General features: G+C 56.7%; 68 protein-coding genes and 3 tRNA genes (1 of these 71 cut by a window edge). 44 read left to right on the top strand and 27 right to left on the bottom strand.

Features of this window, described 5'->3' with window-relative positions; all coding sequences use genetic code 11:
• From PM04_RS09825 to PM04_RS09810, 4 genes are all read right to left on the bottom strand, one after another.
• Positions 1-1,858, bottom strand: the 5' portion of a protein-coding gene (locus PM04_RS09825; RefSeq protein ID WP_038006234.1) for a TRAP transporter fused permease subunit. Its footprint begins 605 nt before the window's first position; 1,858 of the gene's 2,463 nt are visible here — the first part of the coding sequence; its start codon is at positions 1,856-1,858; its stop codon lies off the left edge, out of view.
• A gap of 106 nt (positions 1,859-1,964) precedes the next feature.
• Positions 1,965-2,951 carry a TAXI family TRAP transporter solute-binding subunit gene (locus PM04_RS09820; RefSeq protein ID WP_038006231.1) on the bottom strand — a complete coding sequence of 329 codons (987 nt, stop codon included), beginning with the start codon at positions 2,949-2,951 and terminating at the stop codon, positions 1,965-1,967.
• A 249-nt stretch (positions 2,952-3,200) separates the two neighbouring features.
• Complete coding sequence (locus tag PM04_RS09815) at positions 3,201-4,532, bottom strand: sigma-54 dependent transcriptional regulator (RefSeq protein WP_038006228.1); 1,332 nt, start codon at positions 4,530-4,532, stop codon at positions 3,201-3,203.
• On the bottom strand, positions 4,529-6,331 hold the full coding sequence (locus tag PM04_RS09810; RefSeq protein ID WP_052068300.1) for an ATP-binding protein: 1,803 nt from the start codon (positions 6,329-6,331) through the stop codon (positions 4,529-4,531). The genes PM04_RS09815 and PM04_RS09810 overlap by 4 nt, the downstream gene beginning before the upstream one ends.
• A 160-nt stretch (positions 6,332-6,491) precedes the next feature.
• Between PM04_RS09810 and PM04_RS09805 the strand changes: the two genes are divergently transcribed.
• The 11 genes from PM04_RS09805 (at position 6,492) to PM04_RS09755 (ending at position 15,202) form a co-directional block, all read left to right on the top strand.
• Positions 6,492-7,325: an urease accessory protein UreD gene (locus tag PM04_RS09805; protein WP_234702837.1), complete on the top strand. Its 834-nt coding sequence runs from the start codon at positions 6,492-6,494 to the stop codon at positions 7,323-7,325.
• A gap of 1 nt (position 7,326) precedes the next feature.
• On the top strand, positions 7,327-7,629 hold the full coding sequence (locus PM04_RS09800; protein WP_038006226.1) for an urease subunit gamma: 303 nt from the start codon (positions 7,327-7,329) through the stop codon (positions 7,627-7,629).
• Between the two features lie 12 nt (positions 7,630-7,641).
• Positions 7,642-7,947 carry an urease subunit beta gene (locus tag PM04_RS09795; protein ID WP_038006225.1) on the top strand — a complete coding sequence of 102 codons (306 nt, stop codon included), beginning with the start codon at positions 7,642-7,644 and terminating at the stop codon, positions 7,945-7,947.
• Positions 7,947-8,141, top strand: a complete 195-nt coding sequence (locus PM04_RS09790) for a hypothetical protein (protein ID WP_038006223.1) — start codon at positions 7,947-7,949, stop codon at positions 8,139-8,141. Before PM04_RS09795 ends, PM04_RS09790 begins: the two co-directional genes overlap by 1 nt.
• Before the next feature lie 48 nt (positions 8,142-8,189).
• Positions 8,190-9,950 (top strand): urease subunit alpha, encoded by a 1,761-nt coding sequence (gene ureC, locus PM04_RS09785; protein WP_038006221.1) that lies wholly within the window; start codon positions 8,190-8,192, stop codon positions 9,948-9,950.
• Between the two features lie 122 nt (positions 9,951-10,072).
• Complete coding sequence (locus PM04_RS09780) at positions 10,073-10,561, top strand: hypothetical protein (protein ID WP_152593995.1); 489 nt, start codon at positions 10,073-10,075, stop codon at positions 10,559-10,561.
• Positions 10,562-10,782: 221 nt separating this feature from the next.
• Positions 10,783-11,253: an urease accessory protein UreE gene (locus tag PM04_RS09775; protein WP_038006216.1), complete on the top strand. Its 471-nt coding sequence runs from the start codon at positions 10,783-10,785 to the stop codon at positions 11,251-11,253.
• Entirely contained in the window at positions 11,243-11,875 is a 633-nt protein-coding gene (locus PM04_RS09770; RefSeq protein WP_038006213.1) for an urease accessory protein UreF, read from the top strand. The genes PM04_RS09775 and PM04_RS09770 overlap by 11 nt, the downstream gene beginning before the upstream one ends.
• Positions 11,872-12,495 (top strand): urease accessory protein UreG, encoded by a 624-nt coding sequence (gene ureG / locus PM04_RS09765; RefSeq protein ID WP_038006210.1) that lies wholly within the window; start codon positions 11,872-11,874, stop codon positions 12,493-12,495. The genes PM04_RS09770 and ureG overlap by 4 nt, the downstream gene beginning before the upstream one ends.
• 108 nt (positions 12,496-12,603) lie before the next feature.
• Positions 12,604-14,316: an AMP-binding protein gene (locus tag PM04_RS09760; protein WP_038006208.1), complete on the top strand. Its 1,713-nt coding sequence runs from the start codon at positions 12,604-12,606 to the stop codon at positions 14,314-14,316.
• 4 nt (positions 14,317-14,320) lie between these two features.
• Positions 14,321-15,202 (top strand): bile acid:sodium symporter family protein, encoded by an 882-nt coding sequence (locus PM04_RS09755; protein WP_038006205.1) that lies wholly within the window; start codon positions 14,321-14,323, stop codon positions 15,200-15,202.
• A gap of 53 nt (positions 15,203-15,255) precedes the next feature.
• Here PM04_RS09755 and ltnD read toward each other — a convergent pair whose 3' ends face one another.
• Entirely contained in the window at positions 15,256-16,146 is an 891-nt protein-coding gene (gene ltnD / locus PM04_RS09750) for an L-threonate dehydrogenase (RefSeq protein WP_038006202.1), read from the bottom strand.
• Positions 16,143-16,766, bottom strand: a complete 624-nt coding sequence (locus PM04_RS09745; protein WP_038006199.1) for a glutathione S-transferase family protein — start codon at positions 16,764-16,766, stop codon at positions 16,143-16,145. The genes ltnD and PM04_RS09745 overlap by 4 nt, the downstream gene beginning before the upstream one ends.
• Before the next feature lie 184 nt (positions 16,767-16,950).
• Here PM04_RS09745 and PM04_RS09740 point away from each other — a divergent pair, with 184 nt between their 5' ends.
• From PM04_RS09740 to PM04_RS09725, 4 genes are all read left to right on the top strand, one after another.
• The gene (locus PM04_RS09740; RefSeq protein ID WP_038006196.1) at positions 16,951-17,928 is read left to right on the top strand and encodes a tripartite tricarboxylate transporter substrate binding protein; all 978 of its coding nucleotides are present in this window, start codon (positions 16,951-16,953) and stop codon (positions 17,926-17,928) included.
• Positions 17,929-18,010: 82 nt separating this feature from the next.
• Complete coding sequence (locus tag PM04_RS09735; protein ID WP_038006194.1) at positions 18,011-18,502, top strand: tripartite tricarboxylate transporter TctB family protein; 492 nt, start codon at positions 18,011-18,013, stop codon at positions 18,500-18,502.
• Complete coding sequence (locus tag PM04_RS09730) at positions 18,499-19,983, top strand: tripartite tricarboxylate transporter permease (RefSeq protein ID WP_081945976.1); 1,485 nt, start codon at positions 18,499-18,501, stop codon at positions 19,981-19,983. The genes PM04_RS09735 and PM04_RS09730 overlap by 4 nt, the downstream gene beginning before the upstream one ends.
• 184 nt (positions 19,984-20,167) lie before the next feature.
• Positions 20,168-21,754, top strand: a complete 1,587-nt coding sequence (locus PM04_RS09725; RefSeq protein WP_038006191.1) for a hypothetical protein — start codon at positions 20,168-20,170, stop codon at positions 21,752-21,754.
• 53 nt (positions 21,755-21,807) lie between these two features.
• Here the strand turns inward: PM04_RS09725 and PM04_RS09720 are convergent.
• A tRNA-Thr gene (locus tag PM04_RS09720) sits at positions 21,808-21,882 on the bottom strand.
• A 93-nt stretch (positions 21,883-21,975) separates the two neighbouring features.
• On the opposite strand from PM04_RS09720, the gene PM04_RS09715 reads away from it, so the two are divergent.
• From PM04_RS09715 to PM04_RS09665, 11 genes are all read left to right on the top strand, one after another.
• Positions 21,976-22,179 (top strand): hypothetical protein, encoded by a 204-nt coding sequence (locus tag PM04_RS09715; RefSeq protein WP_038006188.1) that lies wholly within the window; start codon positions 21,976-21,978, stop codon positions 22,177-22,179.
• Positions 22,172-23,446, top strand: a complete 1,275-nt coding sequence (murA, locus tag PM04_RS09710; RefSeq protein WP_038006185.1) for a UDP-N-acetylglucosamine 1-carboxyvinyltransferase — start codon at positions 22,172-22,174, stop codon at positions 23,444-23,446. Before PM04_RS09715 ends, murA begins: the two co-directional genes overlap by 8 nt.
• Positions 23,439-23,897 (top strand): DUF2948 family protein, encoded by a 459-nt coding sequence (locus PM04_RS09705; protein ID WP_038006182.1) that lies wholly within the window; start codon positions 23,439-23,441, stop codon positions 23,895-23,897. The genes murA and PM04_RS09705 overlap by 8 nt, the downstream gene beginning before the upstream one ends.
• A 115-nt stretch (positions 23,898-24,012) precedes the next feature.
• On the top strand, positions 24,013-25,314 hold the full coding sequence (gene hisD, locus PM04_RS09700) for a histidinol dehydrogenase (RefSeq protein WP_038006179.1): 1,302 nt from the start codon (positions 24,013-24,015) through the stop codon (positions 25,312-25,314).
• Positions 25,315-25,401: 87 nt separating this feature from the next.
• Entirely contained in the window at positions 25,402-25,875 is a 474-nt protein-coding gene (locus tag PM04_RS09695; protein ID WP_038006176.1) for a UPF0262 family protein, read from the top strand.
• A 69-nt stretch (positions 25,876-25,944) separates the two neighbouring features.
• Positions 25,945-26,337, top strand: a complete 393-nt coding sequence (locus PM04_RS09690; protein ID WP_233486369.1) for a low molecular weight phosphatase family protein — start codon at positions 25,945-25,947, stop codon at positions 26,335-26,337.
• 203 nt (positions 26,338-26,540) lie between these two features.
• Entirely contained in the window at positions 26,541-26,759 is a 219-nt protein-coding gene (gene infA / locus PM04_RS09685) for a translation initiation factor IF-1 (RefSeq protein WP_011455993.1), read from the top strand.
• 10 nt (positions 26,760-26,769) lie between these two features.
• A complete protein-coding gene (locus tag PM04_RS09680; protein ID WP_152593996.1) occupies positions 26,770-27,357 on the top strand; it encodes a nucleoside triphosphate pyrophosphatase in 588 nt (195 codons plus the stop codon).
• Positions 27,354-28,397 carry a ribonuclease E/G gene (locus PM04_RS09675; RefSeq protein ID WP_038006169.1) on the top strand — a complete coding sequence of 348 codons (1,044 nt, stop codon included), beginning with the start codon at positions 27,354-27,356 and terminating at the stop codon, positions 28,395-28,397. The genes PM04_RS09680 and PM04_RS09675 overlap by 4 nt, the downstream gene beginning before the upstream one ends.
• Positions 28,397-28,579: a DNA gyrase inhibitor YacG gene (locus tag PM04_RS09670; RefSeq protein WP_038006166.1), complete on the top strand. Its 183-nt coding sequence runs from the start codon at positions 28,397-28,399 to the stop codon at positions 28,577-28,579. Before PM04_RS09675 ends, PM04_RS09670 begins: the two co-directional genes overlap by 1 nt.
• A gap of 93 nt (positions 28,580-28,672) precedes the next feature.
• Positions 28,673-28,747 (top strand) — tRNA-Phe (locus tag PM04_RS09665).
• A gap of 248 nt (positions 28,748-28,995) precedes the next feature.
• Here PM04_RS09665 and PM04_RS17875 read toward each other — a convergent pair.
• A complete protein-coding gene (locus PM04_RS17875) occupies positions 28,996-30,282 on the bottom strand; it encodes a serine hydrolase (RefSeq protein WP_161785917.1) in 1,287 nt (428 codons plus the stop codon).
• A 177-nt stretch (positions 30,283-30,459) separates the two neighbouring features.
• Here PM04_RS17875 and PM04_RS09655 point away from each other — a divergent pair, with 177 nt between their 5' ends.
• Positions 30,460-31,698, top strand: coding sequence for a tyrosine-type recombinase/integrase (locus tag PM04_RS09655; protein ID WP_038006160.1), 1,239 nt, complete (start codon positions 30,460-30,462; stop codon positions 31,696-31,698).
• Positions 31,699-31,738: 40 nt separating this feature from the next.
• Here PM04_RS09655 and PM04_RS09650 read toward each other — a convergent pair whose 3' ends face one another.
• The gene (locus PM04_RS09650) at positions 31,739-31,954 is read right to left on the bottom strand and encodes a TIGR03643 family protein (RefSeq protein ID WP_152600850.1); all 216 of its coding nucleotides are present in this window, start codon (positions 31,952-31,954) and stop codon (positions 31,739-31,741) included.
• Between the two features lie 163 nt (positions 31,955-32,117).
• On the opposite strand from PM04_RS09650, the gene rpsU reads away from it, so the two are divergent.
• The gene (gene rpsU, locus PM04_RS09645; protein WP_038006156.1) at positions 32,118-32,324 is read left to right on the top strand and encodes a 30S ribosomal protein S21; all 207 of its coding nucleotides are present in this window, start codon (positions 32,118-32,120) and stop codon (positions 32,322-32,324) included.
• A 1-nt stretch (position 32,325) separates the two neighbouring features.
• On the opposite strand, the gene PM04_RS09640 is transcribed toward rpsU, so the two are convergent.
• From PM04_RS09640 to PM04_RS09595, 10 genes are all read right to left on the bottom strand, one after another.
• Positions 32,326-32,892: a tyrosine-type recombinase/integrase gene (locus PM04_RS09640; RefSeq protein ID WP_038006155.1), complete on the bottom strand. Its 567-nt coding sequence runs from the start codon at positions 32,890-32,892 to the stop codon at positions 32,326-32,328.
• A gap of 195 nt (positions 32,893-33,087) precedes the next feature.
• Complete coding sequence (locus PM04_RS09635; protein WP_038006152.1) at positions 33,088-33,819, bottom strand: hypothetical protein; 732 nt, start codon at positions 33,817-33,819, stop codon at positions 33,088-33,090.
• Positions 33,816-34,457 carry an ATP-binding protein gene (locus PM04_RS09630; protein ID WP_038006150.1) on the bottom strand — a complete coding sequence of 214 codons (642 nt, stop codon included), beginning with the start codon at positions 34,455-34,457 and terminating at the stop codon, positions 33,816-33,818. Before PM04_RS09630 ends, PM04_RS09635 begins: the two co-directional genes overlap by 4 nt.
• 67 nt (positions 34,458-34,524) lie before the next feature.
• Positions 34,525-35,343 (bottom strand): hypothetical protein, encoded by an 819-nt coding sequence (locus PM04_RS09625; RefSeq protein ID WP_038006148.1) that lies wholly within the window; start codon positions 35,341-35,343, stop codon positions 34,525-34,527.
• Positions 35,344-36,334: 991 nt separating this feature from the next.
• Complete coding sequence (locus PM04_RS09620; protein WP_038006146.1) at positions 36,335-36,619, bottom strand: hypothetical protein; 285 nt, start codon at positions 36,617-36,619, stop codon at positions 36,335-36,337.
• A gap of 23 nt (positions 36,620-36,642) precedes the next feature.
• Entirely contained in the window at positions 36,643-37,011 is a 369-nt protein-coding gene (locus PM04_RS09615; protein WP_152600847.1) for a hypothetical protein, read from the bottom strand.
• Between the two features lie 64 nt (positions 37,012-37,075).
• A complete protein-coding gene (locus tag PM04_RS09610) occupies positions 37,076-37,330 on the bottom strand; it encodes a DUF3303 domain-containing protein (protein ID WP_038006139.1) in 255 nt (84 codons plus the stop codon).
• Between the two features lie 17 nt (positions 37,331-37,347).
• Entirely contained in the window at positions 37,348-37,671 is a 324-nt protein-coding gene (locus PM04_RS09605; RefSeq protein ID WP_152594060.1) for a hypothetical protein, read from the bottom strand.
• Between the two features lie 150 nt (positions 37,672-37,821).
• Positions 37,822-38,208, bottom strand: coding sequence for an MAPEG family protein (locus PM04_RS09600; RefSeq protein ID WP_052068543.1), 387 nt, complete (start codon positions 38,206-38,208; stop codon positions 37,822-37,824).
• A gap of 35 nt (positions 38,209-38,243) precedes the next feature.
• Positions 38,244-38,873, bottom strand: coding sequence for a hypothetical protein (locus PM04_RS09595; RefSeq protein WP_038006135.1), 630 nt, complete (start codon positions 38,871-38,873; stop codon positions 38,244-38,246).
• A gap of 104 nt (positions 38,874-38,977) precedes the next feature.
• Here PM04_RS09595 and PM04_RS17670 point away from each other — a divergent pair, with 104 nt between their 5' ends.
• On the top strand, positions 38,978-39,451 hold the full coding sequence (locus PM04_RS17670; protein ID WP_235281436.1) for a helix-turn-helix domain-containing protein: 474 nt from the start codon (positions 38,978-38,980) through the stop codon (positions 39,449-39,451).
• 155 nt (positions 39,452-39,606) lie between these two features.
• Positions 39,607-40,833 (top strand): tyrosine recombinase XerC, encoded by a 1,227-nt coding sequence (xerC, locus tag PM04_RS09585; RefSeq protein WP_038006133.1) that lies wholly within the window; start codon positions 39,607-39,609, stop codon positions 40,831-40,833.
• A 297-nt stretch (positions 40,834-41,130) separates the two neighbouring features.
• On the opposite strand, the gene PM04_RS09580 is transcribed toward xerC, so the two are convergent.
• Entirely contained in the window at positions 41,131-41,544 is a 414-nt protein-coding gene (locus tag PM04_RS09580; protein WP_038006131.1) for a helix-turn-helix domain-containing protein, read from the bottom strand.
• A gap of 293 nt (positions 41,545-41,837) precedes the next feature.
• On the opposite strand from PM04_RS09580, the gene merF reads away from it, so the two are divergent.
• Together merF and PM04_RS18190 are read left to right on the top strand one after the other, a co-directional pair.
• Positions 41,838-42,179: a mercury resistance system transport protein MerF gene (merF, locus tag PM04_RS18195; RefSeq protein WP_233486423.1), complete on the top strand. Its 342-nt coding sequence runs from the start codon at positions 41,838-41,840 to the stop codon at positions 42,177-42,179.
• Positions 42,155-42,382 (top strand): GDCCVxC domain-containing (seleno)protein, encoded by a 228-nt coding sequence (locus PM04_RS18190; protein WP_072936797.1) that lies wholly within the window; start codon positions 42,155-42,157, stop codon positions 42,380-42,382. Before merF ends, PM04_RS18190 begins: the two co-directional genes overlap by 25 nt.
• A gap of 12 nt (positions 42,383-42,394) precedes the next feature.
• Here the strand turns inward: PM04_RS18190 and PM04_RS09570 are convergent, their stop codons facing one another.
• A complete protein-coding gene (locus tag PM04_RS09570; protein WP_139278667.1) occupies positions 42,395-42,835 on the bottom strand; it encodes a VOC family protein in 441 nt (146 codons plus the stop codon).
• Entirely contained in the window at positions 42,786-43,202 is a 417-nt protein-coding gene (locus PM04_RS09565) for a helix-turn-helix domain-containing protein (protein ID WP_038006129.1), read from the bottom strand. The genes PM04_RS09570 and PM04_RS09565 overlap by 50 nt, the downstream gene beginning before the upstream one ends.
• Before the next feature lie 74 nt (positions 43,203-43,276).
• Here PM04_RS09565 and PM04_RS09560 point away from each other — a divergent pair, with 74 nt between their 5' ends.
• Both PM04_RS09560 and PM04_RS09555 read left to right on the top strand, forming a co-directional pair.
• On the top strand, positions 43,277-43,912 hold the full coding sequence (locus PM04_RS09560) for a cation transporter (RefSeq protein WP_038006127.1): 636 nt from the start codon (positions 43,277-43,279) through the stop codon (positions 43,910-43,912).
• An 8-nt stretch (positions 43,913-43,920) separates the two neighbouring features.
• The gene (locus PM04_RS09555; protein ID WP_158508579.1) at positions 43,921-44,460 is read left to right on the top strand and encodes an isoprenylcysteine carboxylmethyltransferase family protein; all 540 of its coding nucleotides are present in this window, start codon (positions 43,921-43,923) and stop codon (positions 44,458-44,460) included.
• A gap of 61 nt (positions 44,461-44,521) precedes the next feature.
• Here PM04_RS09555 and PM04_RS18410 read toward each other — a convergent pair whose 3' ends face one another.
• Entirely contained in the window at positions 44,522-44,863 is a 342-nt protein-coding gene (locus PM04_RS18410) for a GFA family protein (RefSeq protein ID WP_369793310.1), read from the bottom strand.
• Positions 44,864-45,064: 201 nt separating this feature from the next.
• Entirely contained in the window at positions 45,065-45,619 is a 555-nt protein-coding gene (locus tag PM04_RS09545) for a Crp/Fnr family transcriptional regulator (protein WP_038006121.1), read from the bottom strand.
• Between the two features lie 65 nt (positions 45,620-45,684).
• On the opposite strand from PM04_RS09545, the gene PM04_RS09540 reads away from it, so the two are divergent.
• The 6 genes from PM04_RS09540 (at position 45,685) to PM04_RS09515 (ending at position 48,903) form a co-directional block, all read left to right on the top strand.
• Positions 45,685-46,281 (top strand): hypothetical protein, encoded by a 597-nt coding sequence (locus tag PM04_RS09540; RefSeq protein ID WP_038006119.1) that lies wholly within the window; start codon positions 45,685-45,687, stop codon positions 46,279-46,281.
• Between the two features lie 64 nt (positions 46,282-46,345).
• The gene (locus tag PM04_RS09535; protein ID WP_038006117.1) at positions 46,346-46,681 is read left to right on the top strand and encodes a hypothetical protein; all 336 of its coding nucleotides are present in this window, start codon (positions 46,346-46,348) and stop codon (positions 46,679-46,681) included.
• A gap of 58 nt (positions 46,682-46,739) precedes the next feature.
• Positions 46,740-47,207 (top strand): DUF411 domain-containing protein, encoded by a 468-nt coding sequence (locus PM04_RS09530; RefSeq protein ID WP_038006115.1) that lies wholly within the window; start codon positions 46,740-46,742, stop codon positions 47,205-47,207.
• Positions 47,207-47,671, top strand: a complete 465-nt coding sequence (locus tag PM04_RS09525) for a cytochrome c (protein ID WP_084212701.1) — start codon at positions 47,207-47,209, stop codon at positions 47,669-47,671. Before PM04_RS09530 ends, PM04_RS09525 begins: the two co-directional genes overlap by 1 nt.
• Positions 47,672-47,683: 12 nt before the next feature.
• Entirely contained in the window at positions 47,684-48,028 is a 345-nt protein-coding gene (locus PM04_RS09520) for a copper resistance CopC family protein (protein WP_052077296.1), read from the top strand.
• Entirely contained in the window at positions 48,025-48,903 is an 879-nt protein-coding gene (locus PM04_RS09515) for a CopD family protein (RefSeq protein ID WP_038006108.1), read from the top strand. The genes PM04_RS09520 and PM04_RS09515 overlap by 4 nt, the downstream gene beginning before the upstream one ends.
• Positions 48,904-48,907: 4 nt before the next feature.
• Here PM04_RS09515 and PM04_RS09510 read toward each other — a convergent pair whose 3' ends face one another.
• On the bottom strand, positions 48,908-49,180 hold the full coding sequence (locus PM04_RS09510) for a metal-sensitive transcriptional regulator (RefSeq protein WP_025054237.1): 273 nt from the start codon (positions 49,178-49,180) through the stop codon (positions 48,908-48,910).
• A gap of 153 nt (positions 49,181-49,333) precedes the next feature.
• Between PM04_RS09510 and PM04_RS09505 the strand changes: the two genes are divergently transcribed.
• Positions 49,334-50,119 (top strand): MauE/DoxX family redox-associated membrane protein, encoded by a 786-nt coding sequence (locus PM04_RS09505; RefSeq protein WP_152600846.1) that lies wholly within the window; start codon positions 49,334-49,336, stop codon positions 50,117-50,119.
• 265 nt (positions 50,120-50,384) lie between these two features.
• Here PM04_RS09505 and PM04_RS09500 read toward each other — a convergent pair whose 3' ends face one another.
• Positions 50,385-50,951 carry a tyrosine-type recombinase/integrase gene (locus tag PM04_RS09500; protein ID WP_038006103.1) on the bottom strand — a complete coding sequence of 189 codons (567 nt, stop codon included), beginning with the start codon at positions 50,949-50,951 and terminating at the stop codon, positions 50,385-50,387.
• A gap of 439 nt (positions 50,952-51,390) precedes the next feature.
• On the opposite strand from PM04_RS09500, the gene PM04_RS09495 reads away from it, so the two are divergent.
• Positions 51,391-51,639, top strand: a complete 249-nt coding sequence (locus tag PM04_RS09495) for a hypothetical protein (RefSeq protein ID WP_038006101.1) — start codon at positions 51,391-51,393, stop codon at positions 51,637-51,639.
• 13 nt (positions 51,640-51,652) lie between these two features.
• Positions 51,653-51,729: transfer RNA gene (locus PM04_RS09490), tRNA-Ile, on the top strand.
• 62 nt (positions 51,730-51,791) lie between these two features.
• Here PM04_RS09490 and PM04_RS09485 read toward each other — a convergent pair.
• Complete coding sequence (locus PM04_RS09485; protein WP_038006098.1) at positions 51,792-52,319, bottom strand: peroxiredoxin; 528 nt, start codon at positions 52,317-52,319, stop codon at positions 51,792-51,794.
• A gap of 171 nt (positions 52,320-52,490) precedes the next feature.
• Between PM04_RS09485 and PM04_RS09480 the strand changes: the two genes are divergently transcribed.
• The gene (locus tag PM04_RS09480; RefSeq protein WP_038006096.1) at positions 52,491-52,913 is read left to right on the top strand and encodes a BLUF domain-containing protein; all 423 of its coding nucleotides are present in this window, start codon (positions 52,491-52,493) and stop codon (positions 52,911-52,913) included.
• The last annotated feature ends 533 nt before the right edge of the window (positions 52,914-53,446 follow it).

Below are 53,446 nucleotides of genomic sequence, written 5' to 3'. Positions count from 1 at the left end.
TCAACAGAACGCTTGAGAACCGCGCCCCCACACCCGTCAGGGAAATCACACCCACAATGATACCCGCACAGGCACACACCGCGATGATCTGGATCGACATGACACCCGCCAGCTCCAAACCCTTGAGCATCCCGCTCAGGCCCAGACCCTGTTGCTCCGATTTGCCGGCCATCTCGATGTAGGTGACATAGACAAACGTCACCGCCACTAGGGCCGAGATGATCAGCGACAGGTTCGTGATCAACGCAGGCGACGGCGCGCCGGGCTCTGCGGGTGTGATGGTGACATAGGCCACCGTCAGGACCACGGTCAGAACCGCAATTGCCAAGACCAACAGACGCTGCAACGTGAACCCCGCCTGCTTGAGCGAGAAATGCTCAGGCGTGGCCCAGCTGACGACAACAGCCGCCACCGTGGCCAAGGTCCCAGCCCGGATGACCGAATAGCCCATGAACAGCGCGACGATCAGAATGATGATCGGCAGGAACAGGAACACACGGCGCACCATGGCGCGGAACTTGGGCAGCTCATCTTCGCGCATCCCGCGCATGCCCAGTTTGGCGGCCTCAAAATCGACCATAAAGTAGATCGACGCGAAATAGAGGATCGCCGGGATGATCGCCGCAATGGCGATGTCGGTGTAGGGGATGCCCGTGATCTCGGCCATGATGAAGGCGCCTGCCCCCATGATAGGCGGCATGATTTGCCCCCCTGTTGAGGCCGCAGCCTCAACCGCGCCTGCAGTTTTCTTGTGGTAGCCAACCTTCTTCATCAACGGGATCGTTAGCGACCCTGTGGCCACCACGTTACCCGCAGATGTGCCGTTGATCATGCCCATCAGGCCAGAGGCGAAAATCGCCACCTTGGCTGGGCCACCCCGTGCGCGCCCTGCGGCGGCAAAGGCGAAGTTCACAAAGTAGTCCCCCACCTTGGACGCCTGTAGGAACGCCGCAAAGATGATGAACAGAATGATGTAGGTCGAGGACACAGCCGTGGTTGGCCCAAGGATCCCGGCGTCGGTATAGACTTGGCTAAAGAACCGGGTCCACGCGATGTCAGGCGCATTCAGGAACCCGGGCAGCATTTCGCCGGTGAACACATACACCAAGAACACGCCCGAAATGATGATCAGCGCAAGGCCCGCCACCCGGCGCGTCAGCTCCATAATCAGGGCCACCCCCGCAACAGCCGCCAGCGAAATACCGATGGGCGCAAAGGGCGTGCCCGTCGAGTTGCGCATCAACGTGCCATAGATCGTGATGAAATAGGTCGCCGCTGCGATCCCGCACAGGCCCAACAACAGGTCGGCGGGCACAATTTGGCCCCGCGCCCGTGTGCGGACCCAGCCGATCACGATGCCACCCGCAGTCGCAGCCAGCAAAGGCGCGCCAAAGTGCCAGATCTCACGGGACTTGATGCCCGGATCAATACCGTTCCAAGCGACACCACCCGCGATGTCCGAGGCAAAGCCCAGCGCCGTCCACAGCGCATAGAACGCTGGCAACATCAGGCCATAAGCCGCATAGTCCAGAACCGAATGACCCGACGCCTCTGCGTCATCATCCGGGAACGACCGGCCCGAAAAGAGGATAAAGCCAAGGATCAACGCGCCCGCAATGTGCACGATGCGGAAGTTCCAAGTCTCTAGGGGAAAGGATGGCAACAGCGGGATCGTGATCCCGGTCCATGCTGCGATCGACACGCCATTCAGCGCGGCCATGTGGAAGCCCGCATAAAACGCGGAAAGAGCCGCGACCAGAATATACGTGCGGCCCGTAAACAGGCGACGGTTGGATTCGACGGGTTCGTCGTCCACACCTTCGGCAATCACGGGGCTATCGGTGGTTTGATTGGTCATGGCGTCCCTCGCTCATATGTTGGACGCCCGAGGTCTGACGCGCGGGTCGCCCAAAAGCCCCCCGCCGCTTGACGCGGCGAGAGGTTATCATCGTAATCTCAGGCGATTAGCCGCCGTAGATCATGTCAGCGGCAATGGATGCCCCTGCGTTTTCGTTGAACCACTTGGCCGCACCGGGGTGCCACATCAGAACACCGTTTTTGTCCCAGTTGGCGGGCACTGTGGAACGGGCTGCTTTGTGGATGCCGAGCATACGCTCGTTGTCGGACATAACGACGTCAACAACGGCTTCTACGAAGCTCTCGGGCAGATCACAGTTGGCGATCGAGAAGTTCCACATCGACACGGAACGCGCATCGGCTTCCAGTGTGGTGTAGGTGCTTGCTGCGATGTCGAACTGCGAAACCGGGAAAGTTTCGAGGATCTTGGCTTGCTCAGCTTCGGTGAACTCGATGATGTTGACGTCCGTTTGGACCTCAAGCTGCGACACGGCGGGCACAGGCACACCAGCCGCAAACGCGATCACGTCCAGCAGACCATCCTGAAGCTGACCACCAAGGTCAGTCCAACCACCGTTGCGACGCTCAAAGTCGACGCCCAGTGTTTCCATCATGCGTGGGAAGTATGTGTCGGAAGTCGAACCAGCGGGACCGAAACCGATTTTCGCGCCAGCGGGGATGTCCGCAACCGATGTGATGCCCGACGATGTCAGCGCAGTCACCGAGAACGGTGTCTGGTACATTGGGAACATCGCGCAGGCTTTGTCCATTGCAAGGCCGGGTGCGATTGGGTTGGTGCCGTTCAGCGATTCCGCTGCTGGGCCCATTGTGGTCATGCCAAATGCGGCTTCACCTGTGTGCACCAGCGCCATGTTCTGCATGGGGCCACCAGTGACTTCGCCGCCGCCAGTCAGGCCCAGCTCTTCTGCCACGAGGTTCGCCCAGCCGGAGCCGTAGGCAAAGTAGGTGCCGCCCTGCGAAGCCGTACCAACGGTGAAGCTGGTGGGCCAGTCTGTGCGGTCCACGTGACCGTCGGCGAATGCTTGACCTGCGAACACAACAGTTGTCGCAGCCAGAAGTGTCGTGAGTTTCATATAACTCTCTCCCTTAAAGTTTTGTGGGGGCGTTTGGTCGCGTCCCACCTGTCTCCCGGCCCGGTGGTTTGGGCCAGCTCCCTGAGATCAGGATGCGCGCATGGAGGCGGGCAATGCCCCATCACGCAAGCGATGATTGCGCGGATTCGCATTTTGAGCATCAAGGCGCCCAGCCAATGGGTCACATTCGGAACATGGTGGCGCTAACGGTGGGTCGTTTGGGTGACACGCCTGCAGTTTGCGCGACGCTTAGGTATAACTTTCGCGATCCAACCCATGGCGCTGCATCTTCTCATACAGGGCTTTGCGGCTGATCCCGAGGCTCTCATATGTGGGCTTTAGGGCGCCGTTGTGTGCCGACAGGGCAGCCGCCACGAGCGCCCGTTCATGGGCTGCCATCTGCGTGGCCAAGGTCTCATCGCTGGCGGATGGGGCTGCGGCCTCGGCGGTTGGGCCAAAGCCCAGAACAAACCGATCCGCCGCATTTCGCAGCTCACGCACATTGCCCGGCCAGTCCTGCGTGGCGACCTGCGCCAGAACCGCGTCACGCACATCCGGCACGGGGCGTTTGTAACGGGTCGCGGCCTCGCCCACGAGGTGCATGAACAATTGCGGCACATCCTCGCGCCGCGCACTTAGGGGCGGCACATGCAGGGTCACAACGTTCAACCGGTAATACAGATCGGCCCGAAAACTGCCCGCCTCAACCGCTGCATCCAGCGGCGCCTTGGCCGCCGCAAGGAACCGCACGTCCAGATCCACGGGTTCATTGCTGCCCAACCGGGTAATCTGCCGGTTCTGGATCGCATGCAAAAACTTGGCCTGCACGTCCACGGGCAGGCTATCGATCTCATCCAAGAAAACGGTGCCGCCTCGGGCGAACTCCAACTTTCCAAAGCGGGGCTTCAGCGCGCCGGGAAACGCGCCCGCCTCATGGCCAAACAACTCGGATTCGACCAAATCCTTGGGCATGGCGGCGCAGTTGATATGCACAAACGGGCGGTCATGCCGGGGGCTGGCGCGGTGCAGGGCGCGGGCGACGATCTCTTTGCCCGTACCGGTGGCCCCCGTGATCAACGCGTCAGCCTCGGTCTCGGCCACGGCCCGCACCTGCGTGCGCAGCGCGACCATCGCAGCCGAACGCCCGATCAGCCGCGCCTCAACCACATCGCGCCCACCGACCTGATTGCGCAACGCGCGGTTTTCCAGCGTCAGGCGGCGTTTATCCAAAGCCCGGCGCACGGTGGCCACCAGATGCTTGGGGTCATAGGGTTTTTCGAGGAAATCATAGGCCCCGTCGCGCATCGCCTGCACCGCAAGCTCAACATCGCCATTGCCCGTCACGATGATCACCGGCAGGGCGGGGTCAATCTCAAGCGCCGCGCGCAGGAGGGCCATGCCGTCCATACCGGGCATCCGAATGTCCGTGACCAAAATCCCCGGAAAATCGCGCGCAACTCGGGACAGGGCCAAATCGGCCTCCGGCAGGGCCGTGACCGGCAGATCAGCCAATTCCAACGTTTGGCTGGCCGCGATGCGCAGGTCTTCTTCGTCATCGACAAACAGGATTGTCTCGCTCATTCCGCCGCCTCCTGCACGCCCTCAGCCGCGCGCAAATCCACGCCAAACACGGCGCCACCCTCCGGGTGATTACGGCCCCACAGGGTGCCGCCAAAATCACGTACAATATTAAATGAAATCGACAAGCCCAGCCCAAGGCCTTTGCCGGTTTCTTTGGTCGTAAAGAAAGGGTCGAACATCTGGCTCTGGGCATCTTGGGGGATGCCGGCCCCAAAATCGCGCACCGTCACCTGCCAGCCGCCCTCCAAGGGCGCTGCCCCCAACACGACGCGCCCACCGGGCCCCGAGGCATCCGCCGCATTCGTCAGGAGGTTCACAACCACCTGTTGCAACCGCACATGGCCACCGTTTACCACCGCCGCAGCCTCTGGCCCCGCGATATCCAACGTGATCGCATCACGCTTTAGGCGCGGCTCAACCACGGCCACGGCGTCCTCTATTATCTTGTCCAAGGCGACCGGGCCGCTGGCCTCATCGGGGCGACGAGCAAAGTTGCGCAAATGCTTTGAAATTCGCGCCATCCGGTCGGCCAACCCGCTAATGCGGGTGATATTCTCACGCGCCTGTTGGGTCTGGCCTCGGTCCAGAAAACTGCCCGCGTTCTCCGCGTAGCTTTTGACGGCGGCAAGCGGTTGGTTAAACTCATGGCTTAGCGCCGCGGACATCTGGCCCAGCGCGGACAACTTGCCCGCCTGCACAAGGCTCGCTTGGGTACGGCGCAACTCGGCCTCCGTGGCGCGCCGCTCCTCTACCTCAATGCGCAGGGCATCGGTCCGCTCGCGGACCCGGGCCTCCAGCTCGCGCTGAACGGCCGCCGCCTGCAACCCGCGCTGCCGCCACGCGGCCACCGCGAGGATTGCGAACAAACCCACCAGCGCGAACACCGCCAACACCCACATCGCCTGCGTCCGCGCCCCCGCCGTGGGCACCAATGACGTCACGGACCAGCCTGCCGTTTCGATCACCTCCGCCGAGGAGGCGACGTATTCCATGCCCCCCACCGTCGCGATATCCGCCGACCCACTCAGCGCGCGGCGCTGCATATCCAACGGCGTCAGCTGATCCAGCGGGTACTGCCGGTTCAGCGCGATGGCCTTTAGCTTTTCATCATCCAACCGCTGGGTCGTACGAAAATGCCAAGGCTGCTGCGATGACATCGCCACAACCCCGTTCACATCCGTCACGATCACCTCTGAGGCCGCACCCCGCCAGTTTTCCTCAAACGCATCCACGGTGAATTTCACGGCCACAACGCCGACAATCTCGGGCCCATCTCGCACCGGGGTCGCATAAAAATACCCCCGCTCACCCGAGGTGGTCCCTAGTGCAAAATACCGCCCCAAGCCCCCATCCAGAGCTTCCGTGAAATAGGGGCGGAAGCTGAAATTATTGCCAATGAAAGACCCCTCCCCCTTGTAGTAGTTGGAGGCCGCAAGCGCGGTGCCATCCACGCCCATGACGTAAACATCGGACGCCGAAACCGCGAGCGCGGTGTTCAATAGTTCAGTGTTGGCGGCAGCCACCGCGCCGGGGGCCCCGGGCGCGCGCAGCAACGCCCCAAGCGTCGGGGACTGCGCGATCAGATGCGGCAGCGGCGCATATCGGTCCAACGCCGCCCGCAACGAGTCGCTCGCCAGCCGCAGCGTGACCTCGTTTTGCTCGGCGGCTTGCAGCAGGAAATACCGCTCCAACCGGGGCCAAACCAGCACCCAAAGGGCCGTCAGCATCGCCACCAACACCACCGCAACTTGCAGGTTCAACGCAGCCCGGAGGCGCGGTTTTTTCGACGCAAATACCATGGCGCAAAGCTACGCCAAGTTCACCGCCCACGCCAGCGCTTGCGCGCATGCCTATTTTTTCACCAAACACGTCAAAACGCAGGCAGATGAGCGAAAAGTAGGCAGCGGATAGCAGCCCGCCCGTCGCACTTTGGCGCAGTCCTGAGATAGTTAACCCTCATTGGGGGACGAACCGATCACCGAACTGCACACCATAACAGCGCCCAGCCAACCCCGCGCCCGCGGCGAGGCTCAGGTCACGGCCAAGGCCCGCGATGGGGCTAGCGTCATCGCAAGCCTGCGGCAGGCGGGCTCGTCCAAGCTGGTGTTTCCGCGCGGCGGTGCCGGATTGCAGGCTGTTTTGGTCAACACCGCAGGCGGCATCACCGGCGGCGATCGGTTTGCCCTTTCGGCGACGGCGGGGCCGGGCACGCAGCTGACCCTCACCACCCAAGCCGCCGAACGCGCCTATGGCGCACAGCCCGGTGAAACGGGCCGCGTGATCAATAGGCTCAGCGTGTCTGAGGACGCGCAGCTCAATTGGCTCCCTCAAGAAACAATCTTGTTTGAAAACAGCTGCGTGCGCCGTGACATGAAAGTCGATTTGCACGAAACGGCGCGGTTTATGTTTGTCGAATCCCTCGTGCTGGGCCGGGTCGCGATGGGCGAGACGTTGCACAACGCCGCCTTCCACGACCGGGTAGAAATCCGCCGCGCAGGCGCGCTTATTTTTGCGGACGCCATGGCACTGAGCGGAGATGTCAGTGCCCACATGGCGCAAGCCGCGGGCGGCGCTGGCGCTCTGGCCAGTGTGATCCTCGCAGTTCCAAACGCTGAGGCGCTGCTGACACCCGTGCGCGCCGTCCTTGACCCCACATCCGGCGCCTCGCTTCTGGCGCCGGACCTGCTTCACCTGCGCCTCTTGGCGCCCGACGGATTTGGCCTGCGCCAAACGCTCCTTCCGGCCCTGCGGCTCCTTAGCCACGGCCCCCTGCCCCGCACTTGGATGATCTGACATGCAACTCACCCCCCGCGAAAAAGACAAACTGCTGGTCGCAATGGCCGCCGAGGTCGCCCGCAAACGGCTCGCCCGTGGCGTCAAACTGAACCACCCCGAGGCCATCGCCCTCATCACCGAGGCCGTGGTCGAGGGCGCGCGCGACGGTCGCACCGTCGCGGATATGATGGAGGCCGGGGCCCAAGTCCTGACCCGCGATCACGTGATGGACGGCATCGCCGAGATGATCCACGAAATTCAGGTCGAAGCGACCTTTCCCGACGGCACCAAACTGGTCACCGTCCACAACCCCATCCGCTAGGAGGCCGCCGCGATGATCCCCGGAGAACTCTTGCCCGCTGAGGGCGATCTGACGCTCAACCCCGGCACCCAGGCCGTCACCCTGATGGTCGCCAACACCGGCGACCGCCCCGTGCAGGTCGGCAGCCACTACCATTTCGCAGAGGCCAACTTCGCGCTGGAGTTCGACCGCGCGGCAGCACATGGCCTGCGGCTCGACATCGCGGCCGGCACTGCCATTCGTTTTGAACCCGGCCAACGCCGGGAGGTGCCGCTCATCCCCATCGGGGGCGCGCGCCGTGTTTTTGGTTTCAATCAACAGGTCATGGGAGACCTCTAATGCGTACCGAGTTAAGCCCTTTTACCCCCCATTATGCCGTCACATGGCCGCTCGATTTCTGGGCGCCCTCACTGCAAGCCGCCCGCGTTTTGGCACAAGCCAACTTCGAGATGACCTTGCGCTTTATGAACACGGCCTCCGCGCTGAACCCCTACCTCCGACCGTTGCAACGCACCGCACCCCGGCACGCTTAACGCCGCCGCTCCTGCCTGCCCACGCACTGCCCCAAAGGACACGACCCCATGGCCACCACGATTTCCCGCGCTGATTACGCTGCCATGTTTGGCCCCACAGTAGGCGACCGGCTGCGGCTGGCAGACACCGACCTGATCATTGAGGTTGAGCGGGACCTCATCGCCGAACGCGCCGGTGCGGCGTCAACTGGGGGCACAGGTGCCAACGCGCTGCACTACGGCGAAGAGGTCAAGTTTGGCGGCGGCAAGGTCATTCGTGACGGCATGGGCCAGTCACAAGCCACCCGTGCCCAAGGCGCAGTGGACACTGTTATCACCAATGCCCTGATCGTCGATCACACCGGGATCTATAAGGCCGACGTGGGCCTCAAGGACGGGCGCATCCACAAGATCGGCAAGGCCGGCAACCCCGACACGCAACCCGGCGTCGACATCGTCGTCGGCCCCGGAACCGAGGCCATCGCCGGTGAGGGCCGTATCCTGACGGCCGGCGGGTTCGACAGCCACATCCACTTTATCTGCCCCCAGCAAATGGACGACGCCCTGCATTCGGGCGTCACAACCTGCTTTGGCGGCGGCACCGGGCCTGCGCACGGCACGCTGGCCACAACCTGCACCCCCGGCCCATGGCATCTGGGCCGGATGTTCCAAGCCTTTGACGCGATCCCGATGAACATCGGCCTTGCGGGCAAAGGCAACGCGTCACAGCCCGACGCCTTGCGCGAAATGGTCGAGGGCGGGGCGTCTTGCCTCAAGCTGCACGAGGATTGGGGCACCACCCCTGGCGCCATCGACTGCTGCCTGTCAGTGGCCGATGACATGGACGTGCAGGTCATGATCCACACCGACACCCTCAACGAAAGCGGCTTTGTCGAAAACACGATGAAGGCCATCGGCGGGCGCACCATCCATGCCTTTCACACCGAAGGCGCGGGCGGCGGTCACGCCCCCGACATCATCAAAATATGTGGCGCGGACAATGTGTTGCCCTCCTCCACCAACCCCACGCGCCCCTTCACCGTGAACACGCTGGAGGAACACCTCGACATGCTCATGGTGTGCCACCACCTCGACAAATCCATCCCCGAGGACGTGGCCTTTGCCGAAAGCCGCATACGCCGCGAAACCATCGCCGCCGAGGATATCCTGCACGACATGGGCGCGTTCAGCATCATCGCATCAGACAGTCAGGCCATGGGCCGCGTCGGTGAGGTGATCATCCGCACATGGCAAACCGCCGACAAAATGCGCAAACAGCGCGGGCGGCTCAGCGAGGAAACCGGCGACAACGACAACTTCCGCGTCCGCCGCTACATCGCGAAATATACGATCAACCCGGCCCTCGCCCACGGGGTCAGCCAACACGTCGGCTCGATTGAGGAAGGCAAACGCGCCGATCTGGTCCTCTGGAGCCCTGCGTTCTTTGGCGTAAAGCCTGAGATGGTCTTGATGGGCGGCACGATTGTTGTGGCGCAAATGGGGGATCCGAACGCCTCGATCCCGACGCCGCAGCCCGTTTATTCACGCGCGATGTTCGGCAGCTTTGGCCGCTCGGTTGAGCAGTCTTCGGTGTGTTTCGTCTCCGAGGCCGCGATGGCCGCCGACCTGCGCGGCACACTGGGCACGGCCAAGGGCATGGAGGCCGTACAAAACACGCGCAATATCTCCAAGGCGGACCTGATCCTCAACTCCGCCACCCCCGAAGTCGAGGTGAACCCCGAAACCTACGAGGTCCGCGCCAACGGCGAACTCCTGACTTGCGAACCCGCAAGCGAGTTGCCCATGGCCCAGCGGTATTTTCTGTTTTGAGGGCAAACAAGGAAGCGAAAGAAGACGCTATAGGATACGTAGGCCTCGCGCTCGAGTACTTTGACGCCGTCGATGCCATGAACGTTGGTGAGCGTTTCACTGGGCCAAGACACTTGCGCCCAATGCTGCAGCTTCTGGGCATTGGCTTAGAACTGAGCCTAAAGGCCGACCTTCGAGCACAAGGCGTATCGGAAAAAGACTTAAAGGATCTGGGGCACTCCATCACCAAAGCTTATGGTCGTGTGGCACAAAACATGAAGAAAAGTGCAGAAACGAAGGCCAAATGCGATTTCATTCATAAAGTGCGCGGCTTCAGGGACGCGTATGTGAAAAACATCGGTCCAGATGCTGCCGGTGCTTCTAGAATTCCGACCAATGAAGAAATCGGCGGATCCGTTCCTAGAAGCCAAGATATGATTGATCGATTTGGTAAAATTTTCGCATCAGATCGAGGACTGAGATACCCCGATACCGGATGGGATCATTCAGCGAGGCTTTCGGTCCCGCCCTACGCAGACATTCCAGCCTTCTATTTGAGTATCTGGGGGTCAGCATTTGCAGCGACTGTTGATCAGGATGTTCGCCAATGGATGCAGTCTGGGAAAGAGTAATTGATGAAAGACAAAACGCTGTTTCCCCGGGTGCCCTGCCGAAGGCAGTGCTTACCCCTCCCCGCGGGAGGGCGCTTCGCACCCATCGAGGGTCAAGCGCTCCCCTCGCAAAGCTACGGCACCAATGGTGCAAAATATCGACTGCCCCGACCCAGCCCCACGGTCGAGAGCCTCCTACTCAAACCGCGGCCGGGGACCGCACCTCGCGCGTCAGATCAACGATGAAAACAGCACAAACCACCCACCCTCATCCCCACGGCGCGCCCAGCGACGCGCTGACGCTCAGCTATGACGCCCGCTTTCTGCGCCGCAAGGTGCTGACCACGGACCAAGGCAACCAAGTGCTGGTGGACTTCGCCCAAGCCACATCGCTGCCGCCCGGTGGCGTGCTGGTCTGCACGGACGGCACGCATATTGCGGTGCTCGCGGCGGATGAGCCGTGCCTGCGCATCACCGGCAACTTGCCCCGGCTGGCGTGGCACATCGGCAACCGCCACACGCCCTGCCAGATCGAAGCCGACCACCTGATCATCCGCGCGGACCCGATCATGGCCGATATGCTCCGCGGCCTCGGGGCACAGATTACCGAAATCACCGCCCCCTTCACCCCCGAGGGCGGCGCCTATGGCCATGGCCGCACCCACGGCCACGACCATTCCCACCAGCACGGGCCGGTTCCCCATGACCACTGACGCGACCCTCACCCTGGCGCAGTGGTTTTCACCCGCCTACCCCGTCGGGGCCTTTGCCTATTCCCATGGGCTCGAAACCGCGATTGAGGGCGGCTTGGTCCACGATGCCGAAAGCCTGCGCGCATGGATCACGCCGGTGCTGACCCACGGCTCGGGCCGCAATGACGCGCTATTTCTAGCGGCGGCCTTTCACGGCGACCCTGCGCAGGCCGATGATCTCTGCCGCGCCTTTGCCTCCTCAGCGGAGCGGGTGATGGAGACGACGCAACAAGGGGCCGCCTTTGCCGCGACCACCCGCGCGATCTGGCCGATCGACCTGCCCGATTATGCCTACCCGGTGGCTGTGGGCCGGGCCGCGCACCTGCTGGATCTGCCCCTAGAGCTGACCACACAATACTACCTTCAGGCCTTTGCGAGCACGCTTGTATCCGTCGGCATTCGCCTGATCCCGCTCGGCCAAACCCAAGGCCACGCGCTGATCCACGCGCTATCGCCCCTGTGCAAGACGATCGCCACCGACACCGCACAGGGCGACCTAGACGCCCTCTCAGGCACCGCATTCTTGGCCGATATCCACGCTATGCAGCACGAAACTCTTTACTCAAGGACCTTCCGCACATGAGCCAAAATGGCCCCCTTCGTATCGGCATCGGCGGCCCTGTGGGCGCTGGCAAAACCACCCTCACCGCGCGCCTCGCCGCCCATTGGAAAGACCGGCTATCCGTGGCCGTCATCACCAATGACATCTACACCCAAGAGGACGCCGAGGCCCTGACCCGGATGCAAATCCTGCCCTCGGACCGGATTATCGGCGTCGAAACCGGGGGCTGCCCCCACACCGCCATCCGTGAGGACGCAAGCATCAACCTGGCCGCCGTGGCCCAGATGAACGCGCGCCACCCGGATCTGGACGTCATCCTGATCGAGAGCGGGGGCGACAACCTGTCGGCCACGTTCTCACCCGAACTGGCGGACATCACGCTCTATGTCATTGACGTGGCCGCGGGTGAGGAAATCCCCCGCAAGGGTGGCCCCGCGATCACCCGCTCGGACGTGTTGATCATCAATAAAACCGACCTCGCGCCCCATGTCGGCGCCGATCTGAGCGTGATGGAGCGGGACGCCACCCGGATGCGCGCAGGCCGTCCGTTCCAGTTCTGCGCCCTGCGACACGGTACAGGCGTGGCCGAGGTCGCCGCCCAAGCCGAGGCGATTGGCGGGCTGCTCCCTAATACGCCCTAGCCGCCACAGACCCAAGGTGACGTTGCGGACCTTTGGCCCGTGACGCATGATGACTCTTTCCAAAACACGCTTAACTGCTAGGGTGCCAAAAACCTTGGGGAGGGTCTCATGAGCGAACAAAACCGGCCGTGGACGGCCTTTTACGGGCCAAATGCGCGCGCGGATATTCCCGCCCCGCTGCACCGAACGATCGGTGATTTGATCAACGCCATGACCCACCTGCATGGGGCCAAAACCGCGTTCACCTGTTGCCTGCCCAACGGGATGAACGGGCGGCTCACCTATGCGCAAGTCGATGAAATGTCAGACGCTTTCGCGATTTACCTACGCGAAGTCGCGGGCCTGTCGGCGGGGGACCGTGTGGCCCTGCAGGTACCCAATGGCCTGCCCTTTCCCGTGGTCGCCTTTGGGGTGATGAAGGCGGGCTGCGTTCTGGTGAACGTGAACCCCCTTTATACCGCTGAAGAAATGGCCAAGCAGTTCGCGGATGCTACGCCCAACGCGCTCGTCATCGTTGATATCTTTGCCGAAAAGCTGGTCGAGGCGATGCAGGGCCACCCGATCCCCAACATCATCGTCACCCAAGTTGCCGAGTTTTTTCCCGCCGCCCCGCGCGGCATCGTGCGCTTGGTGCAAAAATACTGGGACCGGTCGCTTTCCCAGATTGAGGTCCCGCATATCCGCCTGCCCGACGCTTTGGCCAGCGGGCGCAGCCGCCGCGACGCCGACCAAGTCGTGGTCGAGGAATACCGCGCCCACATGACGGGCGACGACCTTGCGTGCCTGCAATACACCGGCGGCACGACGGGCGTATCCAAGGCCGCGATGCTGAGCCACGCCAACCTGCTCACCAACATGGAGCAGACGCTGGAACTGCTGGAGGGCCTCGAAAGCGGGTCTGAGGTCGTGCTAACCGCGCTGCCGATGTACCACGTCTTTGCCTTCACCGTGAACCTGCTGGGGTTCTATTCACTGGGGGCCAACAACGTGTTGATCCCCAATCCTCGCCCGCTCAGCAATCTGAAGCGCGCGTTCGAAAATTATAAGATTACGGTGCTAAGCGGGGTCAATACGCTCTTTAATGGTTTGAATAATGAAATCTGGTTCTTGGATTCCCCGCCCAAGCACCTAAAATTTGCGGCCGCTGGCGGCATGGCATTGCAGTCCGCCGTGGCCGAACGGTGGGAAGAAATCACCGGCAAACCTGTCCTCGAAGGCTACGGCCTGACCGAGACCGCCCCCTGCCTCAGCTTCAACCCGATGGGCAAAACACGGGTCAATTCCATCGGCGTGCCCGTGCCCTCGACCTACATGAAATGTGTGGATGAGGCCGGCGACGAAGTCCCCCAAGGCAGCGCGGGCGAACTGGCTGCCAAAGGCCCCCAAATCATGAAGGGCTATTGGCAAAACCCCGAAGAAACCGCGAATGTCCTGCGCGACGGGTGGTTCCTGACGGGGGATATCGGCACGATGGACGCCGACGGCTATTTCCGCATCGTGGACCGTAAAAAGGACATGGTGCTGGTTTCGGGCTTTAACGTCTATCCCAATGAGATCGAAGACTGCATGACCCGCCACCCCGGCGTGTCAGAAGCCGCAGTGATCGGGGTGCCGGACGGCGCCAGTGGCGAGGCCCTCAAGGCCTATGTTGTGGCCTTGGACGACACCCTCGATCAAGCCACCCTACGCGCTTACTGCAAAGAGCACCTGACCAACTACAAGGTGCCCAAAGTCATTGAATTCCGGGGTGATTTGCCCAAATCCAACGTCGGAAAAATCCTGCGCAAAGACCTGCGCGCCGAAGAACTAAGCAAGGGATAGCGTCATGGTCGGACCTTTTGAACAAGCCATTCTGGCGCTGATGATTGCGGTGATTATGTTGGGCATGGGCGCATCGCTCACGCCGCGCGATTTTGTCCTCGCGCTCAAGCGGCCAAAGGGCCTCGCGATTGGGGTGGTCTCGCAGTACGGGTTCATGCCGTTTATTGGCTTTTTGCTGATCACGGCCCTGCCCCTGCCAGAGGCGATTGCGGTCGGCACGTTGATCATGGCCTGTATGCCCGGCGGCACGACATCGAATATTTTCACATACTTTTCAAAGGGTAATCTGGCGCTTTCGGTCTTGATGACCGTCACCTCTACGATCTTTGGGGTGCTTTTGATCCCGATTGTTTTGTTGATTTATGCAGGTGCGCTCGACCTCGAAATTCCGCGCGAAAACATCATTGCCACACTGGTTTTGCTGCTGGTACCCGTCGCGATTGGCATGACCTTGCGCAAGATGAACGCCAATGTCGGCGCGGTGACAGAGTTCATGGGCTCAGCCCTTGCGGTGTTCTTTATCGTCTTTCTGATCGTGTCCTGGATCCCGCGCAACTGGGGCTTTTTGATGGAGACGACATGGGCCACCTACGCCGCCTCGGCAGCGCTGGGTTTGGTGGGGATTTTCATCGGCTACAACTTTGCCCGCGCCCTGAAATTACACCCCCGCAATGCGCGCACCGTGGCGCTTGAAACCGGCATCCAGAACGGTCCCCTCGCGGTGGCGATCATCGCGTTTACGTTCTCGGGCACCGAGGCGCAAAGTTACATGGCGGTGCCGGTTCTGTATTCGCTGTTCATCGTGATCGTCTCAACCTGCGTGACGTTCTATTTCCGCCGCGCGAATACGGCGGCGGAACAGGCGATGCCGGACGGGTTGCTATAGGGGGCAAAGCGCCCCCTACGGCTGGGCGTTTAATGTACACATTAATGTATACATTATTCGCCCGGTAATTTTAGCCCCGCTTGCTTGGCATAGACCTTGGCTACGGCGGCGTCATCAACACCCCCCAAACCCATGTCAGCGGCGGCCTTGAACTGTGCCAGCGCAGTATCCGTGATCGGCGCCTCAAAGCCCGCGTCGCGCGCAATGTCGAGCACGATGCCAAGGTCCTTGGGCCAGATGTTCACCGAACTGCGCGGCGCGTAATCGCCGTCCACAATGTGGGGCGCGCGGTTTTCCAACATCCAGCTCGTGCCCGCACATTTTGAGATCACCTCAACAAAAGCGGCAGGCGTCACCCCTTGGGTCATCCCAAAGGTCAGGGCCTCGGCCATGGTTGCGATGTGGACGCCCGCCAGCAATTGGTTCACCGCCTTCATCGCCGAGCCAGCGCCTGCGGCATCGCCCAATTCGAACACCGTTTCGGCCATTGCATCCAACACGGGGCGCGCAGCGGCAAAGGCCGTCGGTGTGCCCGACGCCATGATCGACAATTGGCCCGATGCCGCCTTGGCCGCTCCGCCCGAAATCGGCGCATCGAGGTACAAGACGCCGCTGGTCGCGCAGCGTGCCTCCATTTCGCGTGCAAATGCGGGGGGCACGGTTGCGCAGCTCAGGACAATTGCGCCGGGGCGCAGGCCAGCAACCACACCGTTCGCGCCGAACAAAACATCCTCGGTTTGGGCCGCGTTCAGGACCACCACAACCAGCGCATCCAACGTTCCCGCAACATCGCCCAACGCGCCCTCAGCGCCGCCTTCGGCCTGAAACTGGGCCGTGCGTTCGGCCGAGATATCATAGCCGTGGGTGCGCATCCCCGCGCGCAGCAGCGATTGCGCCATGCCATAGCCCATTGAGCCGAGGCCCACGATTGCGGTTGTTGTCATTCTTGGATCTCCTGTGCGGCCAACGCGGCCTGTGTAGCGGGGCGCGCCAGCATTGCAAGTTTGTGCGCGGCGAGTTTTGGGAAAGGATCAATCGGCACCCCTGCGGCGTCTAACCAGCGGGCAAAGACATAAAGATAGGGGTCGCAAAAGCTATAGTCTACGCCTAGCGCCCATGGACCCAATGGCAGGGTGGATTCGAGGTAAGTCGCGCATTCCGTTAGGTTTTGCGGGACGTACTTTTGCATATCGGCCAAAGCCACGGGGTCCTGCGCCCAGCGCTTGCCCCGCAGTTTATGGGCGAATGCGATGTGAGCCGTGGCACACAGATAGGCGCATAATTCGCGCGCGCGGGCTTGGGCCAAGGGACCTTCCGGCAGCAGCCCCCCCTGTGGGTGGCGCGCGGCCAAATACTCAAGGATCGCGGGGTTTTCGGTCAGACTGCCCTCGGGTGTGTCCAGCAGTGGCACACGGCCCTTTGGGTTGCACGCAAGGAATTCGGGCGCCTGATGCGCGCCCTGTGGGATCGGCACCTCAGCCAGCGCGAGGTCCACACCCAGTTCGAGGGCGAGGATGTGTGGCGCAAGCGCAGAGGACCCTTTGGAATAATAAAGTGTATACATGTCGGTCACCGTAGGGCTGCCCGTGCGCAGAGACTACCCCGAAATGCCCACGATTTCCGCACGAGCGCACGATACTTACGCTTACATGCATGGTAAGTTGTTTTAACTTCCGTAAAGCGGAACTTACGCCTATCGTTTTTTCAGAGCCCCGCAAGAGGGCCACGAAAACCACTGGGAGGACTACATGAAACACACGACTTTGACCTTTGCCGTCACGGCCGCGGCCCTTTTGGGCGCGACGGCGGCTTATGCTGATTATCCGACGCGGGCGATCAACATGGTGATCCCCTACGGCGCGGGTGGGGCCACTGACATTTCTGCGCGCACCATCTCTGAGCCTTTGGGCGCGGCGGTGGGCAAGCCCTTGGTAATGGCGAACATCACCGGTGCTGGCGGCGCGACCGGGTCGGTTGCCGTACAAAACGCCAGCGCGGATGGCTATACGATGCTGTTTGCGCGGGTCGGCTCACATTCCGTGAACCCTGCGATGAAGGCCACACTGCCCTACGGGCTGGAAGATTTCCGCTTTGTGACCGTGTATGAAATCAACCCTGTAGCCTGCGCGGTGCGCCCGGCGTCGGGCATCACGTCGATGGATCAGTTGATTGCAAAAGTGGCCGAGGGCGGCATCAGTTACAGCTCCTCCGGTGTGGGGTCGATGCCGCATCTGGCCAGTGCGATGGTCCTTTCGGAGTTCGGCGTGGCCGACCCGCTGACCGACGCCACACACATCCCGCAAAAAGGTGGCGGCGCCGCGATCACGGCTGTTCTGAACGGGACATCGACGTTTGTGTGCACCAACTCATCCGCGCTTGCGTCGTTTGTGGCCAACAAGCAGTTGACGCCGCTGTTGGTGACCACGGCCGAGCCTGTTGTCGGCTTTGACGCCCCCACCGCGAACCAATTGGGCAAGGACAAGCTGAACCAATTGGTCGGCTGGACCGGGATCGCAGGCCCAGACGATCTGCCCGATGATGTGGCCGCAAAGTGGGGTGAGTGGATGGCCGCCGCCACTGCCGACCCCAAGTTCCGCGAAACCATGGAGGCCCGCGGCTCGGTCATCGAGCTGATGGACCCGGTCAAGGCCAATGAGTTCATCCAAGGTCAGTACGACACCTTCCGCACGCTGGTCGAAGACCTTGGGATGCGCATTGAAGGTTAAGGCCTAACGGACTGAAAACGCTGGATGCGGCTGTCTTTGGGCGGCCGCATTCTTCACGAGATTTGACACTGGGGGATATGGGGTGTCACCGAAAACCATCCAATTTCAACTGGGACTTGGGGCCTGTTTGGCCGCTGCGTTCCTTGTGCTTTGGGCGATCCCGAACTGGGTTTCGTCGCCGAGCAATGTGTCCAACATCGTGCTCGCACCCGTGTTTTGGCCCTATGCGTTGTCGGGTATCACCGGCTTGGTGGGCTTGGGGCTATTGCTGGCCGCGCGCGGGGCATCACCCGCCCCTGACGCCGAGGCAGAACCCCCTGCAGCCGACGGGCTATCGTGGGTGCGGCTGGCTGCTCTGGCCGTGATCATGGTGGCGACGATGTTCGCCCTGCCCCGTTTGGGCATGGTGTGGACCGCGATGATTGTGTTCCTCCTGACGGCCTTTTTGTTCCGCACGCGCCATCCCATCACGGCCCTTATCTGCGCGGTGGTGATCCCGCTCGCGCTGTATCTATTTTTCGCCAAAGTGGCAGGGGTCGCGATCCCCCAAGGTATCTTTGTGAGGCTTCCGTGAGTTTTATTGACAGCCTGATGGCAGGTCTGAGCCTTGTCGCCTCGGTTGAGGCGTTTTTGGCGTTGTTTGTGGGCATTGTGATTGGGGTCATCGGCGGCGCCATTCCGGGCCTGTCGGCCACGATGGCCGTGGCGCTGACGCTGCCGTTTACGTTTTCGATGCAGCCGATCACCGGCATTTTGCTGCTGCTCGGCGTGTATAAGGGCGGGATTTTTGGCGGCTGTATCCCCGCCATTTTGATCAAGACCCCCGGCACGCCAGCGTCATCGGCCACGATCCTTGACGGTCACCCAATGGCCGAACGCGGCGAGGCCGGGCGCGCCTTGGGCATGGCGCTTTGGGCGTCGTGCACGGCGGATTTGGTGTCCAACCTTGCGCTGATCCTGTTTGCGGGGTGGCTTGCATCCTTTGCGTTGAACTTTGGCCCGCCTGAGTTTTTTGCCCTGATCCTGTTTTCGCTGACGATCATCGCAGGGGTGTCAGGCGATAGCCTGTTGCGCGGGGCCTTGTCGGCGTTGCTGGGGCTGTTGCTGGCGACCGTGGGGCTGGATTTGGTGTATGGGACCAACCGGTTCACTTTTGGCGATCCGAACATGATGGGCGGGCTGAATTTCATCGCCGTCCTGATCGGCCTGTTCGCCATCCCTGAGATCATCGCAATGGCATGGAACCCCACGGCGCATTTGGGCAAGGCCCGCGCGCTTGGCAATGCGAAGGTCACGATCAAAGACTATGTCGCAAGCTTTCGGTCGATCCTTCGGGGCAGTCTGATTGGGGTGTTTCTGGGGTCGATCCCCGGGATCGGGGCGGCCCCTTCGGCCTTTTTGAGCTATTCTGAGGCGCGGCGGAAATCCAAAAACAAGGCCAACTTTGGCAAGGGTGAGATCGAGGGCGTTGCGGCCTCTGAGGCGGGGAACAACGGGGTGGCAGGGGCCACGCTGATCCCGCTTCTGGCACTGGGCGTGCCAGGGGATGTGATCACCGCGATCATCATCGGCGCGTTCATGGTACATGGGCTGCAACCGGGGCCGATGATGTTCATCCTGAACGTCGACATCATCTATGGGCTGTTTATCGGGTTGATCGTCAGCTCGGTGTTTTTGTTCATCGTGGGCAGTGTCGCGATCAAGGGCTTTCGGTTCGTCGCGGATGTGCCCAAACGCATCCTGATGCCCGCCGTGTTGATCCTGTGTATCTATGGGGTGTTCGCGGTGAACAACAACATCTTTGACGTGGGCGTGATGTTTGCGATGGGCTGGGTGGGCTATGTCATGATGCGGTATCGCATCCCCGCCGCCCCCTTCTTGATCGCGTTCATTCTTGGCCCCTTGCTCGAGGACAACTTCCGCCAATCCATGCTGATGTCGGGCAGCGACCCGAGCATTCTGCTGCGTGGGCCAATCACTTGGTTTTTCTGGGCCATGACGTTGCTGACGATTGCCGCCATCGGACGGGCGATTATGCGCAAGCAGGCGGTGTAGACCGCCTGCTTGTGTGGCCGGGGCGCATCGCAGAACCTTCGAGACCCTTGAAACCGTTGAGAAACCTGCGGCAACAGGTTAATGGTTCCCTTAGGTCAGGCGCGTTGTATCAAACCGCGCCTGACCCCTATTAAAGACGCCATGAAAAGAGGGACTATGGCCCCGATCCTGCCCCTAGCCCTGCATGGGTAAGCACGCACCCAATGCCCCTATCCGCCCCGTCCGAGGGGAAACGATCCTCTTTTTCATCGCGGCGATTGGGGTGTTTGCGTTGAACATGATGTTGTGGGGGTACGACACGCCGCCCCTGATCGACTGGCCCAACCACATGGCGCGCCATGTGTTGCAATGTGGGGCTGCGGGGGCCGAGCACGTCGCGCGCTACTATGCATTTGCCCTAGACATCGTGCCTAACCTGACCTCAGACCTGATCCACACGTGGCCCGGCGCCTGCGCGGACCTTGAGGTGACGCAAAAGGTGCTGATCCAAGTGGGGTCCTTTGGCCTGTTTGCCGCGACGGCCGTGCTGCACCGCACGATCTGGGCCGCGTGGTCGGTGTGGCCGCTGATCGCGGTGATGGTGATGCATAACATGACTTGGGCCTTTGGGTTTGAGAACTTTGTGTTGGCGGCACCGGCGGCAATTTTGGTGCTGGCGTTGTGGTTTGCGATGGCCGCACGGGGGGCCGTTGTGCGGTTGGCGGTGATTTGGCCTTGCGCGGTGCTGGTCTATGTGATGCACCTTTATGCGTTCGGGTTCATCATGTTGATGATCGGCTTGCTGGAGCTGCACGACGTCACGCGCGCGCCTTCGACCCGGGCCGCGATCCTGCGGCGGGCGGGGATGGTGATGGCTGTTGCCTTCATCCCGGCGGTGCATTTGGTGGGCGCGCTGCGGGCCTCACCGGAGCTAGAGGCCGGCGGGATCGACTACGGCACGCCGATCCAATTCCTGACCGCTTTTGTCGCCCCCTTTGCCAGCTTTGGGTTGTTCGCCTCAACGGCGGAAACGATTGTGGTCGGGCTGTTGGGCTTGGCTGTAACGGCGGCGATCATCCTGTGGGTCCGCCGCGCCGGGCTGCAGATGTCCTTGGACCCGCGTGTGCGGTTCGCCCTGCCCGCGCTGGCCCTAATCACGCTGTTGGTGCCCTATTATTTCTCGGGCATCGCCTACACCAACATGCGGTTTCCGGTGCTGTTGGCCCCTGTGGTGTTGGCCGCGATCCGGGTGGACTTTACGCCCCGCGCATTGTGGGTGTTTGCCGGGGCGATGCTGGTCCTGTTGGCGGGCAAAATACTGTGGCTGACGGACAAATGGGCACTGCACGACGCGCAGGTTGCTGAATTACGCGCTGCAGCGGCCGTTTTGTCGCCGCAGGATCGGCTGTTGGTGACACGGCATGAGCAGTCCCAGACGATCCGGCTGCATTCCCACTCTGCCGCGTATATCCTGCGTGACCGGGGGCCGTATTGGACCGGGGTTTTCACCGGAGGCAACGCCATCGCCCCCCTGCCCGCCTATGCCCCGCGCGACAAGACGCATTTGTTTCCAATCCCTTGGCAGGTCTTGATGCCTGTTCACCAAGACCATGAGGTCTTTGAAGCCGGCAGTTATCTGGCGGATTGGCGCGATTTTTACACGCATACATTGGTGCTTTTTGCACCGGACGGCGCAGCGCGTGCCCAAGCCGCCGGGCTGCACAATCTGGGCGCGCCCTTGGCCAGTGGGTCATTCTTTGAGATTTTGGAATTTCATCCCGTGGCGCCCTAACGGCACCGAAACGGAGCGGAAACTTATCACCAGCAATCTCAAGGGAGGGCCGGTGGTGCTGTGAGAGAGGATTGAACTCTCGACCTCACCCTTACCAAGGGTGTGCTCTGCCACTGAGCTACCACAGCATGTTTCCGGTGGCGGGTGATTAGACCGGAATGAACATCCACGCAAGGGCAATCTGGACCCTTTTTGCAAGGCAGGCTACACCCGTCTCTAAGATGACAAAAAACCCAGCCAAACACCCCGAGACACCGGCCGCAAAAGCGGCTGCTGCGCGTGAACAACGCCTGAAGGCCGCGCTCAAGGCCAACATGGGCCGCCGCAAGGCGCAGGCCCGTGCAAAAGCGCGATCAGAGACGGATTCGCAACCGGGGACCGAGGCGGACGCTAACGCGCACAATGAGGACGAGAGCCATGGATAGTATAGTCGTACAGGGCGGGCAGGCTCTGAAGGGGTCGATCCCGATTGCGGGGGCCAAGAACGCGTGTTTGACGCTGATGCCCGCGACCCTTCTGAGCGAAGAGCCGCTGACCCTGACGAATGCGCCCCGGCTGTCGGATATCCGCACGATGACGCTGCTGTTGCAGTCCTTGGGGGCTGAGGTATCGAGCCTTGCGGAGGGTGGCGTGCTGGCGATGTCGTCGCATGACATCAACAACCACACTGCGGACTATGATATTGTGCGCAAGATGCGGGCCTCGATCCTTGTGCTGGGGCCGATGCTCGCGCGCGATGGCCATGCGATTGTGTCCCTGCCCGGCGGTTGTGCGATTGGCGCGCGGCCCGTTGATTTGCACCTCAAGGCGCTTGAGGCGTTGGGGGCGGAGTTGGACCTGCGCGAGGGTTATGTGCATGCCAAGGCCACCGGTGGGCGGCTTAAGGGGGGGCGCTATGCCTTTCCCATTGTGTCGGTTGGGGCCACGGAAAACGCGTTGCTGGCGGCTGTTTTGGCCAAGGGCACGTCGGTTCTTGAAAACGTCGCGCGCGAGCCTGAGATCGTGGATTTGGCCCAGTGTTTGCGGGCGATGGGTGCGCATATTGAGGGCGAAGGCACCGACACGCTGACGATTGAAGGCGTGGACCGGTTGCATGGTGCCACGCACCCTGTTGTGACCGACCGGATCGAATTGGGCACCTATATGCTGGCCCCTCTGATCGCGGGTGGTGAGGTCACGCTTCAGGGCGGGCGTCGTGGTTTGCTGGAGGCGTTTTGTGAGCGGATTGAGGCCGCAGGTGCCGAAGTAACCGAAGGCCCCGAGGGCCTGACGGTGCGGCGCGCGAATGGGCCGATGCGGGCAGTGGATGTCGAAACCGCCCCCTTCCCCGGCTTTCCCACGGATTTGCAGGCACAAATGATGGCGATGCTATGCACCGCCGAGGGCACGAGTGTTCTGGATGAGAAAATCTTTGAAAACCGCTTTATGCATGCGCCGGAGTTGACCCGTATGGGGGCCAAGATCGACGTCCATGGCGGCACGGCGACTGTGACCGGCGTGGACCGTTTGCGCGGTGCCCCGGTGATGGCAACGGACTTGCGCGCGTCCGTGTCGTTGATCCTTGCGGGTTTGGCGGCCGAGGGTGAAACGAAGGTCAGCCGGGTTTATCACCTAGATCGCGGGTATGAGCATGTTGTGCGTAAGCTGAGCGGTGTTGGTGCGAAAATCGAGCGGGTGAAGGACGATGTCTGACGCAACATTCCAAGACGGTGCGGAGGCGCCCTTGCGCCTGATTGCGCGGGATGAGGAGGACCTGCGGGTTATCTCGGCCTGTTTGCAGGACGCGGTGTTTGCGGGGGACCAAATCCACTGGGACGCCAAGAAACGCGCTTTGACGGTCTTGGTGAACCGTTTTCGCTGGGAAGACGCCGCGCGCCGCACCGAACGTGTGCGGGCGTTGCTACGGATTGATGGTGTCCTGCGGGTGCAATCCAGTGGTGTGAGCCGGGACGCGGACATTGTGCTGTCGGCGCTTGCCCTAAGTTGGGCTGCCGCTGCCGATGGTGCGGGCCGGTTGGAGTTGGTGCTTGCGGGGGATGGTGCCTTGGGGATGGATGTGGAGTGTCTTGAGGTGAGCCTTGCGGATGTCACCCGGCCCTATGCCGCCCCGTCAAACACCCGCCCCGGTCATCCAGACGTATGATGCGGCCCGCCGGAGGGGCCAGCCCCTCCAGACCACCCCGAGATATTTAACGAACCAAAGACGACTTGAGCACAACCACGTGGCAGGGTAGGCCCTGCGCGACATGGAGGGGCCGATGCCTGTATTTCTGAACACCCGCGACAGTGACTTTGAAACACAGTTTACGACGCTTTTGGGCGCCAAGCGCGAGGACAGCCCGGATGTGGATGCTGTTGTGGCGAGCATCATTGCGGATGTGCGTGCACGCGGGGATGCCGCGGTTCTGGAATTGACGGAAAAGTTTGATCGCCTGACGCTGACGCCCGAAACGTTGGCGTTTTCGGCCGAGGAGATTGACGCGGCTGTGGCGCAGGTGCCGGAAGCTGAGGCAGAAGCGTTGTCGTTGGCGGCGCGTCGGATCCGCGCCTATCATGAGCGGCAGATGCCCCATGACGAAAGCTGGACCGACGCCACGGGTGCGCGGCTTGGATGGCGTTGGGGGCCTGTGGATGCGGCTGGTTTGTATGTGCCCGGTGGCTTGGCCTCTTATCCGTCGAGCGTGTTGATGAATGCGATCCCGGCGCAAGTTGCGGGCGTGAAGCGGCTCGCGATTTGTGCGCCGACGCCTGACGGTGTGGCCAACCCATTGGTGTTGTTGGCCGCGCGCCTTGCGGGTGTAGACACGATTTACCGTATTGGTGGCGCGCAGGCCGTGGCGGCGATGGCCTATGGGACCGAGACTATTGCGCCTGTCGACAAGATCACCGGGCCCGGGAATGCCTTTGTGGCGGCAGCCAAGCGACGGGTGTTTGGCAAGGTTGGCATCGACATGATCGCCGGGCCATCCGAGATTTTGGTGATTGCGGATGGGGACAATGACCCCGACTGGATCGCTGTCGACCTGTTGAGCCAGGCGGAACATGATGAGAGCGCGCAGTCGATCCTGATTACGGATGATGCGGAGTTTGGGGCCGCCGTTGCGCGTGCCGTTGACGCCCGCCTTGAAACGCTGGAGCGGCGCGCGATTGCCGGGCCTTCGTGGCGCGACTATGGCGCGGTGATTACTGTGGCCGACTTGGATGAAGCCGCAGCCCTAAGCGACCGGATTGCGCCAGAGCACCTAGAATTGTGTGTAGCGGACCCGGTGGCCCTGTCGGAGAAAATCACCCACGCGGGCGCGATTTTCCTGGGGCAGTGGACGCCCGAGGCGATTGGCGACTACATCGGCGGGCCCAACCACGTATTGCCCACGGCGCGCTCGGCGCGGTTCTCAAGCGGGTTGTCGGTCATGGATTTCCTCAAACGCACAACGCTGGCCCAGATGACGCCCGAGGCCCTGCGCGCCATTGGCCCCGCTGCCGAGACCTTGGCCAAATCCGAGAGCCTTGAGGCCCATGGGCTGAGCGTACGCGCGCGGCTTGATCGCCTCAATCGCTGAGAATTTTCCACCTCCCCTTGGCGCGGCGCTGTTTTTCAGCGTATCAGGGGCGCTATGGGGAGGACCCTAGACGGAAAGGCCACACGCATGAGCGCTCAGATTTGTCATATCGAGATTGACGACGCCAATCTGCCGACCCCGACCCCCGAGATTGAACAAGAACGCAAAGTCGCGATTTTTGATCTGCTTGAGGATAATTCTTTTTCGATCGCCCGCCCCGATGCGCCCATGGGGCCCTATCGGATCAATTTGGGCATCCGCGACCGGCGGCTTGTGTTTGGTGTGACAACAGAACACCACGATCCGGCGGCGGAATTCCAGCTAGCGCTGGGGCCGTTTCGCCAGGTGGTCAAAGACTACTACCAGATTTGCGCCAGCTACTTTGATGCGGTGAAAACCCTGCCCCCCAGCCAGATTGAAACGATTGATATGGCTCGGCGCGGGATCCACAACGAGGGCGCGCGCATCCTGCAAGAGCGGCTGGAAGGCAAGGCCGACATCGACACCGACACGGCGCGGCGGCTGTTCACACTTATCTGCGTGTTGCATTTCGGAGGCTGATGCGTGTCAGGGGGGGATCAGCCACAATCGGTGCTTTTTTGCTGCGATCATAACGCAGTACGCTCCCCCATGGCTGAGGCTTTGATGAAAAAGCTGTACGGCATGGACATCTATGTTCAATCCGCCGGTGTGATGAACGACCTCGAGATTGATGGCTTTGCGATTGCGGTCTGCGCCGAGATTGATGTGGAGCTGGAGCGGCATCGCTCTCGGTCGTTTGAAGAGATGCAGGAATGGGGGGATGACCTGTCGGGATTTGATTTGATCATCGCCCTATCGCCCGCAAGCCAGCGTATGGCGCTGGATTTGACCCGGCTTTACCACCTTGAGGTCGAATATTGGCCCATTATGGACCCGACGGGTTTGGGCAATAACCGCGATCAAAAGCTGGAAAGCTATCGACAGTCGCGCGATCAGATCCGCGACAAACTGGTGGAACGGTTTGGACCGCCCCATTCATAAGGCGTCCATTTGGGCGTTATGACGGCCATTGTGTCCCTATCGTTAACGATTTCGACAGACCCTATGCGGTAGAAAACCCACGATGCCAAAGCGGGTCTGCGGGGCCTGCGCGTGCAAAACTGCTTTAGCCCTTGAAGTATGAACAAATTGCGCGCATTTACACCGCACCTGCGAACTGCGCAGGCGATTTTGATGGAGTGACCATGGCCAAGGAAGAAATGCTCGAATTCCCCGGCGTCGTGAAGGAACTCCTGCCAAACGCGACATTCCGGGTCGAGCTCGAAAACGGCCATGAGATTATCGCACATACGGCAGGAAAGATGCGCAAGAACCGGATCCGGGTTCTGGCGGGCGACAAAGTGCAGGTTGAAATGACACCGTATGACCTGACCAAGGGACGGATCAATTACCGTTTCAAATAGGGACGTGCGCGTGCCACACCCTCGGTTGATCCTAGGCTCCGGTTCACCCCGGAGGCTAGAACTATTGGCGCAGCTTGGCATCATACCTGATGACGTGCGCCCCCCCGACATTGATGAGACCCCCCTGCCGCGTGAAATTCCGCGCACGTATTGTGAGCGGATTGCGGCGGGTAAGGCTGCGGCGGTGACCGCCGAGGCAGATGACATCGTGCTTTGCGCCGACACGACTGTCGCGCTGGGACGGCGCATTTTGGGCAAGCCTGAGGACGCCGCCGAGGCGGAGCGTTTTTTGCGGCTTTTGTCCGGGCGACGTCACCGGGTTATCACCGCGCTTGCGGTGCGTCGCGGCGCACAGTCGTGGCAACGCACGGTCGAAAGCGCCGTACGGATGAAGGTTTTGTCTGACGCTGAAATCGCTTGGTATATCGCGAGTGACGATTGGCGCGGCAAGGCTGGAGGCTATGCCATTCAGGGGCCTGCCAGCGCGTTTATCCCCTGGATATCAGGAAGTTTTACCGGGATCGTCGGCCTGCCATTGGCCGAGACTGCGGGCGTGCTAAATGCCGCTGGCCTCCCGGTGTGGAAAGGGACCGCATGAAGGGTATTGTGATCGCGCTTGATACGGTGGCGGGACGTCCCGCAGCCGCGCGTATGATTGATGGTCAATTGGATGATCTGCTGGTCGATCCAGCCGGAGATATTGCGCTGCCGGGCACGGTGTTCCGGGGCGTTTGTGATCGCCCAATCAAGGGCCAAGGCGGAATGTTCATGGACCTTGGTGCGGGCCGCACCGGGTTCTTTCGCCAAGCTAAGGGCCTCGCCCCCGGCGACACGTTTTTGGTGCAGGTGACGGGTTTTGCAGAACCCGGAAAGGCTTTGCCTGTTACGGACCGCGTCCTGTTCAAGAGCCGCTATTGCATCGTGACGCCCGGAGCAAAAGGCTTCAACGTGGCCCGCTCGGTGCGCGATGACGATGAGCGGGAGCGTCTGCTAGAGATCGCGCATGAAACTGTGCCCATTGATGGTGGCGCGGGCTTAATCCTGCGCAGTGCGGCAGAGGGTGCCGATGCGGATGAGATCGCCGAAGATTTGGCAGCGACATGGGAATTGGCGCAGCAGGTGCTTGCGGACACTGGCACCGGGCCTGAGTTGTTGCTGGACGGCCCCGACGCCCACGGTTTGGCGTGGCGCGACTGGTCCACTCCGCCTGAGGATGCCATCGAGAGCGGGCCCGGCGCCTTTGAGCGTGCGGGTGTGTTGGATGCGCTGCCCAAAGCCACGGGCGCCGAGGTCCGGCTGGGCGAGGCATCTATGTTTGTCGAGCCGACGCGTGCCTTGGTCGCCGTGGATGTGAACACGGGCGGAGACACCGCACCGGCCGCAGGATTGCGTGCCAACTTAGCCGTTGCCCGCGCCCTGCCCCGCGCCTTGCGCCTGCGCGGCTTGGGCGGGCAAATCGTGCTGGACCTTGCGCCGATGCCAAAGAAGGACCGCCGCGCGTTTGAAGATGCGCTGCGTGCCGCGTTCCGTGCCGATAGCATCGAAACCGCGTTGGTTGGCTGGACCCCGCTGGGCCACTATGAGCTACAGCGCAAACGCGAGCGGGCCCCGGTGCCAACCGATTTGGAGGCGCTGTAATGTCCTGCCCGATCTGCTCAAAAGAGACGGTGACGAAGTATCGCCCGTTCTGCTCCAAGCGCTGTGCGGACGTTGATTTGGGTCGCTGGCTGAACGGATCCTATGCGGTTGCGTCGCAAGATGAGGACGATGCAGAGGACGCGGCAGCCGAGATAGAGCGCCAGCGACAAAATCCGCACTAAGACATCGGTTTTTTTGCATTGTTCACTGGACACTGCCGGAACGCTGGACTAAACGACGACGACCCCAGACAGAGTTCGCTTTGTCAAACGGATGCCCGGGTAGCTCAGGGGTAGAGCAGTGGATTGAAAATCCTCGTGTCGGTGGTTCGATTCCGCCCCTGGGCACCACTTTTACCAATAAAAACAATGACTTAAATGAGCGCAATGCGCGTTAAAGTTGTGTAAATCAAAAACACACCTTAAACACACTTTTTGCCGTGTTGCTGACTATTCTGACTGCGGATTCGCTGTGTTGAACACGGTTTTGGCTAGTGCTGTGGTGCGAACACTGTGTTGGCGGAGTTTTGTACGCACACAGTCAGTGACGCTGCGCGAAACGCCTCTATTCATGCCCCACAAACAGAGGAACTGCTTGTTTAGCGAGGCAGCTCGCCGTCTCTGATCACATTCAGTACAAAAGTACGTTGATCCCAGCCAGTTGCCGCACTGTTGGTCACAACGATCCTAGAGTTGTCGAGATCAATCATGATGTTCTGACCATTATAGCCCTCGGTGGCTATGATGTTGCGACTGCGCATGCCGTGGAAGTCGAAATAGAATTGAGAGCCGTAATCTGCGGCGTAATTGTGTAGCCATAACTGAGCATTGTCATTTCCAGGCCGGTACTTTGGCCAACGGACGGCTTGGTTCTGAGCATTCCTGAGATACTGCCCAACGCAGGTTTGTTGTTGATAGTCCTGCATCATTGCTACCGCCACACGTAGAAAATCCTCTCGGGTCATTAGAAACGAATAAGATGCCCGGGTCTGAAGCTGTCCGTAGTAGGGAGATTGACGCCCCTCAGTAGGGGTTCTGCGGTGCAGTTCGAAGTACACATCATTCCCAATGTGGATTTTATCTTGAAACACACGGCGCAAAAGTCGCTCGTAGTTGTCGCCAGCGCGATAGGCGACATAGCTGGCGATGATGTCGGTTAGTACGTTGTTATAGAATACACCGCCGCCGCTTCTTTCAGTGCCTTGCAGGTAGTTTGCAATCGTGTCTATTCCCATGTCGCGGTGATGCGTACCTGCACCCACGACCCTCGATGCGCCGTTGGTCACGACATGACTGTCGCCAGCGCTCATGTTGAGCAAGTCTTGAAGCGATTGACCATCGTACACCGTGTTTGCCATCAGCGGCCAGTCGATGGTCTCATCAGCAGAAGATATGTATCCTTCGCAAATTGCGTGTCCTACGATGTAGGAAAAAATACTCTTGCCAGTAGAGTGAGTAAAAAACAGCGTATCGTTGTCTACAGGGCGACTAAAGCGATCTCGCGGTGGTAGGCCATCATATCTGATTGAGCCGTTTTCATAGTACAGATAGCTCAGGAGATAGCCTTCTGATAGCTCCCGTTTGATCGTTGCGCTTTCTGGCAATAAATCACGTCGAAAAGGCATCGCATTGCCTGCTGGACGGATTCGATAGGCGTTGCCGCCACTAATCAATCTTCGAAGGAATGTCCGTCTGTTTTCTTCGTATAGAGATATTGTGGCGTTGTTCGGCCGTGCACTTTCTGGGATTTCGGAAAAATTGTCATACTGTACAGCGGGGCCATCCATGGCGGCTGCAATGGTGGAACTAGCGTTTTCAGCATTTGAAGGCGAACAGGCCGCAGAGGCAATCAACAGGAGGCCAGCTACAGATGTCTTTAAATTCATAGTACGGCTCTCCACGTCGTTTTCTATTATCATGGTATTTGTGGGCATTAGGTTAGGTTATACAAAACCTACGTCAAGTTTGCTGCTTGGTGGCTTGTCTGGCGCAACGCTGTTAAAAACACACTTTCGTAGACTTGTTGGTGCGCCCTGCCATAGTGTTGTAGTGAGGAGTATGACATGCGGCAGCTACGCGATGACACACATCAGATACTAGACGGAGAGGTGCGGGTGTATCGGCGTGAGCGCAGCAAGCGCTGGCAGGCGGCGTTTGTGATTGATGGGCACACTATTCGCATCAGCACGGGCAAGCGTGATTTGGCTGAGGCCAAGGAATACGCCCGCGATACTTTTCTTGAGTACAAGTTCCGCCATAAGAATGACCTACCTGTTGTTACCAAGAAGTTCTCTGACGTTGCCAAGCTGGCCATTGCCGATATGCGCAAGCAGCTGGATGCTGGTTTAGGACGCAAAGTGTTTGCGGATTACATCGTGTGCATTGAGCGCTACCTAATCCCCTTCTTTGGCGCACAGTATGTGACCTCAATCGACTACCAAAAAATCCAAGACTTCTACGAATGGCGACGGGCAAAGATGGGGCGTGAGCCAAAGGCTTCTACGCTCAACACCCATAACTCAGCCATGAACCGTGTGTTTGATGAAGCGGTGGCCCGTGGCTTTATTGCGCACAAGAGCGTGCCTTTGATGGTGAACCGTGGTGAGAAGAGCGAGCGGCGTCCTGACTTTACCCGTGAGGAATACCGTACGCTTATCCGTAAGCTGCCCAGCTGGATTGAGGCTGGCAAAGCAGGCAAGCCCACAGACATGCGCCACCTTATGCGAGACTATGTGCTGATCTTAGCTAATACAGGCATGCGGCACGGCACAGAGGCCCTGAACCTCATGTGGAAGCATGTGACCCTGTTTGAGGATGGTGGTCAGCAGTACCTAGAGATGAGCGTGACTGGCAAAACTGGGCGCAGGGACATCATCTGCCGCAGTGGTACGCTGAACTATCTCAAACGCATACACGAGCGGTCTGAAGACATACGGCAAATTCCTTTTGAAGACCTTCTCAAGCAGCGCCTTGATTTGCCTGTGTTTAGGCTGCCTGATGGAACAGTGAGCAAGAACATCCACCAGACCTTTCGCAAGTTCGTCACAGATGTAGGGCTGATCACGTGTCCACGTACGGGGCAGAACAGAACCCTCTACAGTCTACGGCACACCTATGCGACATTCGCCCTACTCAACGACGGCATGGATATACATGCACTTGCCATACAAATGGGAACATCAATTGGCATGATTGAGCGGCATTACAGCCATCTAACGCCGCGTCTGAAGAAGGACATGCTTACAGGCAAGAGGTATGAATTATCGCGGGATGAGTTTGATGAGATCGATGAAGAGGCTTAAACATTAGCGCCTCAGGTCAAAAAGTAAAAACAAGCCAGAACTATTTATAGACCGCCCTGCGATCCCCAAATGTCCTAACGCGCTTTCGCCAGGCTTTGTAGCTGCCAGTTTTAAGCGTGGCCCGCATAAGGCCTTTGACCTGCTTTTCGCTTAGCCCATACTGTTCTTTAATAGCACCAAAACTCACATGATCAGATAGAGCCATCTGCACGATGTCGCTTATATGTTCTGGCGGCATATCATCAGTTTCAATCATTTTGTATGAAATAGGCCCCTGCGCGGTAAACGCAAGCATACAAAGAAAGCCCTAATTGCGCCATCAATGCTGCTATATATGGATAAAGCTAAGTTTTCGTTTGATCTGAACAAGTTTTACTGCAATCTCGCCGCAATCGTTTTCCAACTATGGCAGAAATCAAATGGAAGTCAGTGTCCGCGACAACAATGTCGATCAAGCCCTTCGTGCACTTAAGAAAAAACTACAACGCGAGGGTGTGTTTCGCGAGATGAGATTGAAAGAGCATTTTGAAAAGCCATCTGTGCGCAAAGCTCGTGAAAAAAAAGAAGCTGTTAGCCGTCAGCGCAAGCTTGCTCGCAAGAAGGCTGAGCGCGAAGGCATGCTGTAAATTACAACAACTCCACCGCTTCACTCAACTGCTCTGAATTCACATCGATGTATCTCTGGGTCGTGGATATATGTGAATGCCCCGCCAACTCTGCCAATAGCCGCACACCAACGCCCTTGTTGGCCAATCTGGTAATGTAAGTACGCCTTCCCGAATGGCTTGAAGCGTCTTTGAGCCCCACAGCTTTGTAGATGTCGAGGAACAGCTGACACATGGTGTTGGCTGAGAAATGCCCGCCCTTTTGGCTCTCAAACAGTGGGCGCTGTGGATCTGTGATGCGGATGAATGCGCTGTATTCCAGCAGTGCTTTGCGTAATCGCTGATTTAGATACACCGTGCGTGTGTGCCCACCCTTGCTTTGTGCTGCGCTGAGGATGAACTGTGTACGCACTGCGCAAGCCTCGTCAAACACGTTGCCTACAGTCAGCGCAGCAATTTCCTTGGCTCTAAGCCCTGCATAGAAGCTGGTGAGTATGATGGTCTCGTCACGTGTTGGATGACGACGACTGCGGCAGTACTGTATAACCCTGCGCAGCTGAGCCTCGTTCAATGTCTGTGCTTGGCGCATGTATAAATCTCCTCAAAACCTAAGCATTTGTTAGCTTTGAGTATAAAGTCTGAGGTATTGGTTGGACGACCGGAAATGGCACCGAATGGTCAGTCAATAAATTCAATGAGTTAAGCAATAACCTCATCTAATGTGCATTCTATGAGGTTTTGAACTGTGTGATTGCGCTAAAGCAAAACTGCGCAGTTTAAGCCTTCAGGGCGTGCTCACAACTACTGTCTGCTTTGCTGCTTGCAAATGATTTACCAAGGGCGAGAAATCCCCTGCCATCGTTAGCAGCAGCTTGTACTTGGCGAAGTCATACAAGTGCACTTGGTCAATCTTGGGCACAATCACCTGCAGCTGCTTTACCAAATGGTTAAACTCAGGTTCGCCCTCCAAAACACTCAAGCGTTGCCAGAAATGCTCAAGCCAAGGCAAGAGCGCCGCAAACTCAGCACAGCGCTCTGCTGCAAGTTCACGAATATAGCTTTCATGGTATCCCTCTAATCGGAAATCTTTGAGTTCAGCTTTGTTAGAAACATAGAGGGCATAGTCCAATGCGCCCAAGACAACCGCTGGCGCTGTATATGTCGCTGTCAGCTCTTCTAATTCACCGTCAAATAGGGCTGAACATCCATCAAGGGTAAAATAGTCATGAACGTTATCCGCAAAGCGAAACGTCGACTGCAGTTTTACAAGATAAACCGATTCATAGATCTTTTGCATGAAGCTGTGGGGTCTTAAAATGATTTTGCTATCAAAAGGTATCTTTGAAACAGCGCTGTCCAGCTCACAGGCATAATCCCGGCTATCAAGGTCAGCATGTGAAACTGGCACATCCTCTTCAACAATATGCCACAGCCTCACATCGTATTCGTTGGTGATCTGACAGGTTAGATGCAGTGCTGCGATGCATTTGTTGTATATGCCTAAAGCGTTGGTCATGGCGCTAACGCCTTGCTGGCTATAACCGTCTCTTCGAGCAAGTCGATCAAGTCGCGCGCGCTGCCTTGGAAGCTCTGCAGCATCCGCTCAACATCAGCTCTGGCTGGGGTTAGCCCCTCGGCCTCCAAGATAGCCTTGGCACGATCTGTCCAATCAAGGTTGCTGGGCGGGTCTAGGTCAATCACTCTAAACCTACTGAGGACGGCGCCCATGATACGGCTTTTGTGATTGGTCGTGGCCACAAAGCGGATCAGATGACGCTTGGCGTCCATAAACTCGCGGAACTTGGGTTGCACTGTGCGTAGGTCCATCTCGTCAATCTCGTTGATGACGATCAGAGCTTTGTCCAGATTGCCAAACATCTGGTAGTTAACTTCGGACATGATCTTGGCCTCATAGTCTTTACCAAGGCTGGCAGCATTAAACTCCCAATGCATGTGCTGAATATCGCGTTGCTCAAAGTAACTGTGAGCGATCACACGCGCCGCTTCTGTCTTGCCTGCACCTGGTGGCCCTGCGAGCAACAGAGGCTTGGCTGGTGGCAGCTCACAATATGAGCAAATGACACTGGCATTTAGCGGGTCCGCAATGACCAAATCGCCAAAGCAGCGTGGTAGGTGTTTGAGATCAAATGACATGCTCAACTCCTTTGGATGGATGTAGATGGAGTGGGGCAAAAACTGACTGCCCCACTCACCGTTAGATTTACCCATAGGTATGAGTTGCTGCGCCGTTTGTGCGTACTCCACCGCCAGACACATTGACTTGTGCACCTGATCCAACGCGGATCATTTTGGACGCAAACTCACGCACATCACGTGCACGCTTGGTTGCCAGATCACCTGCGTCAAGCTTGGCAAGGCTTTCTTGGGCGCGTTCATCCAAGTCTTTGCCTGAAGATACCAAGACAGCGTCAATGATACCTGCTTCGTTGCACCCGTAAACGATCGTGCCTGTGCCGTTGTCATTGCAGCGCACGAGCGCAACCGCATAGTCTTCTTCGTAATCGGTATTGGGCTGGATGAAGGTTGGAAGGTCAAAGGTGCTCACACCCACTTGCACTTCCTGCAAACCCTCAAGCGCCAGCTTCTTGAAATCGTCTTTGGACATGGTTGTTGATTTTGTGGATTTGGGCACGCGGCGTACTTCTTCAATGCCACCACATTCTTGCACATAGCTGGTGAAGCTCTGATCTGGCCCCTTCATGTCGTGAGCGATGGACACAACGCGCGCATAGGCTTCTTCACGGCGACCTTGTCCCGCAAACACATAACGGATCACTTTAAGCGCAAGACTGGTATTTGCTTGGGTTTTGATCTCAAGATCAGTCAAAAGAGCTGCAAACGCACGGCGCTTGCCTACCTCGGTTTTAAGCTCCGCATACAGCGCATAGACCCCTTCAAGAATGGCATAGAGCTCTTCATTGGCAGCACGCAGGGTGCCTTCTTCCCAGATTGCACGGGCTGCGTGCATTGCATCGAGGCGTTGGTGGATGTCAGTCTTAATTTGTGTCTGAACAGACATAGTGTTTCCCTTCATCAATAATTAGGCACTCTTGGGCCTGTTTGTTTGCATCTGGGTTTTAAAGATTTTGGGGCACTACGAGCTGCGCCGGTCAATCCTGGACTTTAAAACCATCAGATTGAGACTTTTATAATGACTAAATCGGGATAATTTTGACTCCTTAACTTTTGGAAGGAGACGGAGTCATGGTCAACAATCAGGCCAATATAAGCTCAGCAACGCTGGTGTTTGAGACCACCCCACCTTATCTCAGTGAGACATCAAAGAGCCGGTTTAAGGGATGTCGCAACCTGCCCTATCGGGAACACGCTGCCGTGCGCGATCATTAAGTTCTGCTATTTTGGCAGCGTTTGTATCAGGCATTAGCACTTGCCTTAATCAGATCCGATATTTCGACGATGTAGATGATCTGCTTGCAGCATATAAGAAGTTAAACAGTCGTTAAGTTTTTATGATGAATGCAGTCACGTATATGCTATCACGGCAAGATAGACGTATTTTATAGACTGAGGACTGACAAATGTTCACTTAGAGTGTTCAACACAGTGTTTTCGCCCTACTCTAAAATGACACCAAAAACACACTTACACGCACATCAAAAATATTGCCACACAAGCCATTGTTTATAGACGTATAATTTACACCATCTCCATTGAAAATCCTCGTGTCGGTGGTTCGATTCCGCCCCTGGGCACCACTTTTACCAACAGTATCAATGACTTAGCCAAGCGCAATGCGCGCTAAAGTTGTGTAATTCAAAAACACACCTTAAACACACTTTTTGCCGTGTTGCTGACTATTTTGACTGCGGATTCGCTGTGTTGAACACAGTGTTGGGTGTGGCTGTGTTGCTAACACTGTGTTGGCGGAGTTTTGGGCGAACATGGTTTGGGACACGATTGGTGTCGTTACCAACACCGTGGGTGTTAGTAGGTCCCACACACCGGCATGAATAATTTTAGCACTACAAATATGACGAGTCGATCTAATGCTAGACTACGAGATCCCCCGTCATTGGCATCGTGTGACGATCTACATCGTTGTATTCTTGCAAGAGCAGTCTTTGACTATCTAACCAATCTACCCCACGTTTGATATTTTCTTCTAGCAACTCGCTATCTCTAACAACTATGGCAACAACTTCCTCATGAGTCCGCATTAAACGGTGGTCACCATCTGCGAATACTTGGGCGTGCCAGTCTTGGATATTTTGCAAGAATTCATCAAAACATTCAGGCTTGGGTTTGAAACGAACAATCGATAGTTTTTTTGGCATTCCTCAACTCCTTTGTATTTACACTACTTGTTTACTGAAACACCTGTCACGTACCATTCACTAGCTTTACCGTTCACTTTTTTTGCAAAGAAAAACGCGTTAACCTTCCAATCTTTTCCTGAGCCAGTGTGCGTGCCCGCCATACAATCATCCGTGTCCTGTATGATCACGTAGTCATCAATAGAGATGCAATCTCCACTCACTAACCATTCTAACGCTTCCGTTTTGCTCCTGTGTGTTCCTGAGCTTATTGACGTAAACACAAAATCATCTGTGGTGAGAGCGTCTAATTGCGACGCATCTTTTTCCCGAAACCCGTGACGGAAAGCATTCAAAAAATCGGTGGCTGTTGGCATTTTTATTTCCCTTTTATTTGCGATATCGCCACGCATGAAGTCAGCATCACGATAAAACTTGGTCCAGTATGAGTGTTAAAGTGGTTAGCGCATTCGAAGGCTACTTTTCCACAATCGGAGTGACCTCAAAATTCCCCATTTCAAGGATTGGATCGAAAGCAGTATCAAGTTGCTCAAAGGTATCAGCCTCTAGTACCATGAAAGCCGTATGTTCTAGGCGATTGGAATAGTGACCATGTACCTTGATCCCGTGATCACCTACGCTTGCTAATGTATCCCTAAACAAAGGGAATTTTTCGGGATGATGAGCTTGGCACGTTGAATAATCATGCGTGAGCTTGACCATGAATAACATTACGTTCTCTCCTGATTTCATGCGCGACTGTCAAAGATTAGTTCAGGTGGTGGCGGCGGAGGGGCGTTGACATCCATTCCATGGACGTCGGCAGCGAATTCAGCAAAATCGGGAGGCATTGTTGCCATGATTTTTGTCCAACTTGCAGCGGGATCATTACCTTCCAAAGTTATGATCAATAAATCCCCTGCCGGTGTCCGCTGTACAAAGGTTCTTTCGTGCACACCAACTGCTTCCCTGGATTCAGCAAATTCAGGTGTAGACTTCACGTGATCCATCATCGCTTGCCATTTTTCCATCTTACCTGGCAAAATCGGCATACATATCGCTAACAAAGGCATGAAGCGACCTCATTTTCATAAAACATATCGTTCCATGGTTTAAAGCCAGGATCTAAATCTTGTGAGAATTTTACCATCATAGCGGCAGCTCCTTTTTTGTGAAATTTGGATTATTTGCGAGTTCTGAAGGCAATATCATATTTGTTGAAGTTATAGCACCAACCCCACATACAATAGGGCGGTACATGTGAATGCTGTTAACCATGCAACGGTTCGGAACCAAACAACTCCAAGGGCGTACATCGCGACATATGCAATGCGCGCGATCAGAAATATTAGCATAAGTTGATTTGGAAAATTGCTAACAGACTCCGACACGTGGGTCATTAAAACAGCAGGCGATACTAAAGCGAGTGCAAGAAGCGAGTTACTCGTAGCGCGCTCCAGTCGACCCGCAAACCCGGTCAGAACCAGATTTTCGCGATTTCCAGCAAGAGCCGATAGTCCAACCTGCTGGGCCGCTGCTAAGACCTGTACAACGATGAGAATAATGACAATCAACCCGTAAAGTACGAGATAGAACATAAAGCCTTGCATATTGTTGCCCTCCGCTCGGCCAGTGTCGATTAAGCTTAGACGATGCCTGCAATCTTCGTGATTGAGCGCATATCGACTTCGAGACCGTTCATCAGCTGCCCATATTCAGGGCTATTAGCCAGAGCATCGTATGTTCTCTCGATGGCCGACATGTCAGGATAGGTTACACCCAACATGTATGTCCCAAGATCAGACCCAGTAAGTGTTTGTCCCATGCGCATGGTCTGTGCACCTGCTGATTTGAACACGGGCGCGGTCTTGTTTAGCAAATCTAGCATTGCAGTTTCTTCCAAAGACCGACGATGGGCCCTCGTCAACATCAGATACTTGGGCGTTGGCTCAAGTTTTGGCTCAAATTCGATCGGTTTACCCCGAAATACATTTCGAGCAAAGGGCGCTACAGCGTGATCGCTGATCATACGCGAATAGGCGGAGGACTGCGGGATCATGTTCATAACGCTCTCAAATCCTTGTAGGTCATCAAAGAACTGAACATTCACCAAAGCCCCGGGATAGCGGCCTGAGATCAAGCTGCCATATGTCACGCGAACTGCGCCATTTTGTCGGCAGTCCTGCGCGAAGTTGGCCAATTCGTTCAAAGCGCCAGATCTGCTTGCTGCGGGGCAAGTAGCTGCGGTGATGGCGATAAATTTGGGAGTAGACATCCGAAAGCCTCCAGTTTTTTTTGAACTAACCATTTCTTAGAACAGGTTGACCTGACGCAGATGTACCGTCTAGTCTGTATGTTAAAGTGGTTTGGAGGCATGACATGCTTAACTTGAAAATCGTCGAAGAGGAAATGTGCCCAATCGGCCTGGCTGGACACCTGCTTATTGACAAGTGGATCCCAATAATTATCCGCGAAATTGCGTTATTTGATCGACGTGGCTTCAACGAGATATTGAAAAACAATCGTGAGGGAATTTCTTCGGCTTCGCTGTCATCACGATTGCACTATATGGTACAGCTGGACCTGTTGAATGTTCAAAAATCGGACGATCACGCACAGAAGAAACTTTATTTCCTCACTGAAGCTGGGATCGCTTTCGTACCTATTTTGTTTCACTTGGCTAGTTGGACTGCCGAATTCAGAAACCCCTCGCCGGAATTTGTTTCGCGCACCAGTCCATTTCATTCAGGGGATGATGATTTGAAAAAGAAGCTACTCGAACGGCTGCACCAGATTCATGTGACGAAGACGATTGAACCAACGCCTTTGTGGTGGCTGGCTGATAACCTATAAATTTTCAGTTACACGTGGCTGCGCGTTCGACAATATCAACTTTAAAGCTTCAACAACCTTGAATCTGCTTCAACTACCAAGCGCTAAACCCTCAAACACACACTTTGATAGACTTGTTGGTGCTTTGAGCCATATTGTTTGGCAAGGAGCATGACATGCGACAGCTGCGCGAAGATACACATCTGATACTGGACGGCGAGGTGCGGGTGTATCGGCGTGAGCGCAGCAAGCGCTGGCAGGCTGCCTTTGTGATTGACGGGCACACCATCCGCATAAGCACTGGTAAGCGTGATCTGGCTGAGGCCAAGGAGTATGCCCGCGACACTTATTTGGAATACAAGTTCCGCCACAAGAACGACCTCCCTGTTGTAACCAAGAAGTTCTCTGACGTTGCCAAGCTGGCTATTGCGGATATGCACAAACAATTGGATGCGGGCTTAGGGCGTAAAGTGTTTGCTGATTATATCGTGTGTATTGAGCGCTACCTCATCCCCTTCTTCGGTGCACAGTATGTGACCACCATTGATTACGAGAAGGTGCAGCAGTTCTACGAGTGGCGGCGGGCAAAGATGGGCCGTGAGCCGAAGGCCTCAACGCTAAACACACATAACTCAGCCATGAACCGTGTGTTTGAAGAAGCAGTGGCGCGGGGCTTTATCGCGCACAAGAATGTGCCGCTACTGGTAAACCGTGGTGAGAAGAGCGAACGCCGTCCTGACTTTACCCGTGAAGAATACGCCACACTTATCCGCAAGCTGCCCAGCTGGATCAACTCAGGCAAGGCGGGCAAACCCACAGACATGCGTCACTTGATGCGGGACTACGTGTTGATCATGGCCAATACGGGCATGCGGCACGGCACGGAGGCGCTGAACCTTCGCTGGAAGCATGTGACCCTGTTTGAGGAAAAGGACCTGCAATACCTAGAGATGAGCGTCACAGGTAAAACTGGGCGACGTGACATCATCTGCCGCAGTGGCACCATCAACTACCTCAAGCGCATCCATGAGCGCTCAGAAGACATTAGGCACCTACCCTTTGATGATCTACTCAAGCAACGTGTCGATTTGCCTGTGTTTAGATTGCCCGACGGGACAGTATCCAAGAACATTCACCAGACATTCCGCAAGTTCCTCACAGACACAGGGCTAATCATATGCCCACGTACAGGGCAGAATAGAACTCTGTATAGTCTGCGTCACACCTATGCGACCTTTGCCCTACTCAACGATGGCATGGACATACATGCGCTTGCTGTGCAGATGGGCACAAGTATTGGCATGATTGAGCGGCACTACAGTCATCTGACGCCACGGCTCAAGAAGGACATGCTGACTGGTAAGCGGTATGAGTTGTCGCGGGATGAGTTTGAAGATCGCTAAAGTGAGTACGACTGATAAGCATCAAAGCAAAGGGCGGAATGCGGACGTTTGCTGCACTTCGCACTAACGGCAGCTATGCGGGACAAACCGGACTTATGCAGGCGCGGCTGTTGCTGACGCAGCATTAGTTCGCACGCGCGGCGCGTTCATCGCTGTGTCGCAGCTGATGTCGCCATACCGGTCGATCAGGGGCCCCGATTGTGCCTGAGCCAAGACCGAACTTTCGCCGTACGCTTCGCCAATATGAAAGATGGTGGGACAGAGATACCGTTCGCGAAACTCAAGCTAACGGCTGCTTTACTCGTGTAGGTTGCCGCCAAAGCCATCCTTCATCAATGCGTCCAACATGGGGCAAGCCGCAGTGCCATCTTCGCAGTTCTTTGAAAGGCTCAAGAGCGCGTCTCGGAGGCGCACTAAGTTCTCAATCTTGGCGGTGATCTCACCCAGATGGTTCTCAGCCATTGCTTTCACCTCGCCACAGGATCGGCCGCTCTGCTCGGTCAGAGATAGAAAGGTCTGAATAATCGAGATCGGGAAGCCCAAATCGCGACACCGGCGCACGAACCTGAGTTTGGCAATTTCATCGGACGAGTATAGCCGACGCCCGCCTGCCGAGCGCCCCGGTTTCGGAACCACACCCTCACGTTCATAATACCGGATCGTTTCGATGTTCACGCCGCTTTGTTCTGACGCTTTGCCGATGGTGAACATTTTGCTTGCTCCTGTAGTGGCTACAGGAAGTAGAAGTGCAAAATGGACATGAATGCAAATCAACAACCCGTGGTAGACACCGGCATCGCTGCCCGCCTAGTGATGCCCTTCGCAGCGCTTTTGGCGCTATTGTCGGCGTCATGTTGTGTTTTGCCTATCGGCCTATCGATATTAGGCCTTGGTGGCGCATGGCTCACCATGCTTGGCCCATTCATCGCTTACCGAGGGTTCATTCTTGTCGGTGTTGCGATTGCACTGGTTTGGGCTTGGTATCGGGTGCTGCGGCGCAAGCCATGCTCAACGCGCAGGCGGTCCGCAATTATCTGGACGTCACTTGCATCCATCGCCTTTTTGATCGCACTGTTTTCGCCGCTCTGGGAGGCGTCAGCGCAGCGTTTTATGTGGGATTTGTGGAGATCGACACGATGAAAAACAAACTACTGGCGCTCGGGGTGGGCGGCACGATTGTGGCGATCCTCTGTTGCTTCACGCCGATCTTGCCGGTCGTGCTTACAGCGCTTGGCCTGACAGGCCTGCTTGGTGTCGTCTACAGCGATGCTGTCTTGCTGCCGATATTGGCAGGATTTCTCATACTCACGGGGTACGCGATATGGCGACAGAAGACGCAAAAGTAGTGCTGCAATCGACTCTCACCTGTCCATCTTGCGGGCACGTTGAAACCGAGACTATGCCGACCGATGCCTGCCAGTGGTTTTATGAATGCAAGTCATGTCAGACCGTCTTGAAACCGCTAGAGGGGGATTGCTGCGTCTACTGTTCTTACGCAACAGTTCCATGCCCACCGATCCAAGAAGGCAAGTCCTGCTGCGGTGTTTAGGTATGCACGGGCTTAATCTGCTTGGGTGCCTGTTATCTCGCCGAATACGATTTCTCGGCCATCTGGTGCCATAGCTACAATCTCTCGGCAACCGTATGGCTTGTCGGTGATCGGGCTTTTGAGCTTTGCGCCTCGGCGCTCGAATTCGTCATGCAGCGCTTCTATGTTTTCTACCCAGAAATAGGCCGCCCACCCATGTTTTCGGAATCCCAATGTTCGATGACAAGCAAGCATGATTGTCTGACCATCTCGGTCCAAAGTCACAAATTTTGGACCAGTCCCAATCTCCGTACCAAGTTCAAATCCGAGCCGCTCTACAAAAAAGTCCTGCATCGGTCTTACTGTGCGGCTGTTCACCTGTAGCACTGCGGCGGTTCGTTGGAAGCAAGAGGAAGGGATTTCTTCAGTGCTCCCTCTCACAAAGTTCATGATCAGCCAGAGACGCCAAGACATAGCAGTCTTCAGAAACGCCGTGCCCATCACATCCCTTCGAAATTCGCGTGAGTTCCTTTTCCAAAAGCTTGAGCCGTTTGATTTTCGCGCGAACATCTGCAAGCTGCGAAACAGCGATGTCCGTTGCGGCCTCGCACGATCTGTCTGGATGATCCTGTAACTCGATGAGCGATGATATCGCCTCAATCGAAAATCCCAGATCACGAGCGTGACGAATGAAACTCAGTCGTTCCAATCCTTCCTTATCGTAGCGTCTTTGGTTGCCACTCGTGCGCTCGGCTTCTGCCAAAAGTCCCATTTCCTCGTAGTAGCGAATGGTGGGAACCTTGACCTTTGTGCGCTTTGATAGCTCGCCAATAGAAAACATAAAGAAACCTCTTGAACCTCTAGTCACTAGAGACATTACACTATCATCAACGTAAGATGAAAGAGGATTCACCCATGTCAGGTTGCTGCGGACACGACACCAAATTTGACGGCGTATCAGACGATTACAAGCGAAGGCTTTGGATCGTCATTGCATTGAACGCGACGATGTTCGCAGTTGAAATGACGGCTGGCCATTTGGCGCAGTCACAGGCTTTGCAAGCCGATGCGCTCGACTTTGCGGGGGATGCAATGACCTACGGCATTTCTCTGGCAGTCATTGGTGCCTCACTTCGCGCCCGTACCAATGCCGCGCTGTTCAAGGGTTTCAGCCTCTTGTTGATGGGGCTTTGGGTTTTTGGATCGACTGTCTACCGCGTATTTTATGTCGGGGTTCCCACAGCCGAGATCATGGGTGCTGTTGGCTTTCTGGCATTGCTCACCAACCTTGCCAGTGTGTTCTTACTGGTGCGCTACAAGGACGGTGACGCCAACGTGCGCTCAGTCTGGCTATGCTCCCGCAATGACGCCATCGGCAACGTCGCCGTTATGTTCGCCGCCTTGGGCGTCTGGGGCACTGCAACGGGCTGGCCTGACCTGATCGTGGCAACAATCATGGCGGGACTGTTTCTGTCGTCAGCATTCCAGATAGTGCGCCAAGCCCTCGCGGAACGGCGGGAAGTGATCGACCACGGCCACGTAGACGTATGATGCATAGCATGCTTGTTGCTCTAGGTCTGGGCATTGCGGCTATGACCTTGGCCGCGATCCTTTGGTCAATCGCCTTTCCTGCGCGGCGGATAGGGCCGCCCAAACGCTATACGGCACTTACACCTTTCCTTGTCTGGGTGCCGACATTCACGCTGTTCGGTGTTCTCATCTTGCTTGGTGTCTTGGGTTGGGCTGATCTGGCCATTCTAAGTTGGGTGCGGTTTGGCGTTGGCCTGCCTCTCATCCTCTTTGGCAACATTGTGGTATGGATGGAAGTCTCGCACTTTGGGGTGCCGCAGACTGGTGGAGCCAAAGGCACCCTGCGCACTGTGGGCATGTATCGTTACTCTCGGAACCCGCAGTACATCGCTGATATTGGCATCGTAAGTGGCTGGATGATCTTGTCAGCAGCGCCTTGGGCAATGGTCGTCGGGTTAGCGGGAATAGCAGTGCTTATCGCCGCACCATTTTCTGAGGAACCTTGGCTCAAGGATAAATACGGAAGCACGTTTGAACAGTACGCGACACGTGTGGGGAGGTTCTTCTGAGGTACGCAACGAGCCAAAGTCGGATTGCGACTGACACCAAAAAAGTAGCAACGCTAAAAAGCTAGGTAGGCATCCCATCAGCTTTCGGGAGACTGGGGTCCATTTGGTCCCAAGGCTGTGCGCTCTTCACGTAAATGTCACGGCTTGGCTGGTACCAACTTGGATCATCCAAACTGCCCGCGAACAGGATCATTGCTCCTTCGCTTGCCTTGTTGATCAGAAACAGCGGTGATCCACATTCAGAGCAGAAACCGCGAAGCATTGCATGGCCGCGATCAGCTTGGCGCCCGAACCACTTTGGTTCACCTTTCTCAAGCCTGAAATCAGTCTGTTTCACTAGCGCAGCTGGAAAATAGGCACTTCCAGTGGCCTGCTGGCAATCGCGGCAATGGCAGTTACCCATGTAGCGGGCAACACCTTCAGATTTGTATCGGACTGCTCCACACGCGCACCCACCGGAAAACTGCTCAGGCAACATAATCTTTCCTCTCCAGTTCATTTTAGGAAGGAGAACCAACTTCGCAACAACTTATAGTCTGAACCTATCTGGTTGCTGCAAGGCCCAGAAAGTCCGATATCTCAAGAAGGGTATTTGTGTCAGGGTTCATGCCTGATCGTCCCGTCGACGCTTCGCAAGTTCGCGATAAAGAGCGGCTGGCGTCACCCCAATCCAATCGGCGACGTGCACCCACCCGCCTTCTTCTGGAGGTCCATTAAGTTCGAGATAGGCATCCAGCCGATCTGTTACCTTTCGCAACCGCATGATCTCAATGCGCGTCCGCAGTGCCTGAAGTTCTTTGGTCGTCCGCTCCAATGCCCTTACCGAAAGATGTTTCCCCGAAGAACCGTTCCCAAAGTTCTCCAGAATCTTCGCTTTGGGTATGCCCGAGACCTTTGTCGACCGATCCGTCACCGCATCGCAGTGGTAATGATCTGCAAACAAGGACGCTTCGGCCACAAGATCGCCCGCTTTTGCAGTGTGCAAGGCAAGAAGCCCGCCATCTTTCAGAGCTCGCCGAAGAAGAACTTGGCCCCCCCTTACAAGGAAGGCCATTTCAACCTTATCGTTACGCCGAAACAGAGACTCACCTGCTTCAAGTGTTCGAACAGATGCGCCTTCGAATGATGTGAGCCAATGATCTGACATGATTTCTATCATGTTTCATGTTGCTCATCATATGCAATGTCTTTGCGCAAATCCCGGATCATACAAGGATATCAAACATGACAACTAAGCGCTTCGCATTTCTCATGCTGATCTTGCCCACAGTTGCCTTTGCTCAAAACCACTCTGGAAACCACGGCTCAGCTCCATCGCTCTATGCAGGACAAGAAACGCGCCTTATCAAATCTCTTTCCGAGGACGACGTAGAGGAGATCGCACGTGGCGGCGGATGGGGTCTTGCACGCGCCGCCGAGCTAAATGGCGTTCCCGGGCCAACGCATCTCCTTGAGCTAGCTGATCAAATCGGACTGACCGAACAGCAACGCGACGACATCGAAGTGATCCGGGCGCAGATGCGGGCAGACGCCATAACTGCTGGGGAGCGGTTCGTCGCGGCGGAACAATCGCTGGACGAAGCTTTTCAACTTGGTGCGCCGGATGCGGGGACACTTGAGCGGCTGGTGGCGGAAGCAGGTGAGGCGCGGGCAGATTTGCGCTTTGTTCACCTCAACGCGCACCTGCTGACTTTGCCATTGCTGACTGACACTCAGGTGACCCAGTATTCGGTGCTGCGCGGCTACTCAGATGATCCATGTGACGCCGTTCCTGACGGGCACGATCCGAAGATGTGGCGCAATCATAATGGGTGCAACTAGGTTGGCTATCGGCGACACACCCTCGTGACTTGTCAAAACCATATACCCCCAGTAGGTATTTGGTATGTTTCGCTTAATGCTGCCGATCCTTCTTGTTTTTGCATTTGCCGGTGCGTCCACCGCGTCAGTAATGCATGGATTGAACCATGGACCCGATCACGCTGACCACCACGCTGAAATGACGGAGCATGATGTGTTCGCTGATGCCGAGAAGGCCCTCGCGGACTGCTGCGACACCACGAAAGGCATGGGATCAACGCCATGTTTTGGTGATCTCGTAGCCACATCTGCGATTTCGCCGGTAAATCTCGCAAGCAGAATTGCCATTGGGGTGCTGTATGCTGACTTCGAGTTTTCGAACCTGATACTGGCTGTCCCAACCGGTCCTCCGAAAGTTTGAACGGCAACGGGCGCTCGCCTGCAATCCATTCAACTTTCAAATTAAAGGACCAACAAACATGATCTCACGTCGCCACTTCACCACCCTTTCCGCAACGGCTTTGGCTGTCGCTGCTCTGCCAGCCCGCGCAAGCACGCCTATGCGCGTTCTCGCCTCACCCGGTTGCGGATGTTGTCACGCTTGGGCCGACTTGGCCCGTGCGCGTGGCTACGCTGTCACTGTCGGAGAACTGACCGAGCCGGAGGCGCAGAAGTCAGAGCGCGGCATTCCGCTTGAACTGGCCTCCTGTCACACCATTGAAGCCGATGAGTATGTCTTTGAAGGGCATGTTCCGTTCGAAGCATTGGAAACTGTTCTGCAGGATCGCCCAGACATCACCGGACTTGCTGTTCCGGGCATGCCGATGGGTTCCCCCGGCATGGGGGATGATCCTTCTGCCCGTTACGACGTCATCGCATTTGGTGGAGAGGCGGGCACCGGAATGGTGTACTATCGAGCTGGTACAGCACAGCCCTTCGACACGTGATGGCAAGTCGCAAGGCAGTTCTTATGACCGGCGGGCTCGCGCTCGCCGGTTTCGCCTCCGCCTTTGTCATGGCCCAACCGTCCGATGCGGTCGGTCTGTTGTCACCAGATGACACCGAAGTGGTCGCCCTTGGTCAGGGCATCTACGTGGCTCAATGTGCTGCGTGCCACGGGGCGCGCCTCGAAGGGCAACCGAACTGGCGGATGCGGGGCGAAGATGGTTTGCTACCAGCACCGCCGCATGACGCGACCGGGCACACGTGGCACCACGACGATGAAACGCTCTTCACCCTGACCAAATATGGGCTTGCCGGACTGATGGAGAATGCACCCCCATCCGGTATGCCTGTCTATGAAGAAGTGCTCAGCGATGAAGAGATCATTGCCGTGTTATCCTTCATCAAATCAACCTGGCCCAGTGATATTCGAGAGCATCACGACGCACTCAATGCCCAGTCCGAATAGAGGAAAACTCAGATGATTAGACAAGCCCTTCTCGGTTTGGCCATCGCAGTCGCTCCGGTGGTTGCTGCGGCGCATTCCAAGTCCGAAGCAACGACACCTGCTGATGGTGCGACTGTCACAGAAGTGCCAGAGCTTTCAATGCGGTTCGATGATCCGATGCGCATCATTTCCGTCATGCTGACTGCAACCGATGATGACATCGAAATCGAACGCGAGACCGGTATGGAACCAACAACGGAATTCCGGGCAGTGCCATTGGAAGCGCTTGCGCCTGGAAGCTACCGTTTCGACTGGCGCGGCATGGCCTCAGACGGTCACCCGATGCAGGGTAGCTTCTCCTTCACGGTCGCGGAGTGACCGGACTGGCTCCAATCGACGGTCTTGCCGTCTTGGCCATTGTAGCCAAAGCGATTGGCTATAGCGCGGCTCTTCTCGCGATTGGGGGCGTCTTGTTTTCCTTCATCTTTGCGAAGCGCGCCGAGGCGTCTGTCCTGCGCCTTGCCAGGCGGCTTGCCGTCGTTGCGGTACTGGTTGGCCTGACTGTGTTGGCTATACGTATTGGCATTCGTGCGGCCCGCATATCTGGGATGGGCTTTGAGGGCGCAACGGACCCGATGATGCTCGGGTTTGTTTGGGAAAGCCCGCTTGGCACCGCCGCGATTTGGCGTGGATTTGGCGAACTTGCGATACTGGCGGTTTTGGTGCCTCGTATTGGGCAATGGATTGCTTTGTTGGGCAGCCTTGCCGTGGCCATATCTTTTGCTCAGGTGGGCCACGCTCTGGGTGATCCCAGGATGATTCTCGTTGTCTTGCTTGCTCTTCACCTTCTGACCGCAGCTTTTTGGGTTGGTGCGCTTGTGCCTTTGCGCCGCGCGGCGCTTACTCCCTCGGGCGTTGACGTGTTGCACCACTTTGGCAATGTCGCTGCTCTTGGAGTGGCTTTCCTGATCTTTGCAGGTACAGCGCTCGCCTGGCTCCTTTCAGGCTCCGTCACTGCCTTATTTGGAACAGCCTATGGCCTGGGGCTTTTGCTCAAAGTCGCGATTGTTGCGGTACTTCTGGGCTTTGCGGCTTTCAATAAGGTGAGGCTCGTTCCTGCGTTGCGCGCCGAGAAAGCCGGTGCAGCCCATGCCCTGCGGCGGTCTATTTTGATGGAAATGCTGGCCGTCGTGATGATCCTGTTGGCAACGGCAACGATCACAAGCGTGACGACACCGCCGATCAATCTTTGACGGCTTAGCCGCGCGCTTTGTCGAGCAATTCAAGGAGTTCGGTGAACTTCGCCCGCTGGTCCTCACGATCACCCGAGGCGAGCGCATCTTCGATGCAGTGGGATGCGTGATCGTCGATCACGAGCTTTTCGACGCCTTTCAGCGCCGCGCGGACTGCCGCGATTTGCGTCAAGACGTCAACGCAATAGCGGTCCTCTTCGACCATCCGGGCGATCCCGCGGACCTGCCCTTCAAGGCGATTGAGACGTTTTAGAGTGGCTTCGCGATTGTTGTGCATGGCCTTCTTTTCGCATGGTGGCGGAGAAAAAGTCGAGAGAGTACGGGATCAAATCTCTCGCTCTTGATTATATACCCTAGGGGGGTATATAAAGCTAGGCAATGCAAACGCATGCACCGCCCCCGCATACGAAGCACGGAAACGGAGAAGCCAATGCCTAAAGACGCACGCGATATTGCTGAAATTGAAACAAATCCGGCTGAAGAAGCAGTCGGCAAAACGGCTGTGCTTTACCGAATGGCCTTGCCAGATCATCTATGCCCATCCGGGCAAAAGGCGCGCTGGCTCCTTGAACGTCGGGGATACGACGTCGATGACCGTCTGTTCCGAACCCGCACCGAAGTGGATGCCTTCAAGGCCGAGCATAACGTCGAAACGACACCGCAAGCATGGATTGAAGGAGAACGCGTTGGCGGCTACACCGACTTGCGCGAAAAGCTCACCGGCTGGGATCCCACAGTAAAAACCTATCGACCTGTCTTGTATCTGTTCGCTGTTGCAGCGCTTACCGCAGTGGCACTTTCCATTGGGTTTCTCGGCACAATCACATGGCAGACACTTGGCTGGTTCATCTCGGTGTCGATGATCCTTCTCGGCATGCAGAAACTGCGCGACATCGAAGGTTTCACCACGATGTTCCTCAACTACGATTTACTCGCGCGGAAATGGGTGCCTTACGCCTATATCTATCCGTTCGTGGAAACCGGCGCGGGTATCCTCATGACTGGCATGATCCTGACCTGGGTGTCCGCTCCCGCAGCACTCCTGGTTGCGAGCATCGAAGCCATCAGCGTCTTCAAAGCCGTCTACATCGACAAACGCGAGCTGAAATGCGCGTGCGTTGGAGGAAACTCCAACGTCCCGCTAGGGTTTGTCAGCCTCACAGAAAACCTCATGATGGTGGCTATGGCAATCGTGATGCTTTGGTTGATGATTTGAAATTAGCAATCGGTAATCAATGCGGACTTCAGGATTCAGATCTGGAACGGCACCAATGTCCCGCGACCTGTAAATTCGCCCTCTAATCCATGCTGCGACATCCTCGAACGGCAGTTTCTCCCGCCGCGCGATAGCATGAGGTTTTCGCTCATGCCGCATTTTCTTTGCTGCGTGAGCGCGCAGCACAAAATCACAATGGCCGAGTCGGGCTCCTTGCCGTCATTCGCTGCGCCGTCCGCTAATGTCCGTAATGGGCCGGAAGCGTCTACAATAGCTCGACAGCTTCACTCAGCTGCTCGGAGTTCACATCAATGTACCTTTGGGTAGTTGATATGTGCGAATGCCCCGCCAGTTCAGCCAACAAGCGCACGCCTACGCCCTTGTTCGCCAATCTGGTAATGTAGGTCCTGCGCCCCGAATGGCTGGATGCATCTTTGAGCCCCACTGCTTTGTAGATGTCGAGGAACAGCTGGCACATGGTGTTTGCCGAGAAATGCCCGCCCTTTTGGCTCTCAAAGAGTGGGCGCTGTGGGTCGCCCAGATATTTGATCGCGCCATAATATGCAAATGCCTTCCGTAAACGCTGATTAAGATACACAGTGCGTGTGTGCCCGCCCTTGCTTTGTGCTGCGCTAAGAATGAACTGTGTGCGCACAGCGCCCGTCTCGTCGAACACATTGCCCACAGTCAGCGCTGCAATTTCTTTGGCGCGTAGCCCTGCGTAGAAGCTAACCAGTATGATGGTCTCGTCGCGTGTTGGATGACGACGGCAGCGGCAGTACTGTATAACCCTGCGCAGCTGCGCCTCGTTGAGCGTTTGTGCTTGGCGCATGTGCTGATCCCCTCAAAACCTAAGCTTTTGTTAGCTTTGAGTATAAAGTCTGAGGTATTGGTCTTCCTACCGAAAAGACGTCTTGCTCGAAGTTATTACTTTACAATGACTTAGGCGATAATCTCATACAATGTGTGTTCTATGAGGTTTTGGGCTGTGTGATTGCGCTCAGTACAAGCCTTGCTGCTATGCTCCGCTGCCTACAACACATCCCTCCCAAAACATGGAGACAGCGGAGCTTAGCAGCGCCATAAGCACTGCGAAGCCAAGAACCTGGCATTTAAATCACCTCATGCCAAGTTATAATCCAAATGATCAATCAGTAGCACTTACAAGCTTTGAGGTCGTGGACTGCGTGATACCATTTGCTGTGCCTTGAGCACTTGCATCATCAATCTTTTGCCATAAATCACCACCGCAACTTAATAGGGGGCCTTAAATGTTTGATCAGTCAAAAGTCCGGGCTCTTGTGGAGCCAATACTCAACGCCAGTGATCCAGCAAAAGCATTGCGGGAACACGTGCTCGGTGCAGGAGGTCAATGGGCGGAGCCAGATAGCACGGATCTATTCGAGATTAGCTATGCTGGAATTGCAGGTATTGGCTTTGGCACCGAAGAAGCCGCAGAGCACTGGATTGCAAATGCCATAACTCAATTAAGCATTGAGCAGTTAGAAGCACTGCCATAACCAGCTCATGCGTGGGCCTGTAGCTCAACTGGTTAGAGCAGAGCGCTCATAACGCTTTGGTTGCGGGTTCAAGTCCTGCCGGGCCTACCACGCATTTGCCGTTTTATTGGAACTAGTCAGCGTACTGGGCTGTGCGATTAACAGTCCAATAATTATCTTTGCCTTAAATAGTCTAACATGGTTTCAGCCGACGAAACGGTCATTGGCACCCCTGCTGGATTATCGCACAAGCCAGGCTCGGCAAAAAACTTTATGATTTCCCTATTTTCCACCAACATCGAGTAACGCCAGCTGCGCATCCCCATGCCTTGCGCTGATCGATCCACCAGCATACCCATTTTCCGCGCAAATTCACCGTTCCCATCAGGCAACATCGACACACGCTGTATGTTTTGTGCCTTCGCCCATTGAAACATCACAAATGCATCATTCACAGCGGAGCAGATAACGTCATCAATCCCTTCTGCAATAAATGCATCATAGAAGTGTTCGTAACCCGGCAGATGGCTTTCCGAACATGCTGGAGTAAACGCGCCGGGCAACGCAAAGAATACCACACTTTTCTTTTTAAATAGATCATCAGCTGTCAGCTTTTGCCATTCGAACACGTTTTCAACACCTTGGTCAGGAATACGCACACGCGTATGAAACGCAGCATCTGGCACTTTTTGTGGAAACATCTGGTATTACCCTAATTCGGTTGCTTGGCGTCATATATTACCTTCAATATTAAACCAAACAATCCCACCAAATCCATTAACATATCAATATTTGAATACTTAGTGATTATCTGATACACGTACCTTAGTCGCTAGCACTTCGTTATTAGCAAATGCCCAAAAGGTGAGTGAATGATCCGAACTGTCATGTACCAAAGCACTCCGAAGACAGAGATGCATAGCACTGATGACTGTGACATAATGGAAATCGCCTGGAAGCATAATGAGGCTATGGGTATAACTGGCTTTTTACTGCGAACACCTTACAATTACTTCCAAGTGATCGAAGGTCAGCCCGAAGTAGTTGATGACCTGATCTTGATGATACGCAATGATACACGGCACCAAAGCGTGGAGATACTCTCAGACAAGTCTTCTCAAAATCGTGCATTCGACACTTGGTGCATGGATTACCATATTGCTTCTGAAGAGGAAGGTGCCGATATTATTTCTAAATTGGGCACAGGCGAAGATTTTGTTGCCGCTTTAATTAGTTACATGCAGCGCAAATCGAAACAAAAAATAGCCCGCTCACCGTTAAAGGCATTTGACTAGTAAGCTATCTCACCCAGAGCTCTGCCAACCCTATCGTGTATTATGTGTCTATCTGTTCAAGCTCAGCTTCGCCGAGCTGACTTTCGGTGTTTGTTCAATCGCTCTCGCTCATTCACAAACACCTTCAGTCTTTTGATTTGCGTTTAAGGAGATCAAATCGCTTAAGCACTATGATCATATATGAACGGGATCTCATCCAGATTGTGTAGTCATACCAAGGCTATCCGCTGCCTTGGTATGACGAAGACCTCATCCGAGTTGCTTTCGCCTGTCATGAGCGCAACCTTGTTACAGGAAGCTGGGGTTTCTCGATCAGCTTTACGCGCCACCTTTTCAGCAACGCACCCAATGCATCCAAAGCCATGACAAACCATGGACACGGGCGTGGGGTTCTCTTGCGAGCCTTGTACTCCCACTCCTGCCATCTCTCTTTGCAGACGCTGGATGACACAGCGACAGTTGAACATGCAGCTCGGCTACTGCGCGGCATCCCTAACATCCTCCGCCACAGCGTGACCTGTGTTCGGATCTTC

It is taken from the genome of Thalassobacter sp. 16PALIMAR09 (assembly GCF_000765485.1).
GTDB lineage: Bacteria > Pseudomonadota > Alphaproteobacteria > Rhodobacterales > Rhodobacteraceae > Thalassobacter > Thalassobacter stenotrophicus.
The sequence above is the reverse complement of the archived record's forward strand: the minus strand, read 5'-3'. Positions and strand labels throughout refer to the sequence as shown.

What these genes read in the sequence shown, in the direction of transcription:
- PM04_RS09500 (WP_038006103.1), bottom strand. Translation starts at nt 50,951, where the DNA reads ATGCGCCAAGCACAAACGCTCAACGAGGCGCAGCTGCGCAGGGTTATA.
- murA (WP_038006185.1), top strand. Translation starts at nt 22,172, where the DNA reads ATGGATAGTATAGTCGTACAGGGCGGGCAGGCTCTGAAGGGGTCGATC.
- PM04_RS09605 (WP_152594060.1), bottom strand. Translation starts at nt 37,671, where the DNA reads ATGCCTTTGTTAGCGATATGTATGCCGATTTTGCCAGGTAAGATGGAA.
- PM04_RS09630 (WP_038006150.1), bottom strand. Translation starts at nt 34,457, where the DNA reads ATGTCATTTGATCTCAAACACCTACCACGCTGCTTTGGCGATTTGGTC.
- PM04_RS09690 (WP_233486369.1), top strand. Translation starts at nt 25,945, where the DNA reads ATGGCTGAGGCTTTGATGAAAAAGCTGTACGGCATGGACATCTATGTT.
- PM04_RS09565 (WP_038006129.1), bottom strand. Translation starts at nt 43,202, where the DNA reads ATGTTTTCTATTGGCGAGCTATCAAAGCGCACAAAGGTCAAGGTTCCC.
- PM04_RS09525 (WP_084212701.1), top strand. Translation starts at nt 47,207, where the DNA reads ATGGCAAGTCGCAAGGCAGTTCTTATGACCGGCGGGCTCGCGCTCGCC.
- PM04_RS09520 (WP_052077296.1), top strand. Translation starts at nt 47,684, where the DNA reads ATGATTAGACAAGCCCTTCTCGGTTTGGCCATCGCAGTCGCTCCGGTG.
- PM04_RS09695 (WP_038006176.1), top strand. Translation starts at nt 25,402, where the DNA reads ATGAGCGCTCAGATTTGTCATATCGAGATTGACGACGCCAATCTGCCG.
- PM04_RS09715 (WP_038006188.1), top strand. Translation starts at nt 21,976, where the DNA reads ATGACAAAAAACCCAGCCAAACACCCCGAGACACCGGCCGCAAAAGCG.
- PM04_RS09560 (WP_038006127.1), top strand. Translation starts at nt 43,277, where the DNA reads ATGTCAGGTTGCTGCGGACACGACACCAAATTTGACGGCGTATCAGAC.
- PM04_RS09625 (WP_038006148.1), bottom strand. Translation starts at nt 35,343, where the DNA reads ATGTCTGTTCAGACACAAATTAAGACTGACATCCACCAACGCCTCGAT.
- PM04_RS09650 (WP_152600850.1), bottom strand. Translation starts at nt 31,954, where the DNA reads ATGATTGAAACTGATGATATGCCGCCAGAACATATAAGCGACATCGTG.
- PM04_RS09815 (WP_038006228.1), bottom strand. Translation starts at nt 4,532, where the DNA reads ATGAGCGAGACAATCCTGTTTGTCGATGACGAAGAAGACCTGCGCATC.
- PM04_RS09505 (WP_152600846.1), top strand. Translation starts at nt 49,334, where the DNA reads ATGCCTAAAGACGCACGCGATATTGCTGAAATTGAAACAAATCCGGCT.
- infA (WP_011455993.1), top strand. Translation starts at nt 26,541, where the DNA reads ATGGCCAAGGAAGAAATGCTCGAATTCCCCGGCGTCGTGAAGGAACTC.
- PM04_RS09640 (WP_038006155.1), bottom strand. Translation starts at nt 32,892, where the DNA reads ATGCGCCAAGCACAGACATTGAACGAGGCTCAGCTGCGCAGGGTTATA.
- PM04_RS09655 (WP_038006160.1), top strand. Translation starts at nt 30,460, where the DNA reads ATGCGGCAGCTACGCGATGACACACATCAGATACTAGACGGAGAGGTG.
- PM04_RS09555 (WP_158508579.1), top strand. Translation starts at nt 43,921, where the DNA reads ATGCTTGTTGCTCTAGGTCTGGGCATTGCGGCTATGACCTTGGCCGCG.
- PM04_RS09620 (WP_038006146.1), bottom strand. Translation starts at nt 36,619, where the DNA reads ATGCCAAAAAAACTATCGATTGTTCGTTTCAAACCCAAGCCTGAATGT.
- PM04_RS09740 (WP_038006196.1), top strand. Translation starts at nt 16,951, where the DNA reads ATGAAACACACGACTTTGACCTTTGCCGTCACGGCCGCGGCCCTTTTG.
- PM04_RS09485 (WP_038006098.1), bottom strand. Translation starts at nt 52,319, where the DNA reads ATGTTTCCACAAAAAGTGCCAGATGCTGCGTTTCATACGCGTGTGCGT.
- PM04_RS09770 (WP_038006213.1), top strand. Translation starts at nt 11,243, where the DNA reads ATGACCACTGACGCGACCCTCACCCTGGCGCAGTGGTTTTCACCCGCC.
- PM04_RS09610 (WP_038006139.1), bottom strand. Translation starts at nt 37,330, where the DNA reads ATGTTATTCATGGTCAAGCTCACGCATGATTATTCAACGTGCCAAGCT.
- PM04_RS09820 (WP_038006231.1), bottom strand. Translation starts at nt 2,951, where the DNA reads ATGAAACTCACGACACTTCTGGCTGCGACAACTGTTGTGTTCGCAGGT.
- PM04_RS09810 (WP_052068300.1), bottom strand. Translation starts at nt 6,331, where the DNA reads ATGGTATTTGCGTCGAAAAAACCGCGCCTCCGGGCTGCGTTGAACCTG.
- ltnD (WP_038006202.1), bottom strand. Translation starts at nt 16,146, where the DNA reads ATGACAACAACCGCAATCGTGGGCCTCGGCTCAATGGGCTATGGCATG.
- PM04_RS09545 (WP_038006121.1), bottom strand. Translation starts at nt 45,619, where the DNA reads ATGATAGAAATCATGTCAGATCATTGGCTCACATCATTCGAAGGCGCA.
- PM04_RS09705 (WP_038006182.1), top strand. Translation starts at nt 23,439, where the DNA reads ATGTCTGACGCAACATTCCAAGACGGTGCGGAGGCGCCCTTGCGCCTG.
- PM04_RS09790 (WP_038006223.1), top strand. Translation starts at nt 7,947, where the DNA reads ATGCGTACCGAGTTAAGCCCTTTTACCCCCCATTATGCCGTCACATGG.
- PM04_RS09775 (WP_038006216.1), top strand. Translation starts at nt 10,783, where the DNA reads ATGAAAACAGCACAAACCACCCACCCTCATCCCCACGGCGCGCCCAGC.
- xerC (WP_038006133.1), top strand. Translation starts at nt 39,607, where the DNA reads ATGCGACAGCTGCGCGAAGATACACATCTGATACTGGACGGCGAGGTG.
- PM04_RS09670 (WP_038006166.1), top strand. Translation starts at nt 28,397, where the DNA reads ATGTCCTGCCCGATCTGCTCAAAAGAGACGGTGACGAAGTATCGCCCG.
- PM04_RS17670 (WP_235281436.1), top strand. Translation starts at nt 38,978, where the DNA reads ATGCTTAACTTGAAAATCGTCGAAGAGGAAATGTGCCCAATCGGCCTG.
- PM04_RS09570 (WP_139278667.1), bottom strand. Translation starts at nt 42,835, where the DNA reads ATGTCTTGGCGTCTCTGGCTGATCATGAACTTTGTGAGAGGGAGCACT.
- ureC (WP_038006221.1), top strand. Translation starts at nt 8,190, where the DNA reads ATGGCCACCACGATTTCCCGCGCTGATTACGCTGCCATGTTTGGCCCC.
- PM04_RS09635 (WP_038006152.1), bottom strand. Translation starts at nt 33,819, where the DNA reads ATGACCAACGCTTTAGGCATATACAACAAATGCATCGCAGCACTGCAT.
- PM04_RS09480 (WP_038006096.1), top strand. Translation starts at nt 52,491, where the DNA reads ATGATCCGAACTGTCATGTACCAAAGCACTCCGAAGACAGAGATGCAT.
- PM04_RS09510 (WP_025054237.1), bottom strand. Translation starts at nt 49,180, where the DNA reads ATGCACAACAATCGCGAAGCCACTCTAAAACGTCTCAATCGCCTTGAA.
- PM04_RS09795 (WP_038006225.1), top strand. Translation starts at nt 7,642, where the DNA reads ATGATCCCCGGAGAACTCTTGCCCGCTGAGGGCGATCTGACGCTCAAC.
- PM04_RS09530 (WP_038006115.1), top strand. Translation starts at nt 46,740, where the DNA reads ATGATCTCACGTCGCCACTTCACCACCCTTTCCGCAACGGCTTTGGCT.
- PM04_RS09755 (WP_038006205.1), top strand. Translation starts at nt 14,321, where the DNA reads ATGGTCGGACCTTTTGAACAAGCCATTCTGGCGCTGATGATTGCGGTG.
- PM04_RS09540 (WP_038006119.1), top strand. Translation starts at nt 45,685, where the DNA reads ATGACAACTAAGCGCTTCGCATTTCTCATGCTGATCTTGCCCACAGTT.
- PM04_RS09535 (WP_038006117.1), top strand. Translation starts at nt 46,346, where the DNA reads ATGTTTCGCTTAATGCTGCCGATCCTTCTTGTTTTTGCATTTGCCGGT.
- PM04_RS18410 (WP_369793310.1), bottom strand. Translation starts at nt 44,863, where the DNA reads ATGGGTAACTGCCATTGCCGCGATTGCCAGCAGGCCACTGGAAGTGCC.
- PM04_RS09725 (WP_038006191.1), top strand. Translation starts at nt 20,168, where the DNA reads ATGGGTAAGCACGCACCCAATGCCCCTATCCGCCCCGTCCGAGGGGAA.
- ureG (WP_038006210.1), top strand. Translation starts at nt 11,872, where the DNA reads ATGAGCCAAAATGGCCCCCTTCGTATCGGCATCGGCGGCCCTGTGGGC.
- PM04_RS09600 (WP_052068543.1), bottom strand. Translation starts at nt 38,208, where the DNA reads ATGCAAGGCTTTATGTTCTATCTCGTACTTTACGGGTTGATTGTCATT.
- PM04_RS18190 (WP_072936797.1), top strand. Translation starts at nt 42,155, where the DNA reads ATGGCGACAGAAGACGCAAAAGTAGTGCTGCAATCGACTCTCACCTGT.
- PM04_RS09615 (WP_152600847.1), bottom strand. Translation starts at nt 37,011, where the DNA reads ATGCGTGGCGATATCGCAAATAAAAGGGAAATAAAAATGCCAACAGCC.
- PM04_RS09745 (WP_038006199.1), bottom strand. Translation starts at nt 16,766, where the DNA reads ATGTATACACTTTATTATTCCAAAGGGTCCTCTGCGCTTGCGCCACAC.
- PM04_RS09495 (WP_038006101.1), top strand. Translation starts at nt 51,391, where the DNA reads ATGTTTGATCAGTCAAAAGTCCGGGCTCTTGTGGAGCCAATACTCAAC.
- hisD (WP_038006179.1), top strand. Translation starts at nt 24,013, where the DNA reads ATGCCTGTATTTCTGAACACCCGCGACAGTGACTTTGAAACACAGTTT.
- PM04_RS09800 (WP_038006226.1), top strand. Translation starts at nt 7,327, where the DNA reads ATGCAACTCACCCCCCGCGAAAAAGACAAACTGCTGGTCGCAATGGCC.
- PM04_RS17875 (WP_161785917.1), bottom strand. Translation starts at nt 30,282, where the DNA reads ATGAATTTAAAGACATCTGTAGCTGGCCTCCTGTTGATTGCCTCTGCG.
- PM04_RS09760 (WP_038006208.1), top strand. Translation starts at nt 12,604, where the DNA reads ATGAGCGAACAAAACCGGCCGTGGACGGCCTTTTACGGGCCAAATGCG.
- PM04_RS09580 (WP_038006131.1), bottom strand. Translation starts at nt 41,544, where the DNA reads ATGTTCACCATCGGCAAAGCGTCAGAACAAAGCGGCGTGAACATCGAA.
- merF (WP_233486423.1), top strand. Translation starts at nt 41,838, where the DNA reads ATGCTCAACGCGCAGGCGGTCCGCAATTATCTGGACGTCACTTGCATC.
- PM04_RS09675 (WP_038006169.1), top strand. Translation starts at nt 27,354, where the DNA reads ATGAAGGGTATTGTGATCGCGCTTGATACGGTGGCGGGACGTCCCGCA.
- rpsU (WP_038006156.1), top strand. Translation starts at nt 32,118, where the DNA reads ATGGAAGTCAGTGTCCGCGACAACAATGTCGATCAAGCCCTTCGTGCA.
- PM04_RS09595 (WP_038006135.1), bottom strand. Translation starts at nt 38,873, where the DNA reads ATGTCTACTCCCAAATTTATCGCCATCACCGCAGCTACTTGCCCCGCA.
- PM04_RS09780 (WP_152593995.1), top strand. Translation starts at nt 10,073, where the DNA reads ATGCTGCAGCTTCTGGGCATTGGCTTAGAACTGAGCCTAAAGGCCGAC.